This window comes from Alistipes sp. (assembly GCF_048465575.1).
In the GTDB taxonomy this organism is placed as follows: domain Bacteria; phylum Bacteroidota; class Bacteroidia; order Bacteroidales; family Rikenellaceae; genus Alistipes.
Genome location: NZ_DBFWLG010000002.1, coordinates 1 through 55,595 on the forward strand (window position 1 = coordinate 1; position 55,595 = coordinate 55,595).

Genomic DNA, 55,595 nt, shown 5'->3' on the forward strand with positions numbered 1-55,595 from the left:
GCAAATACTTGTTAAGCGTATTTGCTATACCGAAAGTAACAATTCTTCCTCAAATCTCCAAATGTTTATCCCGAAATTCATAAAATACATTTTAAAGATGTGGTAGAGCGAATATTTACTTTTCTCCGTGGTTTTCGATTCGCAGTTATAGACTCTTCCCACCGTGTGCCTGACCGTGATGATCTTTTGGACGAAATCGACATCTTCCCATTTCAGCGCGCAAATCTCTCCGATTCGCATGCCCGTGCAAAGCGCCAGCAGTACGCCGATGTTCTGCGGCGAGGGTTTTTCCAAGAGGTGACGCATCAGCATCCGTTGGTGGTTCAGTGCCAAAACAGGTAAGCGGCGGGCTTCGGTACGGGTCGGATATTCGATCTCCCACACCTCGAAAGGGAACATCTTGTGTTTGCCCCCGAATTTGACGATGGATTTCAACACGGCGATCAGGTCGCGCACGGTCTTTCTGGCAAGTCCCGAGGCGAATTTTGCGATCACGAACCGTTGTACGTCGCTTTCCGTGATGGCTTTCATCTCCCCGAAGCACGGGAGCAAATGGGTTTGGATCGCCAGCGTGTAGGCACACATGGTGGAGTGTTTTACGATGGGACGTTTGGCGTCGCACCAAATTCGTGAGACTTCTTGAAAAGTGTGCTGCACAGACATATTTGAGAGATTAGCTATTAGGACTCTCTCAAAATTAGTGATAAATTGGTATTTATCGGTTGCCTTTCGAACGGTTGTGGGTCTTGCACAGCATTTGGCAGTTCTCAACGCTTGTAGCTCCTCCTTTGCTCCATGCCGTAACATGGTCTGCATCCATCTCCGAGAGGTTGTAAATGCGCGTTCTGTTTGCATTGTCTGATGCAGCACAAAGCGGACAGTTGGAGATTCCGCTTTCATTCGCCGCGTCCGTTTGACGTTTGTAGGCGATCCGTTTTACGGATTCTTCGAACAGGCGAATGTCGAGCAGCTTTTTCTCTTTTTCTCCGCCCAGTACATACTCGTAGATGTTTCGGGGACATTTGATGTTTTCATCTGCCTGCAAGGTTCGTACACGTTGCAGGATGGAATCCACGCTGTAAGGAGTATTGTGGTAGGTTTCGTAGAGCCTGCCCCACTCCAGTCCGCACATGTCGCGCTCCACCATCGTGAAAGTGGCGGAAACCCAGTCGATCACCGAACGGAAATAGTTTTCCAGTTCGTTGGGCGAATTATCCCGGCGATGCAGGCTCATATAGGCATCGACCGTCATTTGTTTGCTGGTGCTCACCCATTCGAGCGCTTCGGCGAGAAAATCCTGCCGTTTGACCTCTCCTTTTACATAATGGCTCCATTTTTGGGTCTCTGCATTTTGTGAATTGCTGAAGATGCGCTTTGCCGCATTGACGAACGGACCGGAATAGATGGCATTCAGCAGTTCCTGCTCCTTGAGCGGAATACCGACGATGTTGATCGTCTTGAACCACTCCTTGATCTCTTGCTCCTCGCCCTCGCACTCGTAGATGAGCAGAGGCGACTGCATGATGCGTTGCTGCGATTCCGTTGGCAACCCCGAAAAATACTGCACATTGTCCCCTGAATCCCTTATGGCGAATTTCCCCGTCACGAAACGGCCGAATGAGGTAATGCGCTGCTGTCCGTCGAGCACCTCGTAGCGTCCGTCGTGCGTACGGTTGAAATAGATCAGTCCGATGGGATAACCCTTCAAAAGCGATTCGATAACGGCAACATCCCTCTTTCCGTCGTTGTAGATATAGTGGCGCTGGTATTCCGGCTGAATTGTGAGCCGTCCGTCCAATCCGAAAAGCCCCTTGCCTTCCAGTTCGTTGTATGTAAAGCCTTTGCAAAGATCCGCAACCGTCCATTCGGTATGTAATGTCGTCTTCATCTTATTTTTTTAATTTAAGTTGAAATCTTAGGGATAACCGACAGGCAGAATTCTTCGCGTCTGCGGTCAAAGAAATATACATCGGCGGATAGCCTCAAATACAATGACTTGAATGCTCGTAGCGTCATCAAAAAAGGCGATAAATTTATTCCAACGTATGCACGTTTGCTTATAAGAAAATCATAATCTGATATGTTTAATGAGAACTCTCGCATAAAGCTGGGTGTAAAAGTTCCCATCGACGATGTAGTATGTTTCCTTGGTCGGAATCGTTGAATGGCGTAGGGCTGCCCCATCATTCAGTTTTGTAACTTTGGAATTTTTCCCATGACGGTCAATTTGTATTTGTTCCGGATAAACCTTGAAAGCACCTCCAAACCAAGTTTTTGTTATCCCTAAGATTTCAAAGTGCTACTTTATTGCTGATTTTTCTTATAAGAACACGTGCATAAGGTTTTTGAGGTTTTCCGTTTTCCAGATAGTAGAGCTGACCATCCCGCAAACTCGGATTCAATTTCTTCAGTTCACGCGGATATGGCCTCAATCCCAGTTCTTTACCTGAGTCTCCTTGGGTCTGGCCTAAGATTTCAAATTGCTCCGGGCAGTACTTATCCAAAAAAGAGATCGGAACACCCATTATGCCGTTGTAATCGGACGGTATTGCATCGGTAAAAGGGACCTCTATCGCATCGTAGTTGTCGTAATGCTCGTATGCAGGCTTGCCTTTTATTTCCTTATGCTTGGAGAACCGCAGATTGTCTTCCATCGTCATCAAAGGGAGCGGCTCGTGGCGGCGGCCATGGTCGATGTTGGTAAACCAGCGTACGCCCTTAACCCGGATATACTTTCGTCCTTGGGCGTCAATTCTCCAGCCTGCCGCCGTCAAAGGGTATTCCTCCGGTACTTCGAATTCCCGGTCGCCACTGTGGATCGAGTATCCCATCCACATCCTGTTTTCCTTTATCAGCGGAAAGGTCTCTTTGTATGTTACCGCGTTCATGTTTCCAATTATTATGAAACGTTTATTGGCGGCTACAATCCAAGACAGGAATTCACGGAATAGCGAGAACGGCGGATTTGTGATGATGATATCCGCTTCATCACGCAGTTTTGTAACCTCTTTGCTGCGAAAGTCTCCATCACATTCCAGGTATTTCCATTTCAAATCGTCGATATTTACTTTTCCATCGCCCGTCAGGTCTTTATCCAGAACGAATATCTTCCCTTTCGTTTGCGCTTTAGCCGGGTCGAACTGAGGCGCTTCGGTTTCGAAAAGGGTAGGTTCGGTTCGGAGTTTCATTTTCTTTGCTTCGGGTGCATAGCTCGTGGAAATCAGTTTCTTCAAGCCCAACTCGTCGAACTTGGCCGCAAAGAACCGGGTAAAATTACTCCATTCCGGGTCGTCGCACGGCAGCAGAACGGTCTTTCCCCGGAACACGTCTGGGTCGTATTCGAGGTATGCGTTCATTTCGATTTCAATGTCGTGAAACTGCGTGTAGAACTCATCGTTCTTGGCCGCCTTGGCTTCTTTCAGGTTGGTATTCGCCATGTCAACAATGTAGTTGCAGATTTTCCTTACGAATAGGATGACAGCAAAAAACCGGAAAAAGCGGCTCCGAAAAGCCGCACTTGCATATCATCGGGCCGGTTCCATCTATTGCGCGGGCTGCAAATGGGGATTTTCGCCCGTCAGCGTGCCCAGAAAATCGACGATGCGGTCCACCTCCTGCTGCGTGTAGTCGGCGCCGGTCTGGAAGCGCATCATCGCTTTCACGGCCTGGTCGAGCGTCGCGGCCGAGCCGTCGTGCAGGTAGGGCGGCGTGAGGGCCACGTTCCGCAGCCCCGGCGTCTTGAAGCGGTGCATGTCGCGTTCGTTTCCGGTGAAGCCGTACAACCCCTTGTCGTCGTCGTTCAGCGCGATTTCGGGCGTGCGGGCCGCGAAATAGTCCTCGGCGATACCGAGGTATTCGAACGACTGGCCGCCCAGAATCTGTCCCGCATGGCAGGTCGCGCAGTCGTGCTCCTTGAAAAGGAGATACCCCTCGATCTCGTTGGCCGTCAGCGCCGTGTCGTCGCCTCGCAGGTAGCGGTCGAAAGGCGAACGGGGCGTAAGCAGCGTCTTTTCGAACTCGGCGATGGCGTCCGTCACGGTCGCCTCGGTCAGTCCCTCGGGGTAGAGCGCCTCGAACTCACGAACCAGCGCCCTGTCCATGCGCAGCCGCGCCACGATGTCGTCCCATGTCTGGTCGCCCATTTCGACGGGGTTCACCGGCGGCCCCGCGGCCTGTTCGGCAAGGGTGGCTGCGCGGCCGTTCCAGAACTGCTGGACGTTGAATACGGCGTTGTAGACCGTCGGGGCGTTCACGCCGCCGAACTGCCCGGCGATCCCCTCCGAGGTGCGGTGGTCCGGCACGTCGGCACCGCCGCTTTCGAGGATGTGGCAGTCGGCGCACGAGACCGTTCCGTCGGTCGAGATGCGCACATCGTGGAACATTTTATATCCCAGCGCCACCTTGGCAGCATCGGTCGGGAGCGAATCGACCAGCGGCTGGACGGGTTCGTGGGCGAACCGCTCCGCGGCCAGACCCGTGCTGAAACGCTTGGCGCGCACGTCGCGGACCCATCCGGCCAGCAGGCTCTTTTCGGCCCGGTTGAAGCCCGTGCCCCAGTGGATGAGTTTGTATTCCAGAATGGGCATCGAGCCGTTGCTGACGGCCTGGTCGAGTTTGGCCAGCGACGCTTCGTCGATGTTTTCGAGGTCGGAGAGTACCGTTTTCAGATCGGTGAAACGTGCGGCGCGGCGCATGTGGCCGTCGAGCCGGGTGCCCACGACGGGCAGTGAGCCGTAGAAGGGTTTTTCGGCCTGGTGATCGTGGCAGACCAGGCAGTCGTTCTGTTGCAAGATGGCCGCGACCTGCTCCTCCACGGGAACGCCCTGGGGGATCGACTTGCGGAAATTGAACCGGTAGATGGCCGTCGCGGCCGCCGCGACGACGAGCAGTCCGAATACGATGATGGCGAATTTCTTCATGTGTAGCGTGTCTATTTGATGGGTATGCGGAACAAAATTAAAAAAATTATCAGGTTGTGGTATAGGTATGCAAACTTTTTTTCGCCGCGGGCATCCATCCGATGCCGTACCAGGTGATTTGCAGGGCCACGAACGCCGCAGCCAGCACCACCGCGGCCCACCCGATCCTGCGGGGGTAACGCTTGCGGAAATGGATGTAGACAAGGGTCATCAGCCACGTCGCCGCTGCCCACGACTCCTTGGCGTCCCAGGCCCAGTAGTCGCCCCACGCCTGCCGTGCCCACACCGCACCCATCAGCATGCCGAGGATCAGCAGCGACGCTCCGATGCGCACCAGGCGGTCGGCCGGCTCCATCAGCTGCGGCCGCCCGAACTGCGCCCCGACGGCAACGGCCAGCGCGGCGGCCAGCACGGCGTAGGAGAGCATGTAGACGGCCACGTGGGGAATGAACCAGGCGCTTTGGAGTGCCGGCATCAGCGTCGCGTCGTGTATCTCGGGCTTGAAGATGTTGATTCCTGCGAAGACCGACGCCAGCAGGGCGGCGAAGGGGAGCAGAAAGCGGTAGCGCCAGCGCAGGTAGAGCACCCACCCCGTTGCGGCAATGAATAGCGAGTACCAGAGCCGCGTTTCGCCCATGGTCCGCATCGGGGGGCGGCCTGCCGAGATCCAGAAAAGGAGGATGAACGCTCCGAAAACGAGGGTCCCGGCGGCAAAAAGCCCGCTGCCGGAGCGCTGGAGGCGTGTCGGCGCGGGAGGCTGCGGCGAAGCGGAGCGGCCCCGTCCGAGCGTAAGGCAGGCACCCAGGCACCAGAGGGCCGCCGAAACGACGCCGAATGCGGTGAATTGTTCCCAGCCGATGGTCGTCATTTTTTGAACAGCATAAGGAGTGATCCGGCGGCCAGCATCGCCACCCCCGCCCAGATGGCCCGCAGCCACGGGTCGCGTACCACCTGAAGCACGGTGTAACGCCCCTCCCGCATGTCGTAGCCGTCCTGAAGAAAGGTGTAGCCGCCGTGGTGGACGGGTGAGTTGACCGCCACCTCGCAGGGCTTGCCGTCCACCAGAAGCGACGAGCGGAACTGGCGGGGCGGACCGTCGTCGTACCAGTCGATTGTGAACCGTTCGAGCCGTACGCCGAACGGCAGGGGGATGATGGTGCCGTCGGCGGCGTAGGCCAGTGTCTCGGTCTCTCCCTGACGGACGATCATGCGGGCGCGCGTGGTATCGGGGGCGCCGAATGTGGCGGCCCAGAGGATCAGGAACAGGCCGCCGTGGTTCAAGAGGAACGCCGCGTCGCGCCGCGTGCGCAGCCGGCGGAGCGTGACCAGCCCCAGCGAGGCCGCAAGGAGCAGGACGACCGCAATGCAGGGCCAGGTGCGGAACAGCCCGGCGGCCCAGACGCCCTCCGGGATCAGCAGCAGGACCGTGAGCGCCGTCAGCGCCACGGCGGTGCGTCCCGAGCGCAGCGTCCGGCACAACCGCGAATCGCCCCGATAGCGGTCCAGCAGCCACAACCCCACGACGAACGCCGTGCCGAGCAGGAGCGACACGGGAAAGCGCCAGAGCGCGGGGTCTGCGGTGAGGTTGTTCATCCCCCAAATGTAGCCATTTTCGCCGAATTTTCGTACTTTTGCCCCTCGATATGGAGAAGAAAATCCCGAAGACGCCCTCGCCCTGGGTGTCGGCCATTCCGCTGGCGGTGCTGACGGCGCTGCTCTATGCCGTGATCTGCGCATTCGGCGGCGACGCCATTAACGGCGGCAGTCAGATCGCGCTGCTGTCGGCCGCGTCGGTCTGCGTGATGCTCTCGATGGGCCTCTACCGCTGCCGCTGGGAGGTGTTGGAGGAGGCGATCATCGACAACATCCGCGCTTCGGCCTCGGCCATTCTGATTCTGCTGCTGATCGGCGCCATCGCCGGCACGTGGATGGTCTCGGGCGTCGTGCCGACGATGATCTATTACGGACTGAAGATGCTGCACCCGTCGTTTTTTCTGGTCGCCTCGTGCCTGATCTGCGCCGTCGTCTCCATCATGACGGGCAGTTCGTGGACCACCATCGCCACCATCGGCGTGGCGCTGATGGGCATCGGCCGGGCGATGGGCTTTCCCGAGGGGTGGGTGGCCGGCGCGATCATCTCGGGCGCCTATTTCGGCGACAAGCTCTCGCTGCTGTCGGACACCACGGTGCTGGCCTCGTCGACGGTCGGGGTGCCCGTCTTTACCCACATCCGCTACATGCTCTATACGACCGTACCCTCGATGCTCGTGGCGCTCGGGGTCTTCACCGCTGCGGGGCTGCTGCTCGACCACGCCGTCACGTCCGAGGCTGCGCTCTATGCCGAAGCGCTGCGCACGACTTTCCGCATCACCCCCTGGCTCCTGGTGGTGCCGCTGCTGACGGGCATCCTGATCGCCCGCAAGCTCCCGGCCATCGTCACCCTCTTCGCCGCCACGGTCTTCGCCGCGGTGGCCATGCTCGTGGCGCAGCCCGAGTTGGTGGCCCGCGTGGCAGGGGCCGAAACGCTCGACTGCATGTCGGGTTTCCGCGGGGTTCTGATGACCAGCTTCGGCCCCACGGCCATTCCGACCGGCAGCGAACAGCTCGACCAACTGGTCTCGACGCGCGGCATGGCGGGGATGCTCGATACCGTGTGGCTGATCGTCTGCGCCATGTGCTTCGGCGGGGTGATGACCGGGAGCGGGATGCTGCGCTCGCTGACGCGCATCTTCCTCAGACTGGTGCGCCGCACCTTCTCGGCCGTGGCCTCGACCGTCGGGGCGGGCATCTTCTTCAACCTCTGCACCGCCGACCAGTACATCTCGATCATCCTCTCGGGACGGCTCTTCCGCGAACTCTATGCCGAGCGGGGGCTGGAGCCGCGCCTTTTGAGCCGCTCGGTCGAGGATTCGGCCACGGTCTGCTCGGTCTTGATCCCCTGGAACTCGTGCGGCATGACGCAGGCCACCGTGCTCGGGGTCTCGACGTTCGTCTATGCGCCCTACTGCATTTTCAATATCGTCTCGCCGCTCATGTCGCTCGCGGTGGCGGCTATCGGGTGGAAGATACGAAAATTAAGAATTAAAAATTAAGAATTAAGAATTTCCGAGTTGCGCCACGAAGCCACTCCCGAGGGAGGGGGTTGGGGTGGGGTCAGACTTGTAAACGACGCCGCAGGCGGCGGACAGGACGCGCGGCTGCGAGCGCACTGTCTATCTATAATGATGGGATAAATTATGAATTTCGATCTGATCGTTTTCGATCTCGACGGCACGCTGCTCGACACTATCGGCGACCTGGCTGCGGCGTGCGACGCGGTGCTGGAACGCCACGGCCTGCCGCGGCATACCCTGGAGGAGTACCGCCATTTCGTCGGCAACGGCATCATGCGGCTGGTGGAGCGGGCGCTGCCCGAAGAACTGCGCACGGCGGATACCGTGGCCCGCGTGCGCGCCGATTTCTTACACTATTATACGGAGCATATCGACCGCCTTACCCGACCTTACGACGGTATCCCCGAACTGCTCGCCGAACTCCGTAGGCGGGGCGTCCGGCTGGCCGTGGCTTCGAACAAGTTTCAGACGGGCACCGAAAAGCTCGTCCGGCGCTTTTTCCCCGCCGCTGCGTTCGATCCGGTGCTGGGCCAGCGTCCGGAGGTGCCCTTGAAACCCGATCCGGCCGTGGTCGAGGAGATACTCGCAATAACGGGTATACGGCGCGAGCGGGTGCTCTACGCGGGCGATTCGGGCATCGACATGCTCACGGCTGCGGCGGCAGGCGTCGCCTCCGTGGGGGTGACATGGGGATTCCGCACGCGCGAGGAACTTCTCGAAAGCGGGGCTGGACGGATCGTCGACCGGCCGCTCGAAATCCTCGATCTGCTTTAAAATCCGTAAAAATTTGGCGGTTTCGAATAATGTCCTTATATTTGTTACCGCATGGTAACAAAGGAACGGGATCGGGAAGCGACCGAACGGCTGCTGCTCAAGACGGCGGGGGAGATGATCCGCCGCGAGGGGTTCGAACGCTTGGGCGTCAATGCGCTGGCCGAGCGTGCAGGCGTATCCAAAATGTTGATATACCGCTATTTCGGCTCGCTGGAAGGGCTGCTGGCCGCCTACGTGCGCCGACACGATTTCTGGATCAACCTGCCCCGCGAGCTGCCCGAGCGCGACGAGTTGCCCCGGTTTTTGATTCGGCTGTTCTGCGAGCGGATCGAGCAGTTGCGCGCCGATCCGACGCTGCGCAGGCTCTACCGCTGGGAACTCTCGGCCGACAACGAGCTGGTCGCCGAGCTCCGGCGGCAGCGCGAGGAGGCCGGCATGGAGTTGGTTCGGGCAGTCAGCCGCATTTCGGGCCATTCGGAGCCGCGTGTGGCCGTGCTGGCCGCGATGCTGACGGCTTCGGTCACCTACCTGTCGATGCTCGGCGACTGCTGCCCGGTCTACAACGGCATCCCCCTGGATCAGGATCGCGGCTGGGCGCGAATCTCACGGGAGATCGAACGGCAGGTGAACGCCTTTTTTCCGGAGTTGTAAATTTTTTTGCACACGATGTTACCACTTGGTAACATAAATGGATAACTGCATGAAAAAACAAATTTTTACCTGGATTTTGCCGCTGCTGGGGCTGAGCTCCTGCCGGGCGGAGTTGCTCGACTACGGCGCGGGAAGCGTGCGCGTGGAGATCGAACGGGGCGAAGCGTGGCTGCACGACTTTCCGCTCTTTTGGGGGATCGAAAAGAAAAATGCGCCGCAGATCGCGGTGTGGATCGAATCGCCGGACGGGGAATACCTGGGGACGGTCTACGTCAGCCACAAGATCGCCACTGAGTCGTGGCAGGCGGCCCGCGGCGCCCGGCGGCCGGAGGCGCTGCCCCACTGGTGCCACAGCCGCGGGGTGCGCTACGAGGACGGATTGTATCTGCCCACCAAACGCCACCCGCTCGCGGACGGCATCTCGGGAGCCACGCCGCGCGAGTCGTTTTCGCTCAAAGTCGTGCCCGGCGAGGGGCTCCGGCGCTTCGTGGTCAAGGTCGAGGTCAACCACTCGACCGATTTCAACGACGCCTGGCCTCGCAACGCAAGGCCGGGCGAGCCGGGTTATTCGGGCGGGAAAGAGGGGAGCGGACAGCCCGCGGTGGTCTATGCCGCCGGGATCGACCCGGATGCGGGGGTGCGCGAGGCGGAGGCCGTGCCGGTGGGCCACAGCAGCGCCGACGGCTCGACCGGGGAATCCGGACCTCTCGCAGCTGACCTCGGCGCTGCGGATCGTCCGACGCATTACGGTGAAAGTCCTATGAGACGGATTGTTTTTCTGCTGACGGCGCTCGTTGCGACGGTCGCCGCCGCGGGGCAGACGCGCTTTTCGTGGGCTGCGGCCGCGGGGACGGGCATTGCGCTGGACGAGCCGCGTTTGACACCCGCAATACTCCGTCTGGCGGGCTTCTACGAAGCCGGCGCCCGTTTTTCGGTAGGCGCAGGAACGGGAATTTCGTGTTACGAAAAGACCCTCGTGCCGCTCTACGGCGAGGTGCGCTTCCGCCTCACGCGGCCCCGCCGCCTGGTGCCCTACCTGAGCTGTGCGGCCGGGTACGCTTTCGCTCCGGATCGTGAGGCGAGGGGCGGGGTCGTGCTCAATCCGTCGCTCGGGGTCCGGCTGAGGCTGCGCGGCCGGGCGGGTCTCACGCTGGCCGCCGGATACGAACAGCAGTGCTTCGAGCGGCTGAAGAGCCGGCGCAGCGACCTCTTCGCCGCCGCGTTCTGCGAGCGGCTCCGCCACCACCTCGTCAGCGTGCAGCTGGGCGTGTGGTTCTGAGGCGCAGCCGTCAGCAGTACAATTTCACGTCCTCGGCCGTGATGCGTTCGTCGGAGAGGATGATGAGCCGCTCGATGACGTTCCGCAATTCGCGGATATTGCCGCTCCAGGGCATCTGCTGCAAGGCGTCGAGCGCCGCGCGGTCGATCGGCTTGGGCTCGGTCGCATACTCCTCGGCGATGGTGCGGATGAAATGGTCGACCAGCTGGGGAATGTCGCCCACGTGCTCTCTGAGGGCCGGGACGCGGATCACCACCACGCCGATGCGGTGGTAGAGGTCTTCGCGGAAATTGCCGTTCCGGATCTCGTCCCGCAGGTTCTTGTTCGTGGCGGCCACCACCCGCACGTTGACGTCGATGTCCTTGTCGCTGCCCACGCGGCTGATCTTGCTCTCCTGCAAAGCGCGCAGCACCTTGGCCTGCGCCGCCAGCGACATGTCGCCGATCTCGTCCATGAAGAGCGTGCCGCCGTCGGCCTGCTCGAACTTGCCCTTGCGCTGTTTGACGGCCGAGGTGAAGGCGCCCCGCTCGTGGCCGAACAGCTCGCTCTCGATCAGCTCCGAGGGGATGGCCGCGCAGTTGACCTCGACGAACGGGGCCGCCGCGCGGGCGCTCTTGGCGTGCAGCGAGCGGGCCACGAGCTCCTTGCCCGTGCCGTTCTCGCCCGTAATCAGCACGCGGGCCTCGCACGGGGCGACCTTTTCGATCAACTGGCGCACGTGCTCGATCTGCGGCGAGGTTCCGATAATGTGTTCGCAGCGCAGCGCGTGCGCGCGCCGGCTGCGGCGCGCAGGTGCCGCAGCCGCGGGCTCCGGCTCGGGGGAGTCGAGCGCGCTGCGCACCGATTGCAGCAGCCGGTTCATGTCCACGGGGGTCGTCAGGTAGTCCCGCGCGCCGTTGCGCACGGCCTCGACGGCCGAAGAGATCGACGCTTCCGACGAGAGCACGATGAACGGGGCGTCGGCTCCCTCGGGGCGCGCCCCCGTGCTCGTAAGAATCAGATCGAACGGTATCTTCTGGCACATCTCCGAAGCCGCCGCCTCGTCCTCGGCCGCCTCGGTCGAGAACCCCTCGTACTCCAGCCGCTCGCGCAACGTGTTTCGCATACTTTTTGATCGGTCCAGAATTAAAACCTTTGCCATATTTGTTTTTCCTGAGATTTTACGCTACTTTTGCCCCTGATCGATCGGGGTTTCGACAGGTCGCATCCCGGCTCGAAAGCCTATCCGCTTTTGCATCCGTTTTGCACTGTACGAGTTCCAAAGTTAGCTTTTTCTGCGCTGTTAAACCAATTCCGGGGGCCTTGCCCCGAGGTGCTGAAAGCTGGCGAAAAGGTCTTGAATCGGCCCATGACCCGGGGCTGTCGGGACGCTCAGGCGGACCGAATGCGCTAACGGGTCGAACCGCAATTACAACATGAAAAAGAATTACAACTACACACGGCGCAAGCTGTATCTGCCCGAGTACGGGCGTCACATCCAGGAGATGATCGACTCGCTGCTTACGATCGAGGACCGCCGCGAACGCAACCGCCAGGCCCGCGCCGTCATCGCCGTGATGGGCAACCTCAATCCGCTGCTGCGCGACACGGCCGACTTTACCCACAAGCTGTGGGACCACCTGTTCATCATGTCTGATTTCCAGCTCGATGTCGACTCTCCCTATCCGCGTCCCACGCGGCAGGAGCTCACCGTGGCGCCCCGGCGTCTGGCCTACAACCAGGGCCGCATCACCCACAAGCACTACGGGAAATACGTGGGGATGATGATCCGCCGCCTGGCCGGCGAAGAGGACCCCCACGTGGTGCGGACGACGGTGGCCGACCTGGCCCGCTACATGCGCACCAAGAGCTACGAATACAACCAGGAGCATCCGAGCAACGAGGTCATCGTAAAAGACATCAAACGCATGTCCCAGGGTGCCATAGAAATCGACGAAGTTGCTTTGAATAATCTCCGAAGCGACTATAAACAGCCCTTTATGGCGCGTCCCCAGCGGGGCCCCCAGCAGCGTCAGCAGCAGCGCCAGCAGCCCTACCAGCAGAAAAATCGCAACCAGCACAACAACAACCGCCTATTCCAGAAAAACAACGGACAGCACCGCAATTCCTCCAAGTAGAAGCGTGTCGTTTGCGGAAAATTGCTATATTTGTACTCCAAACTGCGAAAACGAAGCTACATGAACAAACAGACACTTTTCGTCTCGCTGACTGCGGCCGCTCTCCTTTGCGGCTGCCAGTCGTCGAAAGTGAAGATTTCGGGCCGGTTCGTCGGCGGCGATACGAAACATATCTACCTCGAACAGGTCTCGCCGCTGGCGCAGAACGTCATCGACTCCGCGGTGCTGGATGCCGAGGGGCAGTACCGCTTCCAGATTCGGGGCGCGGCCGCAACTCCCTCCTTATATAATATAGTATACAACGGCGAGCGCATTCCGCTGTTGTTGGCCGGCGGCGACCGCGTGACGGTGGGTTCGGTGGGCAGCGTCGTGCGCAACTACACCGTCCAGGGCTCCGGAGAGTCGGAGCTGCTGAGGCAGTTCTACCAGTCGTTCGTGCAGGGCGCGCAGCGGCTGGACAACATCGCCATGCAGTTCGCCCGCGAGGGAATCACGGAGGAGGAGCGCAAGGCGCTGGTCAAGGAGTACACGGCCGAATACTACCGCATCCGCCGCGAGCAGCTGCGCTTCATCATCGAACACAAGGAGTCGCTGGCGGCCGTCTACGCCCTCTACCAGCGGCTGCCGGGCGATACGCACCTCTTCAACGGCGACAGCGATGTGGTCTACTACCGCACCGTGGCCGAGGCCCTGGCGGAGCGCTATCCCGAGTCGCCCTACCTGCAATCGCTGCGGGCCGAGATCGCCCGCATGGACGCCCGTATCAGCCTCACCTCGCAGATCACCGAGGCGGGCTATCCCGACCTCGACCTGACGGATATTTACGGCCGCAAGATCCGTCTCTCGTCGCTGGCGGGCAAGGTCATTCTGCTGGATTTCTGGTCGGCCGAACTGGGCTCCAGCAACCAGCTCAACGCCGAATTGAAAGAGCTCTACCGCAAATACGCCGGAGCCGATCCCTCGTTCGAGGTCTACCAGGTGGCGATCGATTCGTCCAAACCGCTCTGGATCACGGCCGTGCAGGAGCAGCAGCTGCCCTGGATTTCGGTCAGCGACCTGCGCGGGCGCGCCTCGTCGGCGCTGGGGCTCTACAACGTGCAGAAACTCCCGGCCAACTTTCTGATCGACAAGGAGGGTACGATCGTGGCCAAGGACATCTACGGCAAGAGCCTCGACGAAAAACTTTCGGAGCTGACCCGCCGATGATCTATTTCGCGTCGGACATACACCTGGGCGGCGGGGACGAGGCTTTCGCCCGCGAGAACGAGCGCCGCTTCGTCGCATGGCTCGACCGCGTGGGGCGCGACGCCGAGGCGATCGTGCTCGTAGGCGACGTTTTCGATTTCTGGTTCGAATACCGGCGGGTCGTGCCCAAGGGGTTCGTGCGCACGCTGGGAAAGCTGGCCCAGCTGACCGACCGCGGCGTAAGGGTACTCTTCTTCACCGGAAACCACGACATGTGGGTCACGGACTACCTCGCCCGCGAATGCGGAGTCGAGATTTACACTGCGCCCCGGCTGCTGACCTTTGGCGGGCAGCGGGTCTTCGTCGCCCACGGCGACAACATGAATATCCAGGGGCAGCCGATGCTGCGTCTGCTCAATACCGTGTTCCGTTCGCGGACGCTCCGCATGCTCTTTTCGTGGGGCCTGCATCCCGACCTGGCGCTGCGGTTCGGCCACTGGTGGAGCTCCTGCTCGCGCAAGAAGCACAACGACGCCGACCTCGAAGCGGCCCGGAATGGTCTGCCGGGCGGGTTCGATGCCTCGCTCACCGAGCCGCTGATCCGCTATGCCCGCGAATATGCCCGCACGCACGCCGTCGACCATTTCGTCTTCGGCCACATGCACTTTGCCCGCGACTACCGCGAGCAGGGGCTGCACGTCGTAAACCTCGGAGGGTGGGAGAAAAACCCCTCCTGTGCCGTGCTGGACGACGCGGGAAACCTCACGCTCCAACTGCTCGACCGATGAAACAGTACCTCGATCTGCTGCGCCGCATTACGGAGGAGGGCGTCGTGCGCGGCGACCGCACCGGAACCGGGACGCGCAGCGTCTTCGGCCACCAGATGCGCTTCGATCTGGAGGCGGGTTTTCCGCTGCTGACGACCAAGCGGGTCTTTCTCAAGGGGGTGATCCACGAACTGCTGTGGTTTCTCCGCGGCGATACCAATATCCAATACCTGGTGGACAACGGCGTCCATATCTGGGACAACGACGCCTGGCGCTACTACAACGAGTTGTGCGCGCGCCGGGGCGCGCCGCCCGTGTCCCGCGAGGAGTTTTTGGCCTCGGCCGGGGAGGAGTCGCCTCTTGCAGGGTATCGTTACGGCGACCTGAATCGCGTCTACGGCTACCAGTGGCGCTCGTGGCCCCGGCCCGACGGCGGAGCGGTGGACCAGATCGCCGGAGCCGTTGAGCTGATCCGCCGCAACCCCGAGTCGCGCCGCATCGTGGTCTCGGCCTGGAACGTCGCGGAGGTGGACGACATGGCGCTGCCGCCGTGCCACGTGCTGTTCCAGTTCTATGTGGCCGAAGGGCGTCTCTCGTGCCAGCTCTACCAGCGCAGCGCCGACACGTTTCTGGGCGTGCCGTTCAACATCGCCTCCTATGCCCTCTTGACGCTGATGACGGCGCAGGTGTGCGGTCTGCGACCCGGCGAGTTCATCCACACGCTGGGCGATGCGCACCTCTACCTGAACCATGCGGAGCAGGTCGCCGAGCAGCTCGCGCGCGAGCCGCGGCCCCTGCCCCGGATGCACCTCGATCCCGAGCGCCGTTCGCTGTTCGATTTCCGGTACGAAGATTTCACCCTCGAGGGGTACGATCCCTGGCCGGCGATTCGTGCTGAAATGTCCTTTTAACCAACCGTTAAAAGGACATTTCGGCACAATTAAAAATTAAAAATTAAAAATGAGGGTTTGATCGTATGTTGGAAATCATACATGTTTTAGGTGCAGAATAATTTTTAATTCTTCATTTTTCACTCTTAATTATGGTAAGTATTATCGTGGCCGTGGCTGAAAACGGCGTGATCGGCGACAAGAACGCCCTCCTGTGGCACATATCCGAGGACCTCAAACATTTCAAGGCCCTCACCACGGGCCATCCGGTGGTGATGGGGCGCCGAACTTACGAGTCGCTCGGGCGGCCGCTGCCCAACCGGCGCAACGTGGTCGTGACGCGGCAGGAAATAGCGCTTCCGGGCTGCGAGGTGGTCCACTCGCTCGAAAAGGCGCTGGCGCTCTTTCCGTCCGACGAGGAGGTCTTCATCATCGGCGGGGCGCAGATCTACGCCGAGGCGCTGCCGCTGGCCGACCGCTTCTACCTCACGCGCGTGATGCACGCCTACGAGGGCGACACGCGCTTTCCGGCATGGGACGAATCGGCCTGGCGGCTGGTTCGCAGCGAATCGTTCCCCTCGGGGAGGGACTATCCCTGGCCGTTCGCGTTCGAGACCTACGAGCGGCGGTAGCGACCGTGGCGCGCTGACATAATGGAAAAGTCCGAGCTGCGGCTCGGACTTTTCACGTAGACGGCAGGGGCGGTTCAGAAATTGTAACCCACCGACACCTGGAACGACCCGTTCTTGTATTTGGTGCCTTTTGCCCAGTGTGAATCCCCGTCCGTGCGGGCAAGGTTCGTCAGCCCCAGGTCGTAGCTCAGGCCCACGTAGAATTTCTGGATGTTCACCCCGGCACCGAAGCGCAGCCCCGCATCGAACCGCTTGAAATCGCCGCGGTCCTCCTCTTCGGTCGATTTGTCGAAGATCTTGCACTCGTAGGAATAACGCTCCGTCTCGCCCTCGAAAAACTCCGTCTCCTCGATCTTGTATTTGCCTCCCAGACCGACGGCCACGTAGGGACCCACGTTGATGTCGATCTTGACGGCCTTGCTGACCGGGAAGCGGTACGAGGCCACGACGGGGAGCTGGAGGTAGTTCATGTTCAGCTTGTCGGAGTATTCGTACCGATAGCCATCCTCGTTCGTGCTATTTTCGCTTTTGGCACCGCGCGTAGTGAAATACAACCCCGGTTGAATGTAGAAGTTCCCCGCCACATTCCAGTCCATCACCGCACCGACATGGAAGCCGGCACGGCTCTTCGGATCGGCCATACCGGAGTCCTTGTCGCCCGTGCGGCTGAGGGAATTGATGTTCACGCCGGCGCGCACGCCGAATGCGATTTTTTTCTGTGCGCTTGCAGCACACGTTGCGCACACGGCCAGTACCGTGCAAAGCAGCAGTTTTTTCATCTTGAAATAAGATTTGGGTGTCGCTCAGGCCCTCTTTGCAACGGTTCGTGTTCAAAGGGAAAACAGAAAGCGTGGGGCCATGCGCCTATTTTAGAAAGTCAGGTCGTAGGAAACCATTAGCATAAAATAAGCAACAACCCCACGCCTGTATCCCATAGATAAGGATAAGACGCGGCAAGATGATCGCCATTCCCTGCTAAAAGTGAATTTCCTACGTTCGACTTTCGAGAATAAGCTACACTTTCCGTGTAAATATGTTCTACAAATATAGAGATATTCCCGGAAAATGCAAACATCTTGTCTGAAAAAGAGGTTGTTGCCCTGCAAATTTGAGAAAAACTATTTTTCCATGCAACTCATTTCAGGGTGGAATGGAAAAATGTTCCCGTAAAAGGGATGCTGCATTTGTGAGCGGGCTCAATTTAGGTATTTATACCACCCCGGGGCTCGTCCCGAATCCGTACCTTTGCCCTCGCAAAGGTTTTTTTGTGTCGTCCGTCGTGTCCGTCCCGTCCGCTTTGCGGTCGCGCGAGATGCGGGGGACACTGGAAAAAGTGGAAAGATGACGACCCGATATTTCGATATGCTGATGGAGGACGTGCGCATGAAGGAGGGCCTTCAGTCGTGCATGAACTGCGGTGTCTGTACGGCCGTGTGCCCCGCCGCGGAGTTTTACAACTACGATCCCCGGCAGATCGTCTCGATCGTGCAGATGCGCGACGACGAGGCCATCGAGAGTCTGATGAAGAGCGACGTGATCTGGTACTGCGGCGAGTGCATGTCGTGCCGCCCGCGCTGCCCGCGGGGCAACACCCCGGGTTACGTCATCCAGGCGCTGAGGACCCTCTCGCAGAAGCTGGGATTCTTCGTCCACAGCGAGAAAGGCCGCCAGCAGCTCGCCCTGAAACGCATCATCGGCGAAAACATCCTGCGCACGGGCTACTGCATCGTCCCGCGGCTCGTGAAACCCGAGCTGCACCCCGAGCAGGGCACCGTCTGGCAGTGGATCTACGACAACGACCGCGAGATTTACGGACAGTTCACCCCCGTCTACATGCGTCACGGCGCCGGGGCGCTGCGCCGCCTGGACGAGGAGTCGCTCGCCGAGGTCAACCGCATCTTCGAGGTGAGCGGCGGCCGCGAAATGTTCGATACGATCGAACGCTTTTCCGACGAAAAGGCACGCGAACTGGGTTACGGGGAGGGCGCCGACCAGCAGTACATGATGGACGTCTTCTTAAACAACAGCAACGAGCACTATTAACCCCGTACCGGCCGCCTGCGTCGCTTGCCGACGCCCCGGGCGGCGGGGCCGAGAGGGTAGGAGAGTGCACACTATTATTGAACCGAGATGATGAAACGATCGAGTTGGACGGAGTACCAGAAACAGATCGCCGACGACCACTACTACTACGGGCGGAGCTGCATCCGCCAGAATTTCTTTCCCGGGAGCGAAAAGGCTTTCATCGATATTCTGCGCAACGACCTGGGTAAGGAGCTGCTGGACGATCCGATGCACTCCTCGTGCACGGGCATCGGCTACCATTCGGACATCGTGCCGTTAGAGACGATCATGACCGTCGTGGCGCGGCAGTTCGCGCTGATGACCGAGGCGGGGTACGAGCATTTCGTCACCTCCTGCATCACCTCGTTCGGTGTCTACTCCGAGATCCTGGCCACATGGCACGAGTTCCCCGAAACGGAGGAAAAAGCCCGCGAGAATCTTCTTAAAGCCACGGGCCGCGAGTTCCGAAAGCCTGCGAGCCTGGCCCACACCTCGGACGTCATGTTCCATTTCCGCGAAGAGATCGCTGCGCGAGCCCGTCACCGGCTGGTGAACGCCCAGACGGGCGAGCCGCTGCGCGTGGTCGAGCATATCGGCTGCCACTACGCCAAGATATTCCCCAAATCCGGCATCGGCGGCTCGGAATTTCCCTATGTGCTGGCCGGCATGGTCGAGGCGTGGGGCGGCCAGTGCGTCGACTACCCCGAGCGGCGGCACTGCTGCGGCTTCGGATTCCGCAACTACCTCGTGCAGGCCAACCGCGGCTACTCGATCGCCAATTCGCAGAAGAAACTCGAGAGCATGGCCCCCTACAAGCCCGATTTCATCGTGGCCAACTGCCCGGGCTGCGCCATGTTCCTCGACAAGTGGCAGTATACGATCGCCGAGATGGAGGGGACGACCTACGGCGAAAACGGCCACGGCATTCCGGTACTGACCTACGAGGAGATGGCCGGGCTGGTGCTGGGCTACGACCCCTGGGCGCTCGGAATGCAGATGCACCAGGTCGACGTCGAACCCCTCCTGGACAAGATGGGCGTCGAATACGACCCGGCAGCCAAATACCTGGGGCGCAACGGCAAATACATCGGAAAACCGGCGTCGGCGGTGGTCAACTGCTGCCCGACGGATACCATATACGACATCAGAGAGTAATGAAGAAACGTGTAATCGTCATAGGCGGCGGTGTGGCGGGCATGCAGGCCGCCCTGCGCCTGCGGGAGCAGGGGGTGGAGCCGCTCATCGTCGAAAAGGAGCCCGAATTGGGCGGCAAACTGCGCGGCTGGCACGTGCTGTTTCCCTCGTTCACCCCGGCCGCGGAGGTGCTGACCGAGCTGCGGCGGCGCGTCAAGGAGCAGCAGATCGAGGTCAGGACCTCGGCCGAGGTCCGCGGATTCACCGCGGGCGGCGTGTTGCTCGCCGACGGACAGCTTCTGCCGTGCGACGCCGTGGTCGTGGCTGCGGGTTTCACGCTCTTCGACGCCTCCATCAAGGAGGAGTACGGCTACGGCATCTACGACAACGTCTTCACCTCGGCCGACATCGAGCGCATGCTCAACGAGGGGCGCGTGGCCAAGGCCGACGGTTCGCGGCCCCGGCGCATCGCCTTTCTGCACTGCGTGGGTTCGCGCGACGAAAAGGTATGCCAGCAGCACTGCTCCAAGGTGTGCTGCATCACGGGCGTCAAGCAGGCCATGGAGCTCAAGCGCCTCTTCCCCGAAGCCGACGTCTTCAATTTCTACATGGACATCCGCATGTTCGGGCCCGGTTACGAGGAGATGTACCGCGAGGCGCAGCAGACATGCAACATCCATTTCGTCCGCGGGCGCATCTCCGAGGCCAGCCCCACCATCGACGGCCGCGTGCAGATCAAGGCCGAGGATACGCTGACCGGGCGCCCCTTGCGCATGAGCGTCGACATGCTCGTCCTGCTGGTGGGCATGCGTGCGAACGACGACAACGCCGCGCTGGCCGAAGGGGCCGGGCTGCTGCGCTCCCCGAGCGGATTCTTCGCGCCGCGCGATCTGTTTCTGGGCAATGTCCGCAGCAATGTGGAGGGCATATTCTACGCCGGGGCGGTGACCGCACCCAAGAATATCGGCGAAACGTTGAACGAAGCCTCGGCAGCGGCCGACGCCGCGGCGCAATACGTTGGAGCATAGCGTATGGCAGCGATCAATTTCGGCTACACGATCTCCAAGCCGCGGGCCATCGACATGGACCGCAACAACCTGCGCAAGAGTGACGAAATTCTGCGCGACATGCCCGAGTTGCAGGCCTGCATCGGCTGCGGGGCCTGCACGGCCGTCTGCACGGCGGGCAACCTGACGGAGTTCAATTTCCGCCGGGTCCACACGCTGGTGCGCCGCGGCGAGTACCAGGGCGCCTACGAGGAGATGAACAAGTGCATGTTGTGCGGCAAATGCCGGCTGGTTTGTCCGCGGGGGATCAATACGCGCGGCGTGGTGATGCTCATCAAACGTAAACTGGGAGATTTCTGACCATGACGTTCTTCGCACCATTCTGTATTCCGTTCATGGTCGGCGCCGCGGTGATGCTCGCCGTGCTGCTGGGCAAGTGGGGGTTGTGGCTCTACCGCCTGCCCCGTGCCGACAAATTGCTCATCCTGCGCGGATTGCCGACCCGCGCCACCGTGTCGGCGGTCGGGGAGACGGTCGGCGAAGCGCTGCTCCACCGCCGCATCTTCCGCATCAACCCCGTACTGGGGTATATGCACATGTCGCTGGCGCTGGGCTGGTTCCTGCTGATCGCCGTGGGGTGGATCGAGACCGTCGCCTACCTCGGATTCCGCTACGTGCCCTTGCAGGGACACGTCTTTTTCAAGTATTTCTCGACCGGCCTGGAGCACAAACCCGTGTTCGAATTCGTCATGGACCTCCTGCTGCTCTTCGTCCTCTCGGGCGTGGCGCTGGCGTGGGGCAAGCGCTTCTACTCGCGGGCGATGGGGCTGCGGCGTACGACGCGGCACGTCGTGGGCGACCGGATCGCCCTCTCGGCCCTCTGGTTCGTCTTCCCGGCGCGTCTGGTGGCCGAAAGCGCAACGGCGGCGCTCTACGGCGGCGGGGGATTTCTGACCGGATCGCTCGGCGGCTGGATGGCCGACCACATCGGAGTCATCCCGCTGATGAATCTCGAAAGCGCCGCCTGGTGGGTCTACTCCTCGGTGCTGGGCATCTTCTTTGTGGCGCTGCCTTTCTCGCGCTACATGCACATTTTCACGGAGATACCCCTGATCTTCCTGCGCCGCTACCGCCTGCGCTCTACGGAAAAGGAGAGTTCGTTCGACCATTTCCAGATCGAAGCCTGCTCGCGCTGCGGCATCTGCATCGACCCCTGCCAGTTGCAGCGCGTGTTGGGCGTGAACGACGTTCAGTCGGTCTATTTCCTGCGCGACCGCCGCTACCGGATGCTCACGCGCGAGGTGGCCGACAACTGCCTCCTGTGCGGTCGCTGCGCCCAGCGCTGCCCGGTCGGGATCGATCTGAATACCTTGCGAATAAATGCCCGAGACGGGATGCACAACGTGCCCGACGAACGCCGCTACGGCTATTTCAAGGGGCTCGACCGCTCGACGGGGCAGGGTAAAGTGGGTTATTTCGCCGGTTGCATGACCCTGTTGACCCCTCGCACGATGCAGGCGATGGAACGGGTTTTCGACGCCGCGGGCGAGGAGGTGTGGTGGGCCGACCGCGAAGGCGGAGTCTGCTGCGGACGGCCGTTGAAGTTGGCGGGCGAGACCGACTCTGCGCACCGGATGATGCGCTACAACACCGAGCTGTTCGTTAAGCACGGTATCACGACGCTCGTTACCTCGTGCCCGATCTGCCTCAAGGTCTTCCGCGAGGACTATGCGCTCGAGGGGATCGAGGTGCTGCACCATTCGGAGTATATCCTGCGGCTGATTCGTGCGGGGCGGCTCCAGCTCGTGCACGGCACGACGCGCTTCACTTACCACGACCCCTGCGAGCTGGGGCGCGGCAGCGGCATCTACGACGAGCCGCGTGCGGTGATCGAAGCCATTGGCGAACTGCTCGAACTGGCCGAGACGCGCGAAAACGCTCTCTGCTGCGGCTCCTCGGTGGCCAATACGGCCATTTCCGATTCGCAGCAGGTCGCTATCGCCCGCACGGTGGCCGGGTCGCTCGCGGCCACGGGCGCCGAGGTGATCGTCACGGCCTGCCCCCTTTGCAAGAAGGCCATCGGCCGCGGTACAACGGGCGAGGTGCGCGATCTGGCGGAGGTGGTAGCCGGTGCGTTGAAATAAATTTTCGCGCTTTATACCGTTGTAATTCAACCCGTAAGCTGCCAGGAGCCGAAAAGAGGCCTATTTTTATTTGGCGTTTTCGGAATTTTGTATTATCTTTGCACACGCAAAAGCGATAGATCGAGTATCTGAAGATATATCGCGGGATGGAGCAGTTGGCAGCTCGTCGGGCTCATAACCCGAAGGTCGGAGGTTCGAGTCCTCCTCCCGCTACCAAAGGTTGGGGCTTACCAAGAGGTAAAGTCCCAATCTTTTTTTGCATGGGGGAGTTTCGTTCTCCGCTTGCAGATGCAAATTTTGTTGCCGGATGAATCATGTTCGTACCGAATAAGGATATTCTGGTTAAATTTTACTACATTTGCATCAGTTGCTTGTTTAACCGAAATTGAAAAACGATGCATAAAAAATTCGAATTGCAGTATATCTCGAAAGCTGTCGACTGGCTGATATTTAACTCGGTGGTCAAGACCCGGGCCGAACTGGCCAAGAAGATGGGGTACAATCCGTCGACGTTTTCGCAGATCATGGAGGGAAAAGTCGGTGTGACGGAGCGCTTCATCCTCAAACTCCAGGAGATCGACAACCGGCTCAACCCCGCATGGCTGCGAACGGGCGAGGGCAGGATGCTGCAAAATGAGGATAAGGGTCAGAGTTTGCCACTCGAAAACGAATTCCAGCGCTCGATCATCCGTGCCATTTCGGCGGTCGAAAAGATCGCCGACTCGAACCGCATTCTGGCCGAATCGAACCACGATTTGACAACCACGAACAGGATACTGGCCAGTTCGAACACCGAGCTCGTACAGAAGCTGGCCGAACTGATCGATGAACTGCACGGCAAACGGACGGCACTCTACGCTTCTGCGTCCGATCCGCTCGGGCAGTCGGCTTCGGATGTGGAGGCGCCCTACGATCCCAAAAACGAATAACGAGGCCGGACGCGACTGTTCGGTCTCATTTCATTCGCGGCCGAAAGTGACTTTTGAGGGCGGTGCATCCCGGCGCATAATTTGCAGGGTGGAGAGGTACACGTAAAATTCGGAAGCTATGAACGAGAACAAAGACACCACCTGCACGCCCTGCGAGCGTGATTTCGAACACAAGGTCGACGAACTGGTCCGCGAGGGGCAGGCGCCCTCGCACGAGGAGCGCGAGCAAAAGGAGAAAGAGGTCCGCGATGCTTTCTCGGAACACGGCAAAACGCACGACAGCGAGCGCGACAAAATGCCGGAATAGCCGTTCCGCACACTATTCCGCGACAGCAGGCACTCAGCCATGGAATCCAGCGCAACTAAGCCTAAGGGCTGTCCGTAGGTCTGTTCGCCGTAAAGGTCTCGACGTAACGGAAGCCATGCGCAACCAAGTCTCGCTTCCAGCGCCGACCTTGCCTGGCAAAGGGTTGTGCGCAAGCATTCCAAAAACGCAATTCTGCCGGCAAACAAGAAGCGGGTGCCCCGTTAAGGGCACCCGCTTTGCTTTCAGCCGCAGGGCTACTGCTGCTCCCGGTAGGCGGCCACGCCGCTTTTGAGGAACGCGATGAACCCCTCGACCGAGAGGTCGTAGCCGCGGGGAGGCACGAGCGTCTTGCCGTCGCGGCCCTGGATGACGTAGTAGGGCTGGGCATTGACGCCGTAGGTGGTCAGCGCGTAGTGGGAGTTGATTTTGCCCAGGCTCTTGAGGACCTTGCCGCTTTCGGTGGTCACCCATTCGCTCTCGGGCAGCACTTTCTTGTCGTCGGAGTAGAGCGCCACAATCACGTAGTCGTTGCGCAGGATCTGAAGCACCTGGGGGTCGGACCACACGCGGGACTCCATCTCGCGGCAGTTGACGCAGCCGTGGCCCGTGAAATCGATGAACAGCGGCTTGTTGACCTGTGCGGCATACGCTTCGGCTTCCTTGAGATCGAAGAAGCCTTCGAGCCCGTGGGGCAGGTGGAGAAAATCGCTGTGCTTGGGCCGCCGTCCCTCGACGGTCGTAAGTCCTTGTGCGGCAGGTCCCGTTGTGACCGAGCCGCCTCCCTGGCCGAGCACGAAATCCTGCGACGTGAGCGGAGGCAGGTAGCCCGAAAGCCCCTTGAGCGGTGCGCCCCACATGCCCGGGAGCAGGTAGACGACGAACGTGAAGACGATGATCGAGAGGGCCAGGCGGCCGACGTTCAGGTGAGGCCTCTCGTCGTCGTGCGCGAAGCGGATCTTGCCCAGCAGGTAGAGACCCAGCAGCGAGAAAGTAACGATCCAGATCGCCAGGTAAATTTCGCGGTCGAGCAGTCCCCAGTGGTAGGTCTGGTCGGCGACCGAGAGGAATTTGAAGCCGAGGGCGACCTCGATGAAGCCGAGCACGACCTTGACGGAGTTGAGCCAGCCGCCGCTCTTGGGCATTTTCTTCAGCACCGAGGGGAAGAATGCGAAGAGGGTGAAAGGCAGGGCGAACGCGATGGAGAAAGCGAGCATGGTGATGATCGGGGTCCAGAACTCGCCCGAGGTCGACTTGATCAGCACCGAGCCGACGATCGGTCCCGTGCAGGAGAACGAGACGAGCACGAGCGTCAGGGCCATGAAGAAAATGCCGGCCAGCCCCTTGGAGTCGGCTTTCGAGTCGGTTTTGTTGACCATCCACGAGGGCATCGTGATCTCGAACGCACCGAAGAACGAAGCGGCGAAGATCATGAAAACCAGGAAGAAAATAATGTTCGGGAGCCAGTGCGTGGCCAGCCAGTTGAAGATGTCGGCCGTCACGGCGTCGCCGCCTACGAATCGGGTGATGAGGATGATCGCGGCGATCGGAAGCGTGTAGAGGGCCACGATGAAGAAGCCGTACATGCCGGCGCGGAAGCGGCCCATCGCGGGGCTGCCCGAGCCTTTCATGAAGAACGAAACGGTCATCGGGACCATCGGGAAGACGCAGGGGGTCAGCAGCGCAGCGAAGCCCCAGAGGATCGCTTCGATGATCAGGGCCCACAACGAGCCGCCGCCTGCGGCGTCTTTCTGCGCGGGTGCGGCCGGTTTGACGGCTGCCGGGGCTGCGGGAACCGCCTCCGGGGTCTGCTCTCCGGAAGCGGGCGCTGCGGCGGTCGCATCTCCGCCGACGGTAATCGTCAGGGAGGTGTCGTCGGGAGGCATGCAACTCTTGTCGTCGCAGATCATCCACTCGATTTGGGCCTCCAGGGTGGCCTGCGGGGCTGTAAGCGTCACTTTCTGGGCGAAGCGCGCCGTGCCCGAGAACGTGCCGATCTCCATGTTGAACATCTTTTCGAAATAGCGTTTGGGCTTCGAAAGCTGCTCCACGCCGCCATCGAGCGCAAGACCCTGTGCGGGGGTGAACGTGATGGTCGTGGCGTTCGGACCGCCCTGGTAGGGCCCCATGTCGTACATGTGGTAGGGCGCCGGAATCGAGGCTTCGAGCACGACCCGGTAGGTGTCGCCTTCGAGGTGCTGGACCGAACTCTTCCAGCGGACGGTCTGCCCCGTGGCCGCTACCGAGACGAAGAGTGCCGCAAGCAGTACGGTGAGGATGCGAAAGGTTTTGTGCATAGTGGTAATGGCTTTACATTTTGGGCAAATATACAAATATTTGCGGATAAATTGCTACATTCGCACGATGATTCGAATTTCGCTCGTAATCCCCACCCACAACCGTTCGGCGCAGCTCATCGCGGCACTGGAGTCGGTCGTGCGGCAGACGCTGCCGCCGGCTGCGTGGGAGTGCGTGGTGGTGGACAACCGCTCGACGGACGACACGCAGCAGCGGTTCGCCCGGTTCGCGGCTGCGCATCCGGGTTTCGACCTGCGGCTGGTGTACGAACCGCAGGCGGGCGTCTCGTATGCCCGCAACCGGGGGATCGCCGAGGCGCGCGCATCGGTGGTGGCCTGCATCGACGACGACGAGCGGATCGACGCGGATTTCCTCGCGGCCTATGCCGACTTTTTCGATGCCCATCCCGAGACCGCGGTGGCCGGAGGACCGATCATCGCCCAGTACGTCTCGGGTCGTCCCGCATGGCTCTCGAAATACACCGAGATGCCGATCGCCAATCCGATGGATTTCGGCCTGCGGGTGCGTCCGTTTCCCCGCGGACGGGTTCCCGGCGGGGGCAATATGGCGTTCCGGCGCGCTGTGGCGTTGCAGTATGGCTGCTTCGACCCGTCGCTCGGGCGCGTAGGCCGCCAGTTGATCGGCGGCGAGGAGAACGACTTTTTCGAGCGGCTGCTTCGGGGCGGTCAGACCATCTGGTATGTGCCCGGGGCCGTGATGCGGCACATCATCCCGCCCGAAAAACTGACCGAAGCCTATTTCCGGCGGCTCTGCTACAACGTAGGCGTGAGCCAGCGTGTGCGCGCACACATTCACCATCGGATGCTGAAAACCCGAATCCTGGAGTTGGCCAAGTGGGTGGCCACGCTGCTGCTCGCGCTGACCATGCCTCCCCGCAAATCGCTGTGGCTTGTGAGGATGCGGCGCGAAATCAGCCGGGGGCTGTTCGAGGGGGGGGGATTAAGAATTAAGAATTAAAAATTAAGAATTAAAAATTAAGAATGAGAATTAAGAATTCATTGCTGTTATTCAGAACGCTCTCTTTTTATCGTACTTTGGAACGGAACGGATCGAGCCCGATCATTTAATCGGAAATTTCCGAGCGTCCGGTCAGAATGACCAAATTCTTAATTCTTAATTTAAAAGAGGTATTTTTCGTTCTTGACTTTGCTGACCAGCCGGTGTATGTCGGCCCAGGCCTCCTGACTGAATGTCGTGCCGACCACCTCGATCACCTTGCCGGCCGTGATGGCCCCGATGGTGCCGCACTGCCGGAGCGAGAGCCCGTCGCACAGCCCCGAGAGGAATCCCGCGGCGTAGAAATCGCCGGCGCCCGTGGTGTCCACGCGCTTGGCGGCGGCCATGATGCCCACGTGGACGACCTCGTCGCCCTGCTTGATGAGCGCCCCCTTGATGCCGATCTTCACCACGGCCAGTTCGGCCATCTCCGAGATCGCCTGCAAGGCGTTGAGCGGCTCCGCCTCGCAGGTGAACGTCTTGGCTTCGTCCTCGTTGGCGAATACGATGTCGACGTGGTTGCGGACCAGCGAGCGCAGAAACTCCAGGTTCTCGGCCACGATGTTGAAGCTGGCCAGGTCGATGGCCACTTTCAGGCCGCACTCCTTGGCCGTGCGCGCCGCCTTTTCGATCAGGGAGTGGTTCTGGACCAGATACCCCTCGACATAGAGGCAGTCGTACCCCTCATAGATCGCCGGTTCTATCTCTTCGGCCGAGAGTTCGAGCGCCGCACCGAGGTGGGTGACCATCGTGCGCTCGCCGTCGGGCGAGATGAGCGAAACGCACTTTCCCGAGCGCTCCGTGCCGCGGAAGATCACGGGCTCGACGCCGAGGTTGTCGAGCGCCTGCACGAAGAAATCGCCCGTGGTGTCGCGTCCGACCTTACCGATGAATCCCACGCGGCAGCCCAGCTGCGCCATGGCGCGGATGGTATTGCCCGCCGAGCCGCCCAGCGAGAGCGAATAGGGCAGTCCGGCCACGGATTTCGAGATTTCGGTTTGCAGGGTGGTGTCCACCAGGCTCATCGAGCCCTTGGCCAGTTTGAACCGCCCCAGCACGGAGTCGGTTTTGAGGTTGACCAGCATGTCCGTGAGGGCATTGCCGATGCCGATGACGCGTTTCATACGCTGCGGGTTAGTGTGTCTGGATTCGTTATATCGAGAGGATTTTCACCAGCTCGAGGTCGTTGCGGTCGATGCCCTTGTTGTGTTTTACGGCCTTGGCAAAGGGGACGTAGACGATCTTGCCGTTCTCGGTGCCGATCATCACGTTGCGCTGGCCGTCGAGGATGGCCTCGATGGCCGCCTCGCCCATGCGCGAGGCCAGGATGCGGTCCACGGCCGTGGGCGAACCGCCGCGCTGGATGTGGCCCAGGATCGTCACGCGGGCGTCGTACTGCGGAAACTCCTCCTTGACGCGTTGGGCCAGCGCCGTGGCGCCTCCCGTATTGGGATTCTCGGCCACGATGACGATCGCCGAGTTCTTGCTCTTGCGGAATCCGTGGTTGATCAGTTCGGCCAGCTGGTCCACCTCAGTGTCCATCTCGGGGATGATCGCTGCCTCGGAGCCCGTGGCCAGGGCGCTGTTCAGCGCCAGGTAGCCCGCCGTGTGGCCCATTACCTCGACGAAGAAGAGCCGCTCGTGGCTCGAGGCCGTGTCGCGCAGTTTGTCCACCGCGTCCATGATGGTGTTCAGCGCCGTGTCGAAACCGATCGTGGAGTCGGTGCCGCCCAGGTCGTTGTCGATGGTGCCCGGAAGCCCCACGATCGGGACGTTGTACTCCTGGGCGAAGATGCCCGCACCCGTAAGCGAGCCGTCGCCGCCGATGACCACCAGGGCGTCGATACCCGCAGCCGACATGTTCTCGTAAGCCGTCCGGCGCCCCTCGGCGGTGGTGAACTCCTTGCAGCGGGCCGTCTTGAGGATGGTGCCGCCCAGCTGGATGATGTTGCTCACGCTCTGCGATTTGAACTCGACGATCTCGTTGAACACCAGGCCCTTGAAACCGCGCATGATGCCCTTGACGGCAAAGCCGTTATAGATTGCGCTGCGGGTGACCGCACGGATTGCGGCATTCATGCCGGGGGCGTCGCCTCCGGAGGTCAGAATGCCGATGCACTTGATTGCTGCCATACTCACATTTGTTTGAGAAAACAAAACCGCCCAAAGGTACGAAAACAATTCAACAATAAAAAATCGTGTGCCCTCGAATCCGCCCCGGGCGGGCGGACCCAAAGTCGCAAATCGGGTTCCAAACAGCGAAGCGGACCCCGAAGAGTCCGCTCCCGCAACTGTGAATGCGTGTTTAACGGCCAACCGTGTCCGCCTGACGAAGCCCGAACGCGATTTCGCTGCGTTCGCCGTCGGCTCGTACGGTGAGTTTCTTGTCGGGAGTGACCAGCTGCATCTCGCCCCGCTCCTTGTTGACGATGACCTCCACGTTTCTGGACGGAACGCTTATGTGGAGTATCTTGCGCCCCTCCTGGATGATGCTTTCGTCGTCGTGCTGCTCCAGTACGCGGTTCAGCGTGGTCGTGTCGCCGTCGATCACGACCTGGCTTTCGAGCAGCTGCTCGACGACGGCCCGTTTGCTGCGGAACTTGTCGCCCGTGTTCTCGCGGATGGCGACGACCGAGCAGGCGATGATCGAGGCCAGCCACACGAGGAAGATGGCCAGCACGGTCTTGCCGCCCGGCTTGCGCGAGGCGATCAGGCACATCAGCACGTAGATCAACAGGATCACGGGGATCAGCGCCACCACGATGCCCAGGCTGGCGAGCCAGATCGACACCGTATTGCCGAAGATGTCGGGCAGGAATCCCTCGCCCCCGACGATCAGGGCGAAGAGCCCGATAATCAGGGCGCAGGCTGCCATGATAAGTCCGAAGACCAAGAGACCCGCCACGATCTTCATCACGATCAGCACCACCTTTCCCACGGCCGATACGGCCTCGGCGACGATGGGCCTGGCCCGGTCGTCGGGGGCGGAAGCGGCCGCAGGGGAGGCTGCCGCCGCAGCGGTCGTGTCGCGGATCGACTGCTCGGTGATGCGCTCGCCGTTCATTTCGAGTTTCTGCCGCGCGGTACGGGCCGCGGGCACGGCGAACCACATGATCAGGTAGCAGATCACGAAGATGCCGAACAGGTTGCCCATCATGGCGGGCGCCCAGTAGAGGAAAGGAAGCCAGCCCAGACACGTCAGGACAATCGGCAGAAACATGGCCAGCCGTATCCAGACCGGATCGACCTCGAAATAGCGGCCGATGCCGGCGCAGACGCCGCCCAGCTTGGCGTTCTCCAGGTCGCGGTAGAGGCGGCGCGGAATGCGGGGCGAGGCGCTTCTGAGGTCGCTGTCGGTGCTTTCCGATATGTCCTCGACGCTGCCCATCTGGGCGATGATGTGGTCGATGAGCGGCTTCTCGACCACGCGGGCGTTGTCCTGCGTCGTGAGAATGAGTTCGGCGATGCGGGCCTCGATGTCGGCGACGATCTCGGCGCCGCCGGGGGTCTCCCGGTAGGTCTTTTTGAGACTTTCCAGGTAGGCTTCGAGGGTTGCATACGCATCGGTGTCCAGCGTGAACGCCACCCCCGAAATGCTGCATTTTTTGATTTCGTTCATCGTTTCGCGGCTCGGGTTAATCCTTTTTGATGCTGCCGCCGCTCGACTTGTTCGCCGTGACGCGGCAGTCGCCCGAGTAGCGGATCGAGGAGCCGCTCGAGGCCGAGGCTTTCAGTTCGCCGCTGCAATCCAGCCTGACGGCGGCGGCGCTCGACGTGTCGACGCTGGCGTTGACGGCCGTAAATTCGGCCGCATCGAGCTTCGCGGCGGAGCTCAGATCGGCTTTCAAGCTCTGGGCCGAGCCGCTCAGGTCGATATTCGAGGCGCTGGACTGGTCGACCGAGCAGATGCTGGCGGTGACCGCAGCCTTTATTTTCGCGGCGCTGGAGCTCTCCAGCGAGCAGGAGGTGGCCGTGACGGTGGCCGCGATGCGGGAGGCGCTCGACGCTTCCATCGAACAGCTGGTGGCTTCGACGGAGGCCTCGACGGCAGCGGCGCTCGAGGTTTCGATTGCGAACTTGTCGGCCTTGAGCGGCGTCTGCGCTACGATCTTCGCGGCGCTCGAGGCGTCGAGCGAACGGATCTTGCCGTTGGCCGGAACAGTGACGGTGATGTGCTGGTTGGCGATGCTCCGGGCTTTCTGGTTGTCGATCGTTACGACGAGGTTCCCTTTCCGGGCTTCGACGACCACCAGGTCGATCAGGTTGTCGTCGGCTTCGATACCGATCCTTTCGGTCTGGTCCGAGACGACGACTTTCACCCCGCGCGAAGCGTGGATGGCGTCGAAATCGGGGGCGGGGATGCTTTTTGTCACCAGGTTTCCGCTGCCTTTGATCTGTTTTCCGTTCAGGAAATTGCCTGCTACCGAGTAGAGGCATCCTGCGCCTGCGAGGACCGCCACGGCTGCGATGGCTATCAATACGTTTTTCATAACTTAAAAGTGTTAGGGGTTAATTTTCTGTTTTTCCGTGACGGATGAGTTGAATCTGACCGACCAGTTCGTCCCACGCCTGGTCGAGCGAACGGAGGTATTCGCGGCCCGTGTGGGTGAGCGAGTAGTACTTGCGGGGCGGTCCCTGCGGGGACTCTTCCCAGCGGTAGGTCAGAAGCCCTGCGTTCTTCTGCCGGGTGAGGATCGGGTAGAGCGTACCCTCGACGACGATCATCTCGGCCGCTTTGAGCTCGGCGATGATCTTCGGAGCATAGGAATCTTCGCGCGAAAGAATGGCGAGGATGCAGTACTCCAGAATGCCTTTGCGCATCTGCGCTTTTACGTTGTCTTCAGCCATCGTGTTATTCGGTTAACCGGCGGGGCGCCTTGGGGACGATCAGCCAGAGGATGATGTAGGCCCAGAGCGAGAGGCCGCCGAAGAGAATCAGTACCAGCGTGGCGATCCGGACCAGCGAGACGTCGAGTCCGAAGAATTCCGCCAGGCCGCCGCAGACGCCCGCCAGGATGCCGTCGCGCGTGCGGTAGAGTCGTTTGTTGTCGTTCGTAGCCATGTTGTTATCTGTGTTTGTCGTTTTTGAGGTTGAATTTCGGGGCCGGCGCCTCGGGAACGATGATCCAGAGAACGATGTAGACCCAGATCGAGAGGCCGCCGAAGAGGATCAGCAGCAACGTCAGCAGCCGCAGCAGGGTGGGGTCGGAACCGAAAAATTCGGCCAGACCGCCGCAGACACCGGCGATCGAACGATCGGTGCGCGAGCGGTAGAGTCTGCGCGACGGCTCCTCTTGCTGCGGCCGGGCGTCGCCCCGCCGGGTGCCGAAATCCGCAGGTACGCCCATCCGCATCATGGCGCTGTGTACCATATCGAGCGAAACGACCCGCATGGGCGATGAGACCCGTTCGCGCAGCATCTCGGCGATGCGGCGCTCGATGTCGCCCAGCGTCTCCGTGTCGTCCGCGGGCAGCCGGCTGGCGATGTCGTCGAGGTACCGTCTCAGTACGCCGCAGGCGTCGCGGTCGATGGTGAAGGCGACGGAGCCGATGTTTACCTGTACAGTCTCTTTCATGTTTGTCGAGGTGTTATGGAAAATGTACTATTTTGGTATTGCAAATATAATACGAATTTTAGTAGTATGCAATACAAAGTACTAAATTTTTGCGATTTTTTTTCATACCTATTATTATAGTGCACGGATTTTTGGAAAAATTGACGATCTTTCGCCCTCCGTATGTTGCGTTTTGCAGCCTTGCTTCGTCTTACAGTCAAAATGAAAGCGTCCCGATTCACCTCGCTCGTGCTTCCGCTCCGCGACCGCATGTTCCGCTATGCGCGGAGCCTCGTGCTTTCGCAGGCCGAAGCGGAGGATGCGGTCTGCGACCTGGTGGAGCGGCTGTGGCTGGAGCGGAGCAGGCTCGCATCGTGCCGCAACGTGGAGGCTTTCGTCATGACGGCCGTGCGCAACCGCTGTTACGATCTGTTGCGGCAGCGCCGGGCCGAAGAGCGGCGCAAGAAGGCCGTCTCAAGCTGGTCGGAGCGTTCGGCAGCGGGCGATGCCGAGGGTTGGGAGACGCGCGAACTGGTACGCCGGGCAATGGCGTCGCTGCCCGACAAGCAGCGGGAGGTGCTCCACCTGAAAGAGATCGAGGGGTATCCGACCGGCGAAATCGCGGCGATGATCGGGTGCAGCGAGGCGCAGGTGCGCACGATCCTCTCGCGGGCCCGGGGAGCGCTTAGGGAGATACTGAAAAAAATGATGGATGATGAATGCAGAACAAGAGCGGATTGAGAACTTCGTCGAGCGCTATTTCGCGGGGCAGACGACGGAGGCCGAAGAGCGTGACCTGCGCGACCGGGTCCGCCGGGGCGCGCGGGTGCCGGCCGAGTTGGGGGTGCTTTTCGAAGGGCTCGATGCGCTGGCCCGGGAGACCATGCCGCCGGTACGTGTGGCCGGCATGCGGCGGATGGCGTTCTTGCGTATGGTACGTCCGCTCTTGGGCGTAGCTGCGGCGGCCGCGGTGATCGCGGGAGTGTTCCTCTGCACGGCGTGGCTGCGCAAGCCCTACTGCTATATCGACGGTGTGGCGGTCTACGACCGGGAGGCGGCCATCGAGACGACCCGCTATCTGGGGCAGTTGGCGGCGCTGGATGAACCTCGCCTGCTGCTCGACGAACTGATCGAAACAACCAAAACCGAATAGTTATGGACAGGAGATTGATTTTTACCGCTTTATTCTCGTTGCTCACCGTGCTTGCGTCGGCACGCACGGTCGATTCGCTCATGCACGCCGCTGCCGCCGGGCCGCAGGATTCGGTTGCGATCCGCACCGTGGACCGCTCGGCGGTCGACAGCCTGGCGCTGCTGGAGACGGTCGATTCGGAGCTGGTGGCCCTGCGCCGGGGTTCCGGCGGGGACGAGGTGATCCTGGAGGTGGCCGGGTTCGGCCTGACGCTGGGGCAGGCTTCGGGCGGGAACGGAAAGAAGATCCGCCCGCGGATGAGCGCACTGTTGTGCAACGGTCTCGAACTGGGATTCAATGCGCTGACAGGGCTCGATTATGCCGCCTATCCGGCCGCATCGGAGGGATTTCTGGACACACGCATCGGCAATTCGTTCCATTTCAGCCTCACGACCATCGGTCTGGCCGTCGAGATGGGCCGCAAACGGAATTTCGAATTCTCGACGGGTCTGCGCTACACGGTCGACAACTACCGGCTCACGGATGCGTCGGTCACGCTTGCCCGCCACGAGGGGATGATCGTCCCCGTGGTGCTGGACGAGCGGGCCGACAAGTCGAAACTCCGCATCACCTCGCTGGGATTTCCGTTGCAGTTCACCGTCGAGCCGGTTCGGCGGCTGCGGATCGCGCTGATCGGCTATTGCGATTTCACGCTCGGCAGCAACGCGATCTACAAAAGGCCGAAAGTCCGCGAAGCACTTTCGGGGGTGAACGTCTTTCGGTTCGGTCTGGGCGCGTCGGTGGCCTACCACCGGGTCGGATTATACATCCGCTACGGGGTGACCCCGCTTTTCAAAAGCGGCGAGGGACCCGTCTGCCGTCCGCTTTCGTTCGGAGTGAGCCTGTTCCTGTAAAAGTGCGGCCATGAAACGATTGATTCTGATTTTGCTGCTGACGCTCCCCTTTCTGGCGCGGGCGCAGGACGCTGCCAGTAAATTCTTCGACCGCTACACGGCGGCCGAGGGGTTCACCAGCGTGCAGCTCGAACGCAAGATGATGCGCATGATGAGCCGCCAGGCCGCCGAAAAGGGCGACGCGGGGCTGGCGCAGCTGCTCGACGGCATACAGTTTATCCGCATTGTGGCCGCGGACGGCGGCGATGCCCGGCAGTTCGTTGCCGATGCCGAGAAACTGGCTGCGGGGGACGGATTCCAGCTGATGCTGGCCGGAAGCGAAGCGGGGCAGACGACCCGTTTCTACCTCCGCGAGGCGGAGTTCAATGCTTATTCCGAGTTGCTGATGCTTACCTACGGGGCGAAAGAGACCGTGGTGGTCAATATCTACGGCAAGTTCGACCTGAGGCAGGTGGCGCGGCTCTCGACGATCCGGCCGCGGAAATAGAGCCGAAATGTGCGGTGTGTGCGCACACACCGCCTCTTTTTGGTGGGGCTTGTCTTATCCCGGTTCGAATTCGGGCGGGAGGTTGCGGGTCGGGTCAGCGGAAGATTCCTTACCTGCGGTTCGGAATGACAGGGCCCTGTTGCGCGAATGCGCGCAACGAAAGATGTCTCAATAGATGCGCAGGACGCCTGTCGCGCGCAACGAAAAAGAGCGGAAGCCATGGCTTCCGCTCTTTCGGTTCAGCGTCTTCCGCCGTCGCTTAGTCCTCGAACTTGGCCGAGAGGAATTCGCGGTTCAGGTGTGCCCACCCCTTTTCAAAGGGGTCGGGGGATTGTCTGTACGGATGCGCGGGGCGCATGTCGCGCGTTTCGTTCGAAAAAGCCTGCTCGATGTAGAGCAGGCTTTTCATTACCGATGCATTCCGGCGGCGTTAGTCCTCGAACTTGGCCGAGAGGAATTCGCGGTTCAGGCGTGCGATATGCGCGATGGAGATCTGTTTGGGGCATTCGGCCTGGCAGGCGCCCGTGTTGGTGCAGTTGCCGAAGCCCAGCTCGTCCATCTTGGCGACCATCGCCTTGGCGCGGCGGGCCCCCTCGACGCGGCCCTGCGGCAGCTTGGCCAGCGACGAGACGCGGGCGGCGACGAAGAGCATGGCCGAGCCGTTCTTGCACGTGGCGGCGCAGGCGCCGCAGCCGATGCAGGCGGCGGCGTCCATCGACTCCTCGGCGTCGGCCTGGGAGATCGGAATGGCGTTGGCGTCGGGCACCGAGTTGGTGCGCACGGAGATGAAACCTCCGGCCTGCATGATCTGGTCATAGGCCGTGCGGTTGACCACAAGGTCCTTGATGACGGGGAACGCCTCCGAGCGCCACGGTTCGATGGTGATCGTGGCGCCGTCGCGGAATTTGCGCATATAGATCTGGCAGGTCGTGGCGCCCTTGCCCGGACCGTGTGCCAGGCCGTCGATGTGCAGCGAGCACATGCCGCAGATGCCCTCGCGGCAGTCGTGGTCGAAAGCCACGGGCTCCTTGCCCTCGTGGATGAGGTTGTTGTTCAGGATGTCGAGCATTTCGAGGAACGAGGTGTCGGCCGAGATGTTCTCGACGCGGTAGGTCTCGAAAGCGCCCTGGGATTTAGCGTCTTTCTGACGCCATATCTTTAACGTGAAATTCATAATTCCAAATGGTAATTAAAGGGTTGATCGTCAGATTGCTTAGTCCTTGTAGTTGCGCTGCGCGGGGTGTACGAACTCGAAATCGAGCGGCTCTTTCGTCAGCTCCGGAGCCTCGTTCTCGCCCTTGTACTCCCAGACGGCAGCGTAGACGAACTGCTCGTCGTCGCGTTTGGCTTCGCCCTCCTCGGTCTGGTGCTCGACGCGGAAATGGCCGCCGCACGACTCCTCGCGGTTCAAGGCGTCGCGGGCCATCAGCTCGCCCAGTTCCAGGAAATCGGCCAGACGCAGCGCCTTTTCCAGTTCGACGTTGAAATCGTCCTCGCGGCCGACTACTTTCACGTCGCGCCAGAACTCTTTGCGGAGCGCCTGAATCTCGACGATCGCCTTTTCGAGCGACTCTTTCGAGCGGGCCATGCCCACGTTCTCCCACATGATGTGGCCCAGCTTCTTGTGGATGTCGTCCACCGACTGCTTGCCCTGGATCGAGAGGAGCTTCTCGATCTTGGCGCGGACCTCTTTCTCGGCTTCGGCGAATGCCGGGGTGTCGGTCTTGACTTTCGGGGCCTGAATCTTGCGCGCGAGGTAATCGCCGATGGTGTAGGGCAGCACGAAATAGCCGTCCGCCAGGCCCTGCATCAGGGCCGAAGCGCCGAGGCGGTTGGCGCCGTGGTCGGAGAAGTTGGCCTCGCCGATGGCGTACAGACCGGGAATGGTGGTCATCAGGTTGTAGTCGACCCAGATGCCGCCCATCGTGTAGTGTACGGCCGGGAAAATCTGCATCGGCTCCTCGTAGGGGCTGACGTCGGTGATCTCCTCGTACATGTCGAAGAGGTTGCCGTAGCGCTGGCGGATCACCTCCTTGCCCAGACGCGCGATGGCGGTCTTGAAATCGAGGTAGACCGCAAGACCCGTCTCGTTGACGCCGTAACCGGCGTCGCAGCGCTCCTTGGCGGCGCGCGAAGCCACGTCGCGCGGCACGAGGTTGCCGAATGCCGGGTAGCGGCGCTCGAGGTAGTAGTCGCGGTCCTCCTCGGCGATTTGCGAGGGACGGAGTTTGCCGGCGCGGATGGCCTGGACGTCTTCGATCTTCTTGGGAACCCAGATGCGGCCGTCGTTGCGCAGCGACTCGGACATGAGCGTCAGTTTCGACTGCTGGTCGCCGTGGACGGGAATGCACGTGGGGTGGATCTGCGTGAAGCAGGGGTTGGCGAAGCCGGCGCCCTTGCGGTAGCACTGGAACGCGGCCGAGCCGTTCGAAGCCATGGCGTTGGTCGAGAGGAAGAAGACGTTGCCGTAGCCGCCCGTGGCGATCACCACGGCGTGGGCGCCGAAGCGCTCGATCTGGCCCGTGACGAGGTTGCGGGCGATGATGCCGCGGGCCTCGCCCTCCTCGACCACCACGTCGAGCATCTCGTGGCGGGGGTAGCATTTGACCGAGCCGGCGGCGATCTCCTTGTTCAAAGCGGCATAGGCGCCCAGCAGGAGCTGCTGACCGGTCTGACCGCGGGCATAGAACGTACGCGACACCTGCGCGCCGCCGAACGAACGGTTGGCCAGGAGGCCGCCGTATTCGCGGGCGAAAGGCACGCCCTGACCGACGCACTGGTCGATGATGAGGTTGGCGACCTCGGCCAGCCGGTAGACGTTGGCCTCGCGGGCGCGGTAGTCGCCGCCCTTGATCGTGTCGTAGAAGAGCCGGTAGACCGAGTCGTTGTCGTTCTGGTAGTTCTTCGCCGCGTTGATACCGCCCTGCGCGGCGATCGAGTGGGCGCGGCGGGGCGAATCCTGGATGCAGAAAACCTTGACGTTGTAGCCCAGTTCACCGAGCGAAGCGGCTGCGGAGGCGCCTCCGAGACCTGTTCCGACGATGATGACGTCGAGTTTGCGCTTGTTGGCAGGGCTTACGACCTTGATCGCCGTCTTGTGGTTGCTCCATTTGCTGGCCAGGTCGCCGGCGGGAATCTTAGCATCTAATTTGAAAGCCATATTGTGTGTGATGTTTGTTGTTCGACAATTGCGATGTTAGCAGGCGCCCGAGCAGCAAGGGCAGACGCTCCGGAGGAAATAGACCACCACCACGGCGGCGAAACCGAGGAAAATAAGGGTCGAGATGATATTGGCGATCCCTTTCAGGCGGGGATACCACGTGTCGTTGGCCCAGCCGACGCTCTGGAACATGGACCACACGCCGTGCGTGAGGTGGAACCAGAGAGCGAGGAACCAGAGGAGGTAGATCGCCACGTAGTACCACTGCGAGAAAGTCCAGGCGATCAGCGCGGCGCCGTCGGCCGGATGGAATCCGAGGGTGTTCTGATGGCTGCCCAGCACCTCCACGAGCTGCATCTTCGCCCAGAAATTGAAGAGGTGCAGCACCAGCCCGCCGAGGATGATGAAGCCCAGCACGAGCATGTTCTTCGAAGCCCACGAGACGCCCGGCTCGCGGGTGGTGACGGCGTAGCGCTGCTTGCCGCGCGCGCGGTAGTTGTCCCAGGTCAGGATCAGGGCATAGATGAAATGCACGACCACGCCTGCGGCCAGGATGGCGGTGCCCACCAGCGCATACCAGTTGGCCCCCAGCAGTTCGCAGATCAGGTTGTACGCCTCGCGCGAGATGATCGCCGTGAGGTTCATGGCCATGTGGAAGAGGATGAAGAGCACAAGGAATGCACCCGTGACGCTCATCACCAGTTTCTTGCCCACCGAGGAATTAGTTAGAAAAGAGCTCATAATGGTTTTAATTTGTTATATTTGTAAATGATTCGTGTGCAACGCAACCGGGACCGGTAAGCCCGCGCTCGGGCCGAAACGGTCGGCCGGGCCGGACGGAGTTCGCTGCTGTCCCGTTATTTTTGGGCAAAGATAGCCATTGTTTGCACAATAACAATAGAATCGGACGGGAATTTTACGCTAAAACGACGGGTAAAGATGACCAAAAAAGAGCTTCGGGCCGCCATGAAACGCCGCAACCTCGAACTGACCGGCTCGCGCCGGAGCGAGGCTTCGGCGCGCTTTTTCGCCGCGGTGGAGCGGCTGCCCGCCTTTGCGGCTGCGCACTGCATCGCGCTCTACTGCGCCTTGGGGGACGAGCCCGAGACCCAGCCGCTCTTCGCGCGCTGGCCGGCGGCGGGCAAACGGCTCATCGTGCCGCGCGTCGAGGGCGAGGAGATGAATTTTTACGATTACGATTCCGCCGGGCTGGTGCCGGGTGCTTTCGGCATCGCCGAGCCCGGGCCGGAAGCGCGGCCGTGCGATCCGCACCGGATCGACCTCTTGGTGGTGCCCGGCGTAGCTTTCACAGCCGCCGGCGACCGGCTGGGCCGCGGGCGGGGCTATTACGACACCTACCTCTCCCGGCATGGGATGCGTGCCGTGAAGGTCGGGGTTTGTTACCGCCACCAGGTGGTCGGGGAGCTGCCCGTGGAGCCGCACGACGTCAAGATGGACATTTTATGTACGGACCTATGATGAAGATCGAAGAATTTACCGCCGCTTTCCGAGAGGCGTTCGGCCAGACGGCCCCGCTGCCGTTGGTATTCTGGTATTCGGATGCGCCGCTGCGTGCGGTGCCCAGGACGCAGGGGTGCTTTTTCAGGGCGCTCGGGGAGGCGCGCGGGGGCCTTGCGGTGAGCCTGAATGCCGAAAATATCGGCTGCGGAGGCGGCAAGTTCTACACCGGATTCGCCCCGATGCCCGAGTTCGTGCCCGAGTTCGTGTCGCTCAAGGAGCGCTACCGGCAGACGCCCGAGATGGTCTCGGCGTTCGTCAGGGAGCTCGACGTGCGCCCCGCGACCGGGGCGTGGCTCCACTTTGCGCGCATCGACACCGTGGAGACGTTCGACGGGCTGGAGGGCGTGCTCTTTTTCGCTACGCCGGACATGCTTTCGGGGCTGGTGACCTGGACGCAGTTCGACAACCCTGCGCCCGATGCCGTGGCGGCGCCGTTCGGCTCGGGATGCAGTTCGGTGGTGGCCGAGGCCGTCGCGGAGAACCGCCGGGGCGGAAGCCGCACGTTCCTGGGGCTGTTCGATCCCTCGGTCAGGCCCTGGGTCGGGGAGCACGAGCTGAGCCTGGTCATTCCGATGTCCCGGTTCGGGGCGATGTGCGGCACGATGCGTGCAAGTTGTCTCTTCGGGACCCATGCCTGGGGAAAAGTCCGGAATCGTATTAATAAGGAATAGCAGATGAACAAGAGGAGAGCGGCGCTGGTGCTGGCCGGCGGCGGAGCGCGCGGCGTGGCCCATATCGGGGCCATCATGGAACTGGAGAGCCAGGGGTTCGAGATCACGTCCGTGGCCGGCACGTCGATGGGCGCGCTGGTGGGCGGCATGTACGCCTCGGGCCACCTCGAACCTTTCCGCGAGTGGATGTGCGCGCTGGACCGCTACAAGGTTTTCAGCCTGGTGGATTTCGCCCTCTCGACCGAGGGGCTGGTCAAGGGCAAGCGGGTCATCCGGGCCATGAAGGAGCTGGTGCCCGACATACGGATCGAGCAGATGCCCATCCCGTTCGCCGCCGTGGCCGCCGACCTGTTGACCGGCCGTGAGGTGGTGATCGACCGGGGCGGACTGTACGATGCCATCCGGGCCTCGATCTCGATCCCGTCGGTCTTCCAGCCCGTCAGGCGCGGCGGCATGGTGCTGATCGACGGCGGCACGGTCAACCCGCTGCCGCTGAACCGCGTGCGCCGCGAACCGGGGGACCTGCTGGTGGCCGTGGACGTGAGCGCGCCGTTCGGGGCCGAGGCGTCGGTGCGCAGCAACCCGCCGTCGCTGAACTACTACAAGCTGCTGACCGTCTCGTCGGAGATCATGCAGCAGCATATCACCCAGCTGATGTGCGAGTTGTACAAGCCCGACCTCTTGATCGAAATGCCGGCCGACCGCTTCGGGCTCTTCGAGTTCTACCGTTCGACCGAGATCGTCGAGGAGGGCCGCCGCGTGACGCGCGCCGCACTGGAACAACAGATAACAGTAGAAGCGGTCTGAAAAAACCGCTTCTACTGTCGTTTTTGGTATGGTTTTTGTGTGTAAAAAAAGAAATTGCGACGGCCCGTTTTTTTGAAGAATTCAAAAAGTAGTGACGCAACTTCACACAGATTTTGAGGGCCGCCGCAATAATATTTCAATGGAGCGGAAAGAACGAAACCAACGGGCTTTCCCTTGCTCCTTGCCACAAAGATAAGCAAAGTTTCGTAAATCGCAACGGGTTTGTCCGAAAGTGGTATGGGTGCGCCTAAAAAGCCGAACGGAGCGATCCCTTTTGCAGTGCGGCGCCGCTTTCTTACGCAGCCGCTGCGACCGTATCCGCTACCGGGCAGGCAAAAACCCCCGGCTTCACGCTGAAGCCGGGGGTTTTTGCATTACCGCTTGTCGTCTTCGCGGACATAGGCGGCGATGCGGTGGCTGCGCTTGCCGATCGGAACGCCGATGCCGAGCGTGAAATGCATGTTGCTCTGCTTGACGGGGACCCACTGCGGGGTGTGCTTCGAGGTGAGCAGGTCGGTGGCCAGGAAGAAATTGATCCAGTTGGGACAGAGGTTGAGGGCCAGTCCCACGGCGCCGCCGCGGTTGTCGATCACCGAGTAGCTCCCCGTGAGCGTGAACCATCGCACGGGGTGGAAATTGACCGACCCGGTGATGTTGTGCAGGGTTTTGAACTCCCGGATGCGGGCCGTGTACAACAGGCCGATGCCGATCTTGTGACGCCAGAGTTCGTACTCCAGACCGGCATTGATCGAGGCCCGGAGCATCCGGGTCGAACCTGCGGCTGCGCCGGGCGTGAACTCCAGCACGTCGAGGTCGAACTCGGGCTGCGGCACGGCCTGCCCCTCGACGACCTCCACGCCCGTGAAAGTGAGGTTTTTGGCCGAGTTGCCGACCGCCGTGTCGCCCTTGCTCCAGCTGATGAAGCCCAGGTCGTTGACCGCCAGCGACGCCTGCAAATTCGGCAGGATGTCGTACGTGGCGCCCAGGTCGACGGCGAAGCCGTAGCCCACGGGGCGCGTGGGGTTCAGGTCGATGTCGCCCGGCTTGAAAACCTGTTCGCCGCGGTCGTTGGTACCGTAATCGATTTCCAGTCCTGCGCCGGTGATGTCGAGCCGGCCCGCAGCGTCGATCACCCAGCGCTCCTCGTCCAACGCGACGTCGAACCGATCGTAGTTGAGCTGCGCACGGGCCGCGCCGGCCAGGAATTTACCGCGCACACCGATGTAGAGCCGGTCGTCGAGCAGCGGGAACGAGTAGCTGAACGCCGCTTCGAGGTAGGTCTCGACGGCGATGCCGATGTTCGAGATGTTTCCGTCCTGGCCCCGCTTGATGAATTCGAAAAGCGAGTAGGGGAGCTGGGCGTCCATGTCGGCGCGCAGGTTTAGGTCGAACGACCAGAAATTCTTGTGGTTGCGGGTGAATGCGCCGAAGCCGATGAGGTTGACCCGCGAGCCGGTGCTCAACAGGTTGTTGCTCTCGAGGTTGGCCAGGGCATCGGCGGCCGAGACCGAACTGTCGATCAGGGTAACCAGCCGGCCGCCGCGCGGGTAGAGGATGTTGTCCAGTGCCAGGTTGCCCGTCTGGCTGATGTCCAGCGAGCCCAGTCCCGGGATGTTGACGTAGCCGCGCAAGGGGGCGAAAGCCGGGTTGAACTGCGAACGGAGGGTCGAACCCTCCATGAAATAGGCCGTAGGGTTCTGTGCCGCAGCGCCGGCTGCCGTGAGCAGCGCTGCAAGAAAGAGAGATAGCTTTTTCATGTGCGTTGCCGTTTTAAAGGTCGAGGTTGAGCGCGCCGCGCTTGACAAGGTTCAGTCGGATGACGAGCTGGTCGGCTTGCTGGGAAAACTCTTTGCCGGGATAGTACCTTTCGAGTTGGATCGGAATGCCGATGGTCGTGCCGTCCACGATGGCCCGCAGGTCCGGCTCGAACAGCTGCACCTCGTCGATCGGGTTCCCGGTGCCGGGCTCGACATCGACCCGGAACCGCACCTCGGTGCCGGTAAAGGCGGGGTCGAGCCGCAGGGCCACGGGCAGGTCGCTCTCGATCTTTCCGTAGAGGTGCAGTGTGTTTCGGTAGGGAGTGGTCCCCTTGGGGTCGAGGTTGTCGGCGAGCATGTCCACCACATCGCCCGAGAGGTCGATGCTGCCCAGGTCGTAATCGAGCGGTGCCAGGTCGTCCAGCCCGCCGAGGTACTCCAGTGCCTGCGTGCGGGCTTCGTTTTGGATGATGGCGGCGGTTTGGGGAGCGAGGTAGGAGCTCTTGAAATAGTCCGCCGTCAGCAGGCTCTCCGCCACGCCGAGCGCCCGGGCGAATGCCGCCTTGTACTTGCGCAGCACCAGGTCGGTCACACGGTCGAGCTTGCCCGAAGCCGGCTGGTCCATCTCGGCGAAGAGGGCGTCGAAGATGGGATCGATATATGTCGTTTCGTGCAGCCTCGTAAGGTCCAGATAGTCCGCGCCGCCCGGCAGGGTCGTGGGCAGCCACGTGTCGGCATCGGCGAACATTTCGCGCATGTCGCCCTGGGAGCCCGTCCCGGAGAGTTCGGCCATGCCCACGCGGATCGTGGCCAGCGGAATTTTGTATTCGGAGTCCGCATCGCCGATGGCGATGTCGTCGGTTTCGACCTGCGAGAGGTCGTAGTCGCTGTCGGTGCAGGCTGCGACGAGGATTCCGAAAAGAAAGGGGAGTAGCAGTTTTTTCATAGGCTTCTTGAATTCGAGTTACAAATATAGGTTTTCGAGGCGAATAAAGCAAGAATTGCGACCGTTTTCGCGCGAGTTGTCGGTGCGCATGCCTTTTGCGAAATATTTGCTATCTTCGCCGTAGTTTATGGCCGAGAACGAAAAAAATACGCTCAGGGAGCAGGTCGCCCTGCTGCCGCTCTCGCCCGGGGTCTATCAATTCGTCGACCGCACGGGGACGATCATCTACGTGGGCAAGGCCAAGAGCCTGCGCAAAAGGGTGTCGTCCTATTTCGTGCAGTCGAAAGAGCACAGCGCCAAGGTCCGCGTGCTGGTGCGGCAGATCGTCGAGATCCGCCACATCGTCGTGGACAGCGAGACCGATGCCCTGCTGCTGGAAAACTCCCTTATCAAGAGCCTCCAGCCCCGATATAACATCCTTTTGAAGGACGACAAGACCTACCCCTGGATCGTCGTGCGGCGCGAACATTTCCCGCGCGTGCAGTCCACGCGCCAGCTTCTGCGGGACGGTTCGCAGTATTTCGGCCCCTACGGCTCGCTGTCGATGCAGCACTCGGTGCTGGAATTCATCCGCGAGGTGGTGCCGCTGAGAACCTGCAAACTCGACCTCGCGCCCGCGCAGATCGCCCGCGACCGTTATTCGGTCTGCCTGCAATACCACCTGGGCAATTGCAAGGGCCCCTGTGTGGGGCTTCAGACCGAAGAGGAGTACGACCGGCTGGTCGAAATGGTCGTGGCGGTGCTCAAGGGCGACCTGCGACCCGTCAGGCAATACCTCGAGACGGAGATGGACAAGGCCTCCGGGGAGTTGAAATTCGAGGTGGCGCAGCGCTACAAGCAGCGGCTCGACGCGCTGGACCACTATGCCGGGCGGTCGGTGATCGTCAGCCCACGGATCGTCGATGTCGATGTCTTCTCGCTGCTCGCCGACGACGAGGTGGCGTGGTGCAATTTCGTGCGCATCCGCCACGGCTCCATCGTGTGCGTATCGACGGTCAAGCTCACCACGGGCGTGGGCGGCGACGAGCGCGACATGCTGACGCTGGCCATCCAGCACATCGTCGAACACATTGCCGGGGGCAAGCTGGCCCGCGAGGTGATCGTGCCCTTTCTGCCCTCCACGACGCTGCTCTTCGAGGGGGTGACTTTCACCGTGCCCAAGCGTGGCGAGAAGCTCCAACTGCTCGAATTTTCGCAGAAAAGCGCCCGCATCTACCGCGCCGAACAGCTCAAAAACCTCGAGATCCGAAACCCCGAACGCTATACCGAGCGCGTGCTCGGCGAGATGCAAAAGGCGCTGCGTCTCGACCGCCTGCCGCGTCATATCGAGTGTTTCGACAACTCCAACCTCCAGGGAGCGCATCCGGTCGCCTCGTGCGTGGTGTTCCGCGACGGAAAGCCCGCTCGGAGCGAGTACCGCCATTTCAATATCAAGACCGTCGTGGGCGCCGACGACTATGCGTCGATGCGCGAGGTGGTTTACCGCCGTTACAGCCGCCTCGTGGCCGAGGGTGCCGAGCTGCCCGATCTGATTATCGCCGACGGAGGCAAAGGACAGATGGGGGCGATCCACGAGGTGCTGGAGGGGCTGGGGCTGGCGATTCCGATCGCAGGTCTGGCCAAGGACGACCGCCACCGCACCGCCGAACTGCTCTCGGGCTATCCGCCGCTCCTGGTCGGGGTTCGTCCTGCGTCGCCGCTGTTCCGCTTCCTGACGCATATACAGGAGGAGGTGCATCGCTTTGCCATCGCCTTTCACCGGCAGAAACGCAGCAAGGCATTCATCCACAGCGAACTCGAACAGATCGAGGGGGTGGGCGCGAAGACCGTGCGCACCCTGCTTCAGCATTTCCGCACGGTGGCCAAGGTGCGGTCGGCTCCCATCGAGGAACTTACGGCCCTGGTGGGGCAGGCAAAGGCGCGGAAGATCAAAACGTTCTTCGACGGGAGTCATTGATTATCAAGGATTCTTCTTGTGTGGATGAATAAATTTTTAATTTTTAACTTTTAATTCTCAATTTTTCCTTAACTTTGTCATCCCGATTCATCGTCGGTCCCGTGTCCGCTTCCGCGGCCGGCCGTCGGACAACTGCCCGGATGGCGGAATCGGTAGACGCGTTGGTCTCAAACACCAATGACAGCAATGTCGTGCCGGTTCGACCCCGGCTCCGGGTACCATGAAAATCGCTAACATCTGTATAATTAGATTGTTAGCGATTTTTATTTTTGGATTTGTTCCCAGATTGTTCCCAGTCAAAAAAATTGAGAGTCAGGATAATATGGATATTTTATTACATTCTGAAAGACTTATGGAATTGATTTATAATTATCTTTGTAGGGCAAACAGTTTTGAGGCAGATGGGAATAGTGGATTATGTAAAAAATATAGGTCGGCCTAAAACGCCGACCTCTACTGTTACGCCAGATACAGATTCTGCAAATTACCCGGCAGAGTATATCAGAACGCTGTCTTTCAACGGAGCGTTCAAAACCCTGTTGTCTCAAGACAAATTCATAGCCCGAAGCGATTATAAGAAACTTTTTGAACAATACCGTGATTTATCGCAATCCTATAATACACTCGTTCAGTCGAACGTATTGAACGAGTATGTTGCCAAGTATAATCTCGACATTGAGGTTATAAACTATTTCCGAGAAAGATTCGATGAAATAGCAGACCTTGCAACGCAATCGCCAACTATCCGGAAACACAACGACGATTATATTTCGCATCATCTCGAAGCGGAGAAACTCTATCTCGATAACATCCTCAAGGCGTGCGATCCGGCCATATCGCTCGATCGGGAACAGCGAGAAGTGGTACTCTCCGAGGAAGATCACACGCTGGTTATCGCCGGAGCCGGGGCCGGTAAAACTACGACGGTGGCTGCCAAGGTGCGCTATCTCGTAGAGAAACGAGGCATCGACCCTGCCCAGATTTTAGTTATCTCTTTTACCAATAAGGCCGTCGAGGAACTCCGTGGACGGATTAACGGTAACTTGGGCATACCGTGCCCTATCAGTACGTTTCACTCTGTCGGCTATACGATTTTGCGGCAAGGCGAAGAAGAGCGCAAAAAAATTGTCGAGGGCGGATATATGTACACGGTAATCAATAACTATTTGAAATCTTCCGTGCTGCGCAATCCCGATGTTGTAGACAAACTGATCCTCTTTTTCGGTTCTTACTTTACAGCACCTTACGAGGGGGATAAACTCAACGAGTATTTTCAATTCGTCGCCAAAGCGGATTGCTCCACCCTGAAAAGCAATCTGCATGAATATATCCAAGAAATTGTAGATCGCAAGACGCAGAAAGCACAAACGCTGAATAATGAGATTTTGCGTTCAATGGAGGAGGTTCGTATTGCCAATTTCCTATATCTGTATCAGATAGAGTACGAATATGAGCCTATCTACCAGTATCCTATTCTCGATGCAAACAAACCTTATACTCCTGATTTTCGCATAAAACAAGGCAATAAAGTTTCGTATATCGAACACTTCGGGATTACCGAAGATGGACTTAACAATCGCTATTCTCAGGAAACGCTCGAACGTTACAAGTCCCGTATCAACGATAAAATTCGTCTGCATCGTAAACACAAAACGGATCTGATCTATACATTCTCCATATATAAGGATGGGCGTGATTACCTCCTGCATCTGCGTGAACAACTCGAACAGCACGGATATACGCTTTGCAAACGCCCGCGGGAAGAGGTCTACCAAAAGCTGATCGACACAGAAGAGACCAAATACATTACGCGGCTTACGTTGTTGATCTGCGCCTTTATCAACAACTTTAAGACCCAAGGCTACAATGTCGAGCAGTTCGACGAGTTTAAGGCTGCGACGAAGAATGTGCGGACGAAACTGTTTCTCGATATATGTAATGTGTGTTATTACGAATATCAGAAAACATTGAAAGAACAGCATTGCATCGACTTCCAAGACATGATTAACGAGTCGGCAGAGTTGATCCGAAAAAAACGTATTAACAGGGAACAACTCGATTATAAGTATATTATTGTAGACGAGTATCAGGACATCTCACGCCAGCGTTACAATCTTATCAAAGAGTTGTCGCAGTTGTGCGATGCCAAAATCATGGCCGTAGGCGACGACTGGCAGTCCATCTATGCCTTCAGCGGTTCTATTCTACCACTGTTCACCCGGTTCTGTGAAGCCGTCGGTTATGGACAGGAGTTGAAAATTACGCGCACTTACCGTAATGCGCAAGAGATAATCGACATTGCGGGAACATTCGTGCAGAAAAATTCGGCCCAGATCAAAAAGGAACTCGTTTCACCGAAACGTATCACCAATCCTGTCATTATCTATCCATACGCCGAAACCTATGATAAAGGCAAAGACCGACCCGAAGGCGGAAAATATTATTATCTGGGAATTGCAGTAAATAACGCTATCGAAGAGATATTGGAATATAATTCTGTCGAGGGGAAATCCCGAATCGCCTCGATCCTTTTGATAGGTCGATATGGCTTCGATGCACGAAACCTCTGTTATTCCAAACAATTTAACTACGATGAAAAAACAGGGAAAGTCTATTCGGCAAAATACGGGAACAAAATTAAACTCCAATTTTTGACGGCCCACAGCTCGAAAGGGTTGAGTGCAGACAATGTGATTATCATCAATGCAAAAGACGAAACCTATGGTTTTCCCTCGAAAGTCGATGACGACCCGGTGTTGAATTTGGTCGTGTCAAACGATACCTCGTATAACTATGCCGAAGAGCGTCGTTTGTTCTACGTTGCCCTTACGCGGACTAAAAATCGTGTATTTATCGTCACTCCGGAAAAACGCCCTTCGGTGTTTATCAAAGAGCTTTTGAGTGAACCGAAAAGCTATCCGAACGTTACGCTGAAAGGTGAGTTGAAAACCGATCTTTCCATTTCGACCGTCATAAAAGATCGTTGTCCTGTCTGCGGCTATCCGATGCAGTTGAAATGGAGTAAAAACTACGGTCTTAAATTGTGGATTTGCACTAACGATCAGGAGGTTTGCGGTTTTATGACCAACGACAAACGCGGCGGCGAGCTCTCCATTCAGAAATGCGATTGGTGCAAAGACGGCTTCTTGATTGTTAAAGGCGGACTCAAGGAACCCATATTAGGTTGCACCAACTACAAACCGGATAAGTCGGGCTGCGGAAGATTGCTCAGTCAGGAACATTATCGCGAATGGAAAAAAGATGATTTCGGTATGGAAGACCCATCAAAAGACAAGCCTGCTTATTTCCAGCATACTCCCAAACAATTGGCAGAGATCGATCATGCGCCCGAGTTGAGTCCATCCAAGCAAACGGTATTGCCGCGAGAAAAGAGTAATCGTCGAATATATACTGTTAATTATTCGGAGCAGACGATCGAAAAGGAGGGATTTAAGGTGGTTGTCGATGCGGAAGGGAACTTGCTTACCGATATGAAATTACTTGCCAAATTGCGGGTATTGAGAAATGAAACAGCTCATGAATATAACGTGCCACCGTATCGCATCATGTATAATTCTACGTTGGTTCTGTTAGCAACCGACAAGCCGACGGTAAAAGAGGAGTTCATCGAAATAAAAGGGATCACCATCAGCATGTATCTTCGGTTCGGCGAACGATTCATTGCCGAAATAAACAGACACATAGAATCTTAACGAAAGGTAGCATAATGATCCAGACAACGCTGCTTTTCCGATAATGTCATCCGTCACTCGGCGGCATACTTTTTCGGCAGCACGCCGAACTGCTTCTGGAAGCATTTGGCAAAGTAGGAGGTGGAACTGAACCCTACCATGTAGCACACCTCGTTGATGTGGTAGCGCTTGTCGCGCAGCAGCCGGGCCGCCGCTTTCAGCCGTTCGAGCCGCAGGTAATCGTTCGGGGTCATGTTTAGCACCCCTTTGATCTTGCGGTAGAAGCTCGCGCGGCTCATGTGTACCATCTCGGCGATGTCGTTGATCTTGAACTCCGGATCGCTCAGGTTGGCTTGGATGATCTCTTGCAGCCGCACGATGAAATCGGTGTCCACCGTCGAGGTCGCCATGGTGTTGGCCAGCACGAGCGGATTTTTCGAGAACGCTTCGCTCAGCATCTGCCGGCTCTTGATCAGGTTGGCGATTACTGACAGCAGGTAATCCGACGAAAACGGCTTTTCGACATAAGCATCGGCCCCGGCGTCCATGCCCGAAATCTTCGAGTGGAGGTTCGTCTTCGCCGAGAGCAGGATCAGCGGGATATGGCTGTAACGCAGGTCGGTTTTCACCTGCCGGCAAAACTCGATCCCGTCCATCTTGGGCATCATGATGTCGCTGATAATCAAAGTGACGTAACTCTTCTCCAGCAGTTCCAGCGCTTCGACCCCGTTTCCGGCCGTGAGCACCGAGTAGCTTTCCGATACCTGCCGCCGGATGAAAGCGCACATTTCTTGGTTGTCCTCGATGATCAATACGCTGTATGCCTCCCAGCCGGGGTCGCTGCGGTCGTCGGGAATGTTCTCGGAATCTTCGGCCGAGGCGGTCTGCACGCTCTCATCGGCCGCCTGCCTTGAGAGCGGCAGGGTGAGGACAAAGACGTTCCGCTGCGTGTCGGCATCCATCGCCAGCGTACCGCCGTGCAGCTCGGCCAGGGAGCGCGCCAGCGCCAGCCCGATCCCTGTTCCCGTCGCTTCGTCCCGGCGGGCGTGGCGGAAGAACGGGGCGAAGATCGCCTCGCGCATCTCCGCAGGCACGACCTCGCCGTCGTTGATTACCGTGACAAGAAATGCGTCGCCTGCCACTGACAGGCGGACGCGGATCGTCTTTTCGGAATATTTCAGGGCGTTGTTCAAGAGGTTGCTCAGGATCTTGGTGAAAGCCTCGCGGTCGACCTCGGCATGAATCGCTCCCTCGCCCGCTTCCAGTTCGAAACTTTTTTGCTGCTGCTTGGCCGAGGAGCTGAAGCGGTAGAATGTCTCTTCGACGACCTCCGACACGTTCTGCCGCCTCAGGTTGAGCGACAAGCCCTCTTTCTCGATCTTCTGAAAATCGAGCAGCTGGTTGGTCAGGTCCAGCAGGCGGTTGGTGTTGCGGTCCATGACGTGCAGGTCCTCGGCCATGCTCCGGTCCGGCATTTGCCGGGCAAGGATGTTCTCGAGCGGGCCCTTGATCAGGGTCAGCGGCGTGCGTATTTCGTGCGCGATGTGGGTGAAGAAACTGATCTTGGCATTGTACAGCTCGCGTTCCTTTTCGCGCTCGAAAGCCTGGATGTGCTGCTGCTGGCGCCGTTTGCTGCGGCGCGTGTAGTAAATCCGGATCAGCACGAGCGCACCCAGCGCAAGCACTCCGTAGACGGCGTAGGCCCCTGCGGAGAGGTAGAACGGCGGCGAAACCTCGATGAACAGCCGTTTCTCGGGCGCCGTTTCGGCCTGGTCCGATCCGGCCGCGAGACGCACGCGGAAAGTGTATTTGCCGTAAGGGATTTTCGAATAGGTGATCGTGGCGCTCCCGGGCGTATAGGGTCGCCACTGGTCGTCGAACCCGTCGAGTTTGTAGAGCAGCCGGTTGGTCTGCGGCTCGCGGTAGCTCAGGGCGGCGAGCTGCAACGTGAGGGAGTTCTGGTCGTGCTTCAGGCGGATCGAATCCGAACAGAGGATGCTCTTGCGCAGCGGCGAGTTGCGGCCTCCGACGGCGATCTTTTCGTTGAGCAGCGAAAAATCGGTGATGTAGAGGGGCGGGACATAGTCTGTCTTGCGGTCGAGGAGCGTTCGGGGGTTGAAAGAGACCAGCCCCTCAATGCAGCCGAAATAGATGGTCCCGTCGGGGGATTTGTACCCCGACTTGTAGTTGAACTGGTTGCTCAGCAGCCGGTCGGTCACGGTGTAGACCTGCCGGACGCGGCCCGCACGGGGATCGAACAGCGCCAGCCCGCGGTCGGTGGTGATCCAGAAATTGCCCTCATCGTCCTCGATGATCTGGAAAACGACGTCGCTGGGCATGCCGTCGAAAGAGCCGTAACGAACGAAATTCTTTTGGACGGGATCGAAGCGGCAGAAGCCCGAGCCCTCGGTGGTGAGCCATATCCGGCCGTTGCTGTCTTCGAAAACGCTGGTGACATTGTCGTAGGGAAGCGAAGCGGGATCGTCGTCGTCGTGCAGGAACTGCGTCCAGAGGTCGTTGCGTGCATCGAAGCGGTAGACTCCGTTGGACGAGGTCCCGACCCACAGGTTCCCGTTCGAATCCTCGCGGATGTCGCGGACCATCTTGCCGCCGTTGATCTCGGGGACGTGCTGGAAGCGGTCCGTCTCGCGGTTGTAGTATTGAAGCCCGTGCATGGTTCCCACATAAATACGCCCGCCGTTGGTCTTGTAGAGCGCGAAGACGTAGTTGCTGAAGAGCCGTCCCGGGCGGTTGTCGTTGTCGTATTTGCGGATACGGCCCGTGCGGGTGTCGATCACGCGGATGCCTTTGGAAAAAGTGCTCACCCAGAGGTTGTCGCCGTCCATCAGCAGTCCGTGGACGTTGGTAAACTCTCGGCTGGGGGTGAAGAAATCGAATGAACCGCTTGCGGGGTCGAACCTGTAAAGTCCGGCGTCCTCCGTGCCGATCCAGAGCCGGCCGTCGTTGCCCGGACAGATCTCCCGCACGCGGCGTCCACGGAGGCTGTGCGGATCGTCGGTATGGTAGTATTTCTCGAAATCGGAGTTCCGCTGCGGCAGGTAGTTGATGCCCCCGAAGAACGAGCCGATCCACAAACCGCCCTCGCGGTCCTTGCAGAGCGAATAGACGGCGTTGTCCGAGAGGGAGTAGGGGTCGTAGGGGGAGCTTTTCAGGTGCTGGTAGCGGCGGGTGCGGATGTTGTAGACGACGATGCCCGACTCGGTGCCGATCCACAGTTCATCGGGCGAGTAGGGCAGGATGTGGCGCACGAAGAGCGGCGACGCGGGATCGTCCGACAACCGCAGCCTCGTGACCGTTCCGGTCACGAGGTCCACTTTGGCCACGCCGTGCTCCTCCAGCCCGAGGTACATTTCGTTGTAGTCGCTCAGGCAGATGAACGAGATGATGTCCTGGGGATAAATTTCCTGCCCCTCGGCGTCGAGAAACGGTTTGACGGTCCGGAACTGATCGTCGGTGCAGTACAGGCCGCCGCCGTAACCGGCGAACCAGAGCGCCCCGTTCTTGTCGGAGGCGAGGCTGCGCAGCGGCTTGCGCGGCTTGTAGCGGCTTGCGACCTCGCGGGTCTGGGGGTCGTAGCAGAAGATGTCGCTGTTCTCGACGACGATCCACACGCGGCCCGCGGGGTCGCAGTCGAGGATCGAAACGGGCTTGGTGACCGCCTTTCCGTCGGCAGCGACGAGCGGCACGACGGAGATGTACTCGGTCTGGGGGTCGTAGATGAAGAGTCCCGAATCGGTGCCGATCCAGATTCTGTGGTCCAGGTCCTCGATCAGGCATTTAATGAGGCTGTTCCCCAGTCCGGTATTGAGGCGCGGATCGTGCATGAACGTCTTGAACGACTTTCCGTCGTAGCGGCACAAACCGTCTTTGGTGCCGAACCACATGAAGCCCATGTCGTCCTGAATGATCGAGGTGACCGTATTCTGCGACAATCCGTCGTTGATGTCCAGCCGGTCGAAATGGATCGACTGCGCGCGGGTCGGAAGCATGCCGCAGCAGAGCACGAGGAGAATCGGGTAAAATTTTCCCATTGCGAAGATCAGGTTAGCAGAACAAATATAATTAAATTTATATCACGAAACACACCCCGCAGCCTATGCGACAAATGGCCTTTTTTATATAATTACTTGAATAACAGTTGTTCGCATCTAAAATGCGATCTGTCGATCCCGGCTGTGATACGAAATTGAGATGATTTTTGTGTTATTAGCGACTATATTTTCTCGCTGCCGGTTTCCCTTTCATACCTTTGTTCCGACCGAAATACCCAACTTGAAACGGCGAGCCCCTGACGGCTGCCGGACCGAAAATAACCGATGAAAAAGTGCATTTCCATCCTCTTCGCATGCTGCGTGATGGCCGGTGAAACATTGGCCATGGAGGGCCGCCTCTCGCAGCGGATCACGCTTAAAACCCCCGGAAATCCCGCTGTAACCCACGATCTCAGGGAATCCGCAGTGGGGGGGGGAATTTTAGAGGCTGACCGCGAGCTCCCGCTCATCGTCCGGCGGCAAAAAACCGAGACGGACAACGAGATTCGGATCGTCCTCACCCTGACGGCCAGCGAACTCCTATATTATAATGTAGAGCAGTCGTTCCGCACCGGCCTGACCCATGCGGAGTGCCTCTTCTACATGCCCGGGTTCTGGTATCACAAGAACCTGCGCTCCCCGAAAACAGCCCCCTCGTTCCACACCAGCGACAGCTGGCAGGTGCGCGAAGACCGCCTGAGCACGCCGCTGACGGGTGTCTACGACCAACAAACGGGCGCTTGGTACACGGTGCTCCGCACCGATACGCCCGACTGCGAGGCGCTCGCGTGCCACAACTACGGCGAGGTCATCCTCTCGGGCCGAACCTCGCTGGGCTTCACCGGTTTCCGCAACGCGGACGCACGCGCCGCGCTGGTCTTCGGATTTCCGTACAGCGAGGCTCCGTACTCTTATATCCGCAAGCTGACCCTCGCGCCGGCGGTCCAGGCGTTCGAGAAGCTGGAGAAAGGCCAGACGCGCCGCCTGACGTGGACGATCCGCAAGGGCAGCAGCCCCTCCTACTCGTCGTTCGTCGCCGCGGTGTGGAACGACTCGTTCGACACGCTCGACCCCCGGCCCATCGACCCGCGCTACACACCCGACGAAGCCAAGGCTATTCTCTCCGAGTATTTTTCGCGCAGCTATGTCGGCAACTATCCGCTCAAGTTCACCTCCGGCGTGGAGCTGCGCACGGCCGACTGCCAAAGCACGGACATCGCCGAGGTGGGGTTCGTGGGCCGCGTGCTGCTCAACGCGTTCAACGCGCTGGAATATGCCGAGGCGAACGGCCGCGAGGAGCTGGCGGCCGAGGCCAGGTCGATCTTCGACAGCTACCTGCATCACGGATTCACGCCGGGCGGTCTGATCCGCGAGGTGGTCGATTTCAAGCGGGAGCGCGAAGCGGACGTGTACAGCATCCGCCGCCAGTCGGAGGGCATCTATGCGCTGCTGAGCTACCTCGACTACGAGAAGCGCCGGGGCCGCAGCCACCCCCGCTGGGAGGCCCGCATCCGAACCCTGCTCGATAAGTTCCTCGCGCTCCAGAACCCCGACGGCAGCTTCCCCCGCAAGTTCCGCGACAACCTGGCGGTCGTCGACGCTTCGGGCGGCAGCACGCCCTCGGCCACCCTCCCGCTGACGATGGCCCATGCCTATTTCGGGGGCGAGGCTTACCTCCAAAGCGCCCGGCGTACGGCCGGCTACCTCGAAAAGAACCTGA

The 55,595-nt window shown here is 59.8% G+C and carries 50 protein-coding genes, 2 tRNA genes and 1 pseudogene (1 of these 53 running past the window's edge); 30 read left to right on the plus strand and 23 right to left on the minus strand.

The window, feature by feature from the left end; genetic code table 11:
- Positions 1-24: 24 nt before the first annotated feature.
- The 6 genes from ACMQ11_RS00010 to ACMQ11_RS00035 form a co-directional block, all read right to left on the minus strand.
- A complete protein-coding gene (locus tag ACMQ11_RS00010) occupies positions 25-663 on the minus strand; it encodes a tyrosine-type recombinase/integrase (RefSeq protein WP_418990602.1) in 639 nt (212 codons plus the stop codon).
- Between the two features lie 52 nt (positions 664-715).
- Positions 716-1,888 carry an HNH endonuclease family protein gene (locus tag ACMQ11_RS00015; protein ID WP_418990603.1) on the minus strand — a complete coding sequence of 391 codons (1,173 nt, stop codon included), beginning with the start codon at positions 1,886-1,888 and terminating at the stop codon, positions 716-718.
- Positions 1,889-2,291: 403 nt separating this feature from the next.
- On the minus strand, positions 2,292-3,437 hold the full coding sequence (locus ACMQ11_RS00020; RefSeq protein ID WP_418990604.1) for an adenine-specific methyltransferase EcoRI family protein: 1,146 nt from the start codon (positions 3,435-3,437) through the stop codon (positions 2,292-2,294).
- A 105-nt stretch (positions 3,438-3,542) separates the two neighbouring features.
- A complete protein-coding gene (locus tag ACMQ11_RS00025; RefSeq protein WP_418990605.1) occupies positions 3,543-4,919 on the minus strand; it encodes a cytochrome c peroxidase in 1,377 nt (458 codons plus the stop codon).
- A gap of 49 nt (positions 4,920-4,968) precedes the next feature.
- Entirely contained in the window at positions 4,969-5,787 is an 819-nt protein-coding gene (gene ccsA / locus ACMQ11_RS00030) for a cytochrome c biogenesis protein CcsA (protein WP_418990606.1), read from the minus strand.
- On the minus strand, positions 5,784-6,512 hold the full coding sequence (locus ACMQ11_RS00035; RefSeq protein WP_418990607.1) for a cytochrome c biogenesis protein ResB: 729 nt from the start codon (positions 6,510-6,512) through the stop codon (positions 5,784-5,786). Before ACMQ11_RS00035 ends, ccsA begins: the two co-directional genes overlap by 4 nt.
- 50 nt (positions 6,513-6,562) lie before the next feature.
- Here ACMQ11_RS00035 and ACMQ11_RS00040 point away from each other — a divergent pair, with 50 nt between their 5' ends.
- The 5 genes and pseudogenes from ACMQ11_RS00040 (at position 6,563) to ACMQ11_RS00060 (ending at position 10,736) form a co-directional block, all read left to right on the plus strand.
- Positions 6,563-8,011: a Na+/H+ antiporter NhaC family protein gene (locus ACMQ11_RS00040; RefSeq protein ID WP_418990608.1), complete on the plus strand. Its 1,449-nt coding sequence runs from the start codon at positions 6,563-6,565 to the stop codon at positions 8,009-8,011.
- A 144-nt stretch (positions 8,012-8,155) separates the two neighbouring features.
- Positions 8,156-8,806, plus strand: a complete 651-nt coding sequence (locus tag ACMQ11_RS00045; RefSeq protein WP_418990609.1) for an HAD family hydrolase — start codon at positions 8,156-8,158, stop codon at positions 8,804-8,806.
- A gap of 51 nt (positions 8,807-8,857) precedes the next feature.
- Positions 8,858-9,457, plus strand: a complete 600-nt coding sequence (locus ACMQ11_RS00050) for a TetR/AcrR family transcriptional regulator (RefSeq protein ID WP_418990610.1) — start codon at positions 8,858-8,860, stop codon at positions 9,455-9,457.
- A 49-nt stretch (positions 9,458-9,506) separates the two neighbouring features.
- A pseudogene (locus ACMQ11_RS00055) lies at positions 9,507-10,221 on the plus strand (hypothetical protein).
- A complete protein-coding gene (locus tag ACMQ11_RS00060; protein WP_418990611.1) occupies positions 10,218-10,736 on the plus strand; it encodes a hypothetical protein in 519 nt (172 codons plus the stop codon). The pseudogene ACMQ11_RS00055 and the gene ACMQ11_RS00060 overlap by 4 nt, the downstream one beginning before the upstream one ends.
- Before the next feature lie 10 nt (positions 10,737-10,746).
- On the opposite strand, the gene ACMQ11_RS00065 is transcribed toward ACMQ11_RS00060, so the two are convergent.
- The gene (locus tag ACMQ11_RS00065; protein WP_418990612.1) at positions 10,747-11,877 is read right to left on the minus strand and encodes a sigma-54-dependent transcriptional regulator; all 1,131 of its coding nucleotides are present in this window, start codon (positions 11,875-11,877) and stop codon (positions 10,747-10,749) included.
- Positions 11,878-12,151: 274 nt separating this feature from the next.
- Between ACMQ11_RS00065 and ACMQ11_RS00070 the strand changes: the two genes are divergently transcribed.
- The 5 genes from ACMQ11_RS00070 (at position 12,152) to ACMQ11_RS00090 (ending at position 16,327) form a co-directional block, all read left to right on the plus strand.
- On the plus strand, positions 12,152-12,853 hold the full coding sequence (locus tag ACMQ11_RS00070) for a DUF4290 domain-containing protein (protein ID WP_418990613.1): 702 nt from the start codon (positions 12,152-12,154) through the stop codon (positions 12,851-12,853).
- Positions 12,854-12,913: 60 nt separating this feature from the next.
- Entirely contained in the window at positions 12,914-14,059 is a 1,146-nt protein-coding gene (locus ACMQ11_RS00075; protein WP_418990614.1) for a redoxin domain-containing protein, read from the plus strand.
- Positions 14,056-14,826 carry a UDP-2,3-diacylglucosamine diphosphatase gene (locus ACMQ11_RS00080; RefSeq protein WP_418990615.1) on the plus strand — a complete coding sequence of 257 codons (771 nt, stop codon included), beginning with the start codon at positions 14,056-14,058 and terminating at the stop codon, positions 14,824-14,826. The genes ACMQ11_RS00075 and ACMQ11_RS00080 overlap by 4 nt, the downstream gene beginning before the upstream one ends.
- Positions 14,823-15,716, plus strand: a complete 894-nt coding sequence (gene thyA / locus ACMQ11_RS00085) for a thymidylate synthase (protein ID WP_418990616.1) — start codon at positions 14,823-14,825, stop codon at positions 15,714-15,716. The genes ACMQ11_RS00080 and thyA overlap by 4 nt, the downstream gene beginning before the upstream one ends.
- A 131-nt stretch (positions 15,717-15,847) precedes the next feature.
- Positions 15,848-16,327: a dihydrofolate reductase gene (locus ACMQ11_RS00090; protein WP_418990617.1), complete on the plus strand. Its 480-nt coding sequence runs from the start codon at positions 15,848-15,850 to the stop codon at positions 16,325-16,327.
- Positions 16,328-16,401: 74 nt separating this feature from the next.
- Here the strand turns inward: ACMQ11_RS00090 and ACMQ11_RS00095 are convergent, their stop codons facing one another.
- Entirely contained in the window at positions 16,402-17,106 is a 705-nt protein-coding gene (locus ACMQ11_RS00095; protein WP_418990618.1) for a porin family protein, read from the minus strand.
- Between the two features lie 562 nt (positions 17,107-17,668).
- Here ACMQ11_RS00095 and ACMQ11_RS00100 point away from each other — a divergent pair.
- From ACMQ11_RS00100 to ACMQ11_RS00135, 8 genes are all read left to right on the plus strand, one after another.
- Entirely contained in the window at positions 17,669-18,370 is a 702-nt protein-coding gene (locus tag ACMQ11_RS00100; RefSeq protein ID WP_418990619.1) for a 4Fe-4S dicluster domain-containing protein, read from the plus strand.
- An 87-nt stretch (positions 18,371-18,457) separates the two neighbouring features.
- The gene (locus ACMQ11_RS00105; RefSeq protein WP_418990620.1) at positions 18,458-19,546 is read left to right on the plus strand and encodes a heterodisulfide reductase-related iron-sulfur binding cluster; all 1,089 of its coding nucleotides are present in this window, start codon (positions 18,458-18,460) and stop codon (positions 19,544-19,546) included.
- Positions 19,510-20,553 (plus strand): FAD-dependent oxidoreductase, encoded by a 1,044-nt coding sequence (locus ACMQ11_RS00110; RefSeq protein WP_418990694.1) that lies wholly within the window; start codon positions 19,510-19,512, stop codon positions 20,551-20,553. The genes ACMQ11_RS00105 and ACMQ11_RS00110 overlap by 37 nt, the downstream gene beginning before the upstream one ends.
- Positions 20,554-20,556: 3 nt before the next feature.
- Complete coding sequence (locus tag ACMQ11_RS00115) at positions 20,557-20,892, plus strand: 4Fe-4S dicluster domain-containing protein (RefSeq protein WP_418990621.1); 336 nt, start codon at positions 20,557-20,559, stop codon at positions 20,890-20,892.
- A gap of 2 nt (positions 20,893-20,894) precedes the next feature.
- A complete protein-coding gene (locus ACMQ11_RS00120; RefSeq protein ID WP_418990622.1) occupies positions 20,895-22,676 on the plus strand; it encodes a (Fe-S)-binding protein in 1,782 nt (593 codons plus the stop codon).
- A 140-nt stretch (positions 22,677-22,816) separates the two neighbouring features.
- A tRNA-Met gene (locus ACMQ11_RS00125) sits at positions 22,817-22,892 on the plus strand.
- Positions 22,893-23,071: 179 nt separating this feature from the next.
- The gene (locus ACMQ11_RS00130) at positions 23,072-23,605 is read left to right on the plus strand and encodes a hypothetical protein (protein WP_418990623.1); all 534 of its coding nucleotides are present in this window, start codon (positions 23,072-23,074) and stop codon (positions 23,603-23,605) included.
- 118 nt (positions 23,606-23,723) lie between these two features.
- The gene (locus ACMQ11_RS00135; RefSeq protein WP_418990624.1) at positions 23,724-23,912 is read left to right on the plus strand and encodes a hypothetical protein; all 189 of its coding nucleotides are present in this window, start codon (positions 23,724-23,726) and stop codon (positions 23,910-23,912) included.
- A 254-nt stretch (positions 23,913-24,166) separates the two neighbouring features.
- On the opposite strand, the gene ACMQ11_RS00140 is transcribed toward ACMQ11_RS00135, so the two are convergent.
- Entirely contained in the window at positions 24,167-26,206 is a 2,040-nt protein-coding gene (locus ACMQ11_RS00140; RefSeq protein ID WP_418990625.1) for a protein-disulfide reductase DsbD family protein, read from the minus strand.
- 67 nt (positions 26,207-26,273) lie between these two features.
- Between ACMQ11_RS00140 and ACMQ11_RS00145 the strand changes: the two genes are divergently transcribed.
- A complete protein-coding gene (locus ACMQ11_RS00145; protein WP_418990626.1) occupies positions 26,274-27,185 on the plus strand; it encodes a glycosyltransferase family 2 protein in 912 nt (303 codons plus the stop codon).
- Positions 27,186-27,346: 161 nt separating this feature from the next.
- Here the strand turns inward: ACMQ11_RS00145 and ACMQ11_RS00150 are convergent, their stop codons facing one another.
- The 7 genes from ACMQ11_RS00150 to ACMQ11_RS00180 all read right to left on the minus strand — a co-directional run bounded on the left by ACMQ11_RS00150 (position 27,347) and on the right by ACMQ11_RS00180 (position 32,800).
- Positions 27,347-28,348 (minus strand): adenosine kinase, encoded by a 1,002-nt coding sequence (locus tag ACMQ11_RS00150; RefSeq protein WP_418990627.1) that lies wholly within the window; start codon positions 28,346-28,348, stop codon positions 27,347-27,349.
- A 28-nt stretch (positions 28,349-28,376) separates the two neighbouring features.
- Entirely contained in the window at positions 28,377-29,357 is a 981-nt protein-coding gene (pfkA, locus tag ACMQ11_RS00155) for a 6-phosphofructokinase (protein WP_418990628.1), read from the minus strand.
- 172 nt (positions 29,358-29,529) lie between these two features.
- Positions 29,530-30,843, minus strand: a complete 1,314-nt coding sequence (locus tag ACMQ11_RS00160) for a PspC domain-containing protein (protein WP_418990629.1) — start codon at positions 30,841-30,843, stop codon at positions 29,530-29,532.
- A 16-nt stretch (positions 30,844-30,859) separates the two neighbouring features.
- Positions 30,860-31,714: a GIN domain-containing protein gene (locus tag ACMQ11_RS00165; RefSeq protein ID WP_418990630.1), complete on the minus strand. Its 855-nt coding sequence runs from the start codon at positions 31,712-31,714 to the stop codon at positions 30,860-30,862.
- Between the two features lie 19 nt (positions 31,715-31,733).
- Positions 31,734-32,072 carry a PadR family transcriptional regulator gene (locus ACMQ11_RS00170; RefSeq protein ID WP_418990631.1) on the minus strand — a complete coding sequence of 113 codons (339 nt, stop codon included), beginning with the start codon at positions 32,070-32,072 and terminating at the stop codon, positions 31,734-31,736.
- A 4-nt stretch (positions 32,073-32,076) separates the two neighbouring features.
- Positions 32,077-32,286 (minus strand): PspC domain-containing protein, encoded by a 210-nt coding sequence (locus ACMQ11_RS00175; RefSeq protein WP_418990632.1) that lies wholly within the window; start codon positions 32,284-32,286, stop codon positions 32,077-32,079.
- A gap of 4 nt (positions 32,287-32,290) precedes the next feature.
- Positions 32,291-32,800, minus strand: a complete 510-nt coding sequence (locus tag ACMQ11_RS00180; protein ID WP_418990633.1) for a PspC domain-containing protein — start codon at positions 32,798-32,800, stop codon at positions 32,291-32,293.
- A gap of 201 nt (positions 32,801-33,001) precedes the next feature.
- Between ACMQ11_RS00180 and ACMQ11_RS00185 the strand changes: the two genes are divergently transcribed.
- From ACMQ11_RS00185 to ACMQ11_RS00200, 4 genes are read left to right on the plus strand one after another with little or no spacing between them, the layout of a single operon-like run.
- Entirely contained in the window at positions 33,002-33,520 is a 519-nt protein-coding gene (locus tag ACMQ11_RS00185; protein WP_418990634.1) for an RNA polymerase sigma factor, read from the plus strand.
- Entirely contained in the window at positions 33,495-33,932 is a 438-nt protein-coding gene (locus ACMQ11_RS00190) for a hypothetical protein (RefSeq protein WP_418990635.1), read from the plus strand. Before ACMQ11_RS00185 ends, ACMQ11_RS00190 begins: the two co-directional genes overlap by 26 nt.
- A gap of 2 nt (positions 33,933-33,934) precedes the next feature.
- Entirely contained in the window at positions 33,935-34,825 is an 891-nt protein-coding gene (locus ACMQ11_RS00195; RefSeq protein ID WP_418990636.1) for a hypothetical protein, read from the plus strand.
- Positions 34,826-34,835: 10 nt separating this feature from the next.
- Positions 34,836-35,312, plus strand: coding sequence for a DUF4252 domain-containing protein (locus ACMQ11_RS00200; protein ID WP_418990637.1), 477 nt, complete (start codon positions 34,836-34,838; stop codon positions 35,310-35,312).
- Between the two features lie 259 nt (positions 35,313-35,571).
- Here ACMQ11_RS00200 and ACMQ11_RS00205 read toward each other — a convergent pair whose 3' ends face one another.
- From ACMQ11_RS00205 to ACMQ11_RS00220, 4 genes are read right to left on the minus strand one after another with little or no spacing between them, the layout of a single operon-like run.
- A complete protein-coding gene (locus tag ACMQ11_RS00205) occupies positions 35,572-35,721 on the minus strand; it encodes a hypothetical protein (protein WP_418990638.1) in 150 nt (49 codons plus the stop codon).
- 21 nt (positions 35,722-35,742) lie between these two features.
- Entirely contained in the window at positions 35,743-36,486 is a 744-nt protein-coding gene (locus ACMQ11_RS00210) for a succinate dehydrogenase/fumarate reductase iron-sulfur subunit (RefSeq protein WP_418990639.1), read from the minus strand.
- Positions 36,487-36,525: 39 nt separating this feature from the next.
- Complete coding sequence (locus ACMQ11_RS00215; RefSeq protein ID WP_418990640.1) at positions 36,526-38,472, minus strand: fumarate reductase/succinate dehydrogenase flavoprotein subunit; 1,947 nt, start codon at positions 38,470-38,472, stop codon at positions 36,526-36,528.
- A gap of 36 nt (positions 38,473-38,508) precedes the next feature.
- Positions 38,509-39,213 (minus strand): succinate dehydrogenase cytochrome b subunit, encoded by a 705-nt coding sequence (locus ACMQ11_RS00220; protein ID WP_418990641.1) that lies wholly within the window; start codon positions 39,211-39,213, stop codon positions 38,509-38,511.
- 198 nt (positions 39,214-39,411) lie between these two features.
- On the opposite strand from ACMQ11_RS00220, the gene ACMQ11_RS00225 reads away from it, so the two are divergent.
- Genes ACMQ11_RS00225 through ACMQ11_RS00235 form a run of 3 tightly spaced genes read left to right on the plus strand, consistent with a single transcriptional unit; the run spans position 39,412 to position 41,471 of the window.
- Positions 39,412-39,951 (plus strand): 5-formyltetrahydrofolate cyclo-ligase, encoded by a 540-nt coding sequence (locus ACMQ11_RS00225; RefSeq protein ID WP_418990642.1) that lies wholly within the window; start codon positions 39,412-39,414, stop codon positions 39,949-39,951.
- On the plus strand, positions 39,951-40,664 hold the full coding sequence (locus tag ACMQ11_RS00230; protein WP_418990695.1) for a DUF169 domain-containing protein: 714 nt from the start codon (positions 39,951-39,953) through the stop codon (positions 40,662-40,664). The genes ACMQ11_RS00225 and ACMQ11_RS00230 overlap by 1 nt, the downstream gene beginning before the upstream one ends.
- Before the next feature lie 3 nt (positions 40,665-40,667).
- Positions 40,668-41,471 (plus strand): patatin-like phospholipase family protein, encoded by an 804-nt coding sequence (locus ACMQ11_RS00235; RefSeq protein ID WP_418990643.1) that lies wholly within the window; start codon positions 40,668-40,670, stop codon positions 41,469-41,471.
- Positions 41,472-41,845: 374 nt separating this feature from the next.
- Here ACMQ11_RS00235 and ACMQ11_RS00240 read toward each other — a convergent pair whose 3' ends face one another.
- Together ACMQ11_RS00240 and ACMQ11_RS00245 are read right to left on the minus strand one after the other, a co-directional pair.
- A complete protein-coding gene (locus ACMQ11_RS00240; RefSeq protein ID WP_418990644.1) occupies positions 41,846-43,228 on the minus strand; it encodes a DUF5723 family protein in 1,383 nt (460 codons plus the stop codon).
- 13 nt (positions 43,229-43,241) lie between these two features.
- Positions 43,242-44,174: a hypothetical protein gene (locus ACMQ11_RS00245; protein ID WP_418990645.1), complete on the minus strand. Its 933-nt coding sequence runs from the start codon at positions 44,172-44,174 to the stop codon at positions 43,242-43,244.
- Positions 44,175-44,301: 127 nt separating this feature from the next.
- Here ACMQ11_RS00245 and uvrC point away from each other — a divergent pair, with 127 nt between their 5' ends.
- From uvrC to ACMQ11_RS00260, 3 genes are all read left to right on the plus strand, one after another.
- The gene (uvrC, locus tag ACMQ11_RS00250) at positions 44,302-46,131 is read left to right on the plus strand and encodes an excinuclease ABC subunit UvrC (protein ID WP_418990646.1); all 1,830 of its coding nucleotides are present in this window, start codon (positions 44,302-44,304) and stop codon (positions 46,129-46,131) included.
- Between the two features lie 134 nt (positions 46,132-46,265).
- Positions 46,266-46,352 (plus strand) — tRNA-Leu (locus tag ACMQ11_RS00255).
- 180 nt (positions 46,353-46,532) lie between these two features.
- Positions 46,533-49,844: a UvrD-helicase domain-containing protein gene (locus ACMQ11_RS00260; RefSeq protein WP_418990647.1), complete on the plus strand. Its 3,312-nt coding sequence runs from the start codon at positions 46,533-46,535 to the stop codon at positions 49,842-49,844.
- Between the two features lie 53 nt (positions 49,845-49,897).
- Here the strand turns inward: ACMQ11_RS00260 and ACMQ11_RS00265 are convergent, their stop codons facing one another.
- Positions 49,898-53,875 (minus strand): hybrid sensor histidine kinase/response regulator transcription factor, encoded by a 3,978-nt coding sequence (locus ACMQ11_RS00265; RefSeq protein WP_418990648.1) that lies wholly within the window; start codon positions 53,873-53,875, stop codon positions 49,898-49,900.
- 285 nt (positions 53,876-54,160) lie between these two features.
- Between ACMQ11_RS00265 and ACMQ11_RS00270 the strand changes: the two genes are divergently transcribed.
- Positions 54,161-55,595, plus strand: the 5' portion of a protein-coding gene (locus ACMQ11_RS00270; RefSeq protein ID WP_418990649.1) for a hypothetical protein. Its footprint extends 578 nt past the window's final position; 1,435 of the gene's 2,013 nt are visible here — the first part of the coding sequence; its start codon is at positions 54,161-54,163; its stop codon lies off the right edge, out of view.

What these genes read in the sequence shown, in the direction of transcription:
- ACMQ11_RS00010 (WP_418990602.1), bottom strand. Translation starts at nt 663, where the DNA reads ATGTCTGTGCAGCACACTTTTCAAGAAGTCTCACGAATTTGGTGCGAC.
- ACMQ11_RS00015 (WP_418990603.1), bottom strand. Translation starts at nt 1,888, where the DNA reads ATGAAGACGACATTACATACCGAATGGACGGTTGCGGATCTTTGCAAA.
- ACMQ11_RS00020 (WP_418990604.1), bottom strand. Translation starts at nt 3,437, where the DNA reads ATGGCGAATACCAACCTGAAAGAAGCCAAGGCGGCCAAGAACGATGAG.
- ACMQ11_RS00025 (WP_418990605.1), bottom strand. Translation starts at nt 4,919, where the DNA reads ATGAAGAAATTCGCCATCATCGTATTCGGACTGCTCGTCGTCGCGGCG.
- ccsA (WP_418990606.1), bottom strand. Translation starts at nt 5,787, where the DNA reads ATGACGACCATCGGCTGGGAACAATTCACCGCATTCGGCGTCGTTTCG.
- ACMQ11_RS00035 (WP_418990607.1), bottom strand. Translation starts at nt 6,512, where the DNA reads ATGAACAACCTCACCGCAGACCCCGCGCTCTGGCGCTTTCCCGTGTCG.
- ACMQ11_RS00040 (WP_418990608.1), top strand. Translation starts at nt 6,563, where the DNA reads ATGGAGAAGAAAATCCCGAAGACGCCCTCGCCCTGGGTGTCGGCCATT.
- ACMQ11_RS00045 (WP_418990609.1), top strand. Translation starts at nt 8,156, where the DNA reads ATGAATTTCGATCTGATCGTTTTCGATCTCGACGGCACGCTGCTCGAC.
- ACMQ11_RS00050 (WP_418990610.1), top strand. Translation starts at nt 8,858, where the DNA reads ATGGTAACAAAGGAACGGGATCGGGAAGCGACCGAACGGCTGCTGCTC.
- ACMQ11_RS00060 (WP_418990611.1), top strand. Translation starts at nt 10,218, where the DNA reads ATGAGACGGATTGTTTTTCTGCTGACGGCGCTCGTTGCGACGGTCGCC.
- ACMQ11_RS00065 (WP_418990612.1), bottom strand. Translation starts at nt 11,877, where the DNA reads ATGGCAAAGGTTTTAATTCTGGACCGATCAAAAAGTATGCGAAACACG.
- ACMQ11_RS00070 (WP_418990613.1), top strand. Translation starts at nt 12,152, where the DNA reads ATGAAAAAGAATTACAACTACACACGGCGCAAGCTGTATCTGCCCGAG.
- ACMQ11_RS00075 (WP_418990614.1), top strand. Translation starts at nt 12,914, where the DNA reads ATGAACAAACAGACACTTTTCGTCTCGCTGACTGCGGCCGCTCTCCTT.
- ACMQ11_RS00080 (WP_418990615.1), top strand. Translation starts at nt 14,056, where the DNA reads ATGATCTATTTCGCGTCGGACATACACCTGGGCGGCGGGGACGAGGCT.
- thyA (WP_418990616.1), top strand. Translation starts at nt 14,823, where the DNA reads ATGAAACAGTACCTCGATCTGCTGCGCCGCATTACGGAGGAGGGCGTC.
- ACMQ11_RS00090 (WP_418990617.1), top strand. Translation starts at nt 15,848, where the DNA reads ATGGTAAGTATTATCGTGGCCGTGGCTGAAAACGGCGTGATCGGCGAC.
- ACMQ11_RS00095 (WP_418990618.1), bottom strand. Translation starts at nt 17,106, where the DNA reads ATGAAAAAACTGCTGCTTTGCACGGTACTGGCCGTGTGCGCAACGTGT.
- ACMQ11_RS00100 (WP_418990619.1), top strand. Translation starts at nt 17,669, where the DNA reads ATGACGACCCGATATTTCGATATGCTGATGGAGGACGTGCGCATGAAG.
- ACMQ11_RS00105 (WP_418990620.1), top strand. Translation starts at nt 18,458, where the DNA reads ATGATGAAACGATCGAGTTGGACGGAGTACCAGAAACAGATCGCCGAC.
- ACMQ11_RS00115 (WP_418990621.1), top strand. Translation starts at nt 20,557, where the DNA reads ATGGCAGCGATCAATTTCGGCTACACGATCTCCAAGCCGCGGGCCATC.
- ACMQ11_RS00120 (WP_418990622.1), top strand. Translation starts at nt 20,895, where the DNA reads ATGACGTTCTTCGCACCATTCTGTATTCCGTTCATGGTCGGCGCCGCG.
- ACMQ11_RS00130 (WP_418990623.1), top strand. Translation starts at nt 23,072, where the DNA reads ATGCATAAAAAATTCGAATTGCAGTATATCTCGAAAGCTGTCGACTGG.
- ACMQ11_RS00135 (WP_418990624.1), top strand. Translation starts at nt 23,724, where the DNA reads ATGAACGAGAACAAAGACACCACCTGCACGCCCTGCGAGCGTGATTTC.
- ACMQ11_RS00140 (WP_418990625.1), bottom strand. Translation starts at nt 26,206, where the DNA reads ATGCACAAAACCTTTCGCATCCTCACCGTACTGCTTGCGGCACTCTTC.
- ACMQ11_RS00145 (WP_418990626.1), top strand. Translation starts at nt 26,274, where the DNA reads ATGATTCGAATTTCGCTCGTAATCCCCACCCACAACCGTTCGGCGCAG.
- ACMQ11_RS00150 (WP_418990627.1), bottom strand. Translation starts at nt 28,348, where the DNA reads ATGAAACGCGTCATCGGCATCGGCAATGCCCTCACGGACATGCTGGTC.
- pfkA (WP_418990628.1), bottom strand. Translation starts at nt 29,357, where the DNA reads ATGGCAGCAATCAAGTGCATCGGCATTCTGACCTCCGGAGGCGACGCC.
- ACMQ11_RS00160 (WP_418990629.1), bottom strand. Translation starts at nt 30,843, where the DNA reads ATGAACGAAATCAAAAAATGCAGCATTTCGGGGGTGGCGTTCACGCTG.
- ACMQ11_RS00165 (WP_418990630.1), bottom strand. Translation starts at nt 31,714, where the DNA reads ATGAAAAACGTATTGATAGCCATCGCAGCCGTGGCGGTCCTCGCAGGC.
- ACMQ11_RS00170 (WP_418990631.1), bottom strand. Translation starts at nt 32,072, where the DNA reads ATGGCTGAAGACAACGTAAAAGCGCAGATGCGCAAAGGCATTCTGGAG.
- ACMQ11_RS00175 (WP_418990632.1), bottom strand. Translation starts at nt 32,286, where the DNA reads ATGGCTACGAACGACAACAAACGACTCTACCGCACGCGCGACGGCATC.
- ACMQ11_RS00180 (WP_418990633.1), bottom strand. Translation starts at nt 32,800, where the DNA reads ATGAAAGAGACTGTACAGGTAAACATCGGCTCCGTCGCCTTCACCATC.
- ACMQ11_RS00185 (WP_418990634.1), top strand. Translation starts at nt 33,002, where the DNA reads ATGAAAGCGTCCCGATTCACCTCGCTCGTGCTTCCGCTCCGCGACCGC.
- ACMQ11_RS00190 (WP_418990635.1), top strand. Translation starts at nt 33,495, where the DNA reads ATGAATGCAGAACAAGAGCGGATTGAGAACTTCGTCGAGCGCTATTTC.
- ACMQ11_RS00195 (WP_418990636.1), top strand. Translation starts at nt 33,935, where the DNA reads ATGGACAGGAGATTGATTTTTACCGCTTTATTCTCGTTGCTCACCGTG.
- ACMQ11_RS00200 (WP_418990637.1), top strand. Translation starts at nt 34,836, where the DNA reads ATGAAACGATTGATTCTGATTTTGCTGCTGACGCTCCCCTTTCTGGCG.
- ACMQ11_RS00205 (WP_418990638.1), bottom strand. Translation starts at nt 35,721, where the DNA reads ATGAAAAGCCTGCTCTACATCGAGCAGGCTTTTTCGAACGAAACGCGC.
- ACMQ11_RS00210 (WP_418990639.1), bottom strand. Translation starts at nt 36,486, where the DNA reads ATGAATTTCACGTTAAAGATATGGCGTCAGAAAGACGCTAAATCCCAG.
- ACMQ11_RS00215 (WP_418990640.1), bottom strand. Translation starts at nt 38,472, where the DNA reads ATGGCTTTCAAATTAGATGCTAAGATTCCCGCCGGCGACCTGGCCAGC.
- ACMQ11_RS00220 (WP_418990641.1), bottom strand. Translation starts at nt 39,213, where the DNA reads ATGAGCTCTTTTCTAACTAATTCCTCGGTGGGCAAGAAACTGGTGATG.
- ACMQ11_RS00225 (WP_418990642.1), top strand. Translation starts at nt 39,412, where the DNA reads ATGACCAAAAAAGAGCTTCGGGCCGCCATGAAACGCCGCAACCTCGAA.
- ACMQ11_RS00230 (WP_418990695.1), top strand. Translation starts at nt 39,951, where the DNA reads ATGAAGATCGAAGAATTTACCGCCGCTTTCCGAGAGGCGTTCGGCCAG.
- ACMQ11_RS00235 (WP_418990643.1), top strand. Translation starts at nt 40,668, where the DNA reads ATGAACAAGAGGAGAGCGGCGCTGGTGCTGGCCGGCGGCGGAGCGCGC.
- ACMQ11_RS00240 (WP_418990644.1), bottom strand. Translation starts at nt 43,228, where the DNA reads ATGAAAAAGCTATCTCTCTTTCTTGCAGCGCTGCTCACGGCAGCCGGC.
- ACMQ11_RS00245 (WP_418990645.1), bottom strand. Translation starts at nt 44,174, where the DNA reads ATGAAAAAACTGCTACTCCCCTTTCTTTTCGGAATCCTCGTCGCAGCC.
- uvrC (WP_418990646.1), top strand. Translation starts at nt 44,302, where the DNA reads ATGGCCGAGAACGAAAAAAATACGCTCAGGGAGCAGGTCGCCCTGCTG.
- ACMQ11_RS00260 (WP_418990647.1), top strand. Translation starts at nt 46,533, where the DNA reads ATGGGAATAGTGGATTATGTAAAAAATATAGGTCGGCCTAAAACGCCG.
- ACMQ11_RS00265 (WP_418990648.1), bottom strand. Translation starts at nt 53,875, where the DNA reads ATGGGAAAATTTTACCCGATTCTCCTCGTGCTCTGCTGCGGCATGCTT.